Origin of the sequence: Nonomuraea sp. B12E4, from assembly GCF_039871825.1 — a bacterium.
Lineage (GTDB): Bacteria > Actinomycetota > Actinomycetes > Streptosporangiales > Streptosporangiaceae > Nonomuraea.
Window position 1 is genome coordinate 1 of sequence record NZ_JBDPME010000042.1, and the last position, 50992, is coordinate 50992.

Here is a 50992-nt window from a genome sequence, read left to right on the forward strand (position 1 = left end):
TCACGTCGTTGAGCTGGGCCTTTACTGGTCGGAGCAGCGCCGCAGGAAGCAATCCCGAGCGCGCAGGCACCACTTCATCCAGCGCCTGCGCCTCCAGGTCCTACAGATCTAGCGGAGTAGTACTAGCTCCTCGGGGCATCAGTGTCTGTTATGAACGATGATGTTGAGCCTGCATGTCCGAACGATCGGGCGGAGTTCGGCCCGGCGGCGCAACGAACGATGCCCGGCGCAACATCCGTGTCCGCGAGGCTGACGATAGGCGAGGCCCCGCGACGGTCCTGGCCAACTGCCCGCGTACAGACGGATCCGCCGAGGAACCACCGGATCCGCGCGGAGCGCAGGCGAACCGGCGTCCACCCGGCTCAGAGCGGCCGGTTCTGCTGCTCGATGTACTGGCGCAACTCTACGTTGTCGTCGGACATGCCCAGGGCCTGACACCGGCCGCGCCGCCGCCATTCCTGGCGGGGCGCGTCAGGGAGTCAGGAAGCCGGTGATGGAGCGCCGAAGGTTGTCGCCCGCGCCCGCCTCTACCTTCCTCACCCGGTGGAACGTGCCGGCCACCATCACCACGAGCCGGTTCGGCCGGGGCGCGATGGACGTGGCCGGCACGGGAGCGTTCATCAGGTCCTTGGGGACGTCGAACTCGGCACACGGCACCTCGCCGACCGGGCAGTCGAACAGCTCCAGCTCGCCGCCCCACGTCGCCCGCCACTCGCCCGACAGGTAGAGCGTGTACGCCGCCCCCCGGCCGCTCCCGTCGTCGTGCCAGTCCAGCCCGGACCCCCGGCCGTACCGCCAAAACTTGAACCGGTCGTTGTCCGCCGCCGTCACGCCGAGCGCGTCGAGGCCCCTCCTGACGGCCGACATCACCTCTCCGGCGTGCTCCTCGCCGGCTTTCGCGGAGGCGTACGACGCGTCGGCGTAGAACGCCACTCCGTCGAACATCGGATCGACCGAGCTGAAGGTGGGCCGGTGCTGCACGGCCCGCTCCTCCTCCCGCCAGGCGGCCAGGGCGTCCGGGGACAGGGCGTTGTCGACCACCACGAACCGCCGCCCCTGTACGAGGGTCACGGCCTCGGCGGTCCGTCCGTCATGAGCTGCCACGCTCGCGCCTCCTGATCTCCTTGGACATGGCCTTCCGCCTCTCCTTCTCGGCCGCCCTCGCGACCGGATCCCGGGGAGGTCGACGAGGGCACCCCCTGCCACGCCGAGTCACCGGCGCCGTCCTCAAGAGCGCGGTCCCGCAGCCCCGAACGCGGGACCGCCCAGACGAGCACCGCCGCCGCCGTGGCGACGATGACGGCCGCCAGCCCGGCCAGGTACGCCGTCCGGCCCACCAGGTTCGCGAGCGGCAGCGCGATCACGAAGCCCAGCGGCACCATCGCCGTGGTCATGGTCGTCTCGAACGATCCGACCCGCGACAACATCGGCTTGGGGACCGTGAGCTGCACGAGGGTGTCGAAGACGACCCCGGCGACCCCCGCCGCCAGAGCCGCCAGGAACAGGGCGCCCGCGACCACGACCAGATGCCGGCCGTACGCGAGAGCCAGGAGCTGCACCGGCATCGAGACGACCAGCAGGGCGACGGTGAGCACCCCGCGCCACTCGACGCGCACGTGCCCGCTCACCAGCGCTCCCAACAGCCCGCCCGCGGCCAGGAACGTCACGATGACGCCCCACTGCTCGATGCTCCCGAACCTGTCCTGCACGGTGATCGGTCCGAGCACGCTCACCGAGGCCAGCCCGACCTGCACCGGAACCCAGACGAGGATCGCGCCCAGGACCAGCGGCAGGCGGGGCATGACGCGCACCGCGTCGAGGAACCGCACGCGCTCCCCCGCGCCGCCGTCATCGTCCTCGGCGGGTCCGCGCTCCGGCGGCCGGGCCCGGATCAGCCGCCTCAGCCAGGCGAGCGAGACGAGGGAGACGACGAAGGTGGCGGCATCGAAGAAGAGCGCCAGCGGCACGCCTCCCACCACCACCAGCAGCGACGCGAGCGCGGGCCCGGCCAGCCGTCCGGTGTCCCCGGCGACGTCGAGCCAGGAGTTGGCCTTCTGCAGCTGGGCGGGGCGGACCAGCTCGGGGAGCAGCCCGACGGCGCCCGGCGTGAAGAAGGCCGTCGCCGCGCCATAGACGGCCGCGGACACGACGAGGTGCCAGAGCTCCGGGTTCCCGAGGGCGAAGGTGATCGCCGGGAACACCTGGGCGGCCAGGCGGACGGCGTCCGCGCCGAACATGACCGGCAACCGCCCGACCCGGTCCGGCAGGCTGCCTCCGTACGCGATGAAGACGAACCTCGCCAGCCACAGGGCCAGCAGCACCATCGGGATGCCCCGCCCGTCGGGCGCGACGGCCAGGGCGGCGAACGCGAAGGTGACCGAGACGACCCCGTCCCCCAGCTGTGAGACCGCCTGCCCCGCCAGGTAGACCCTGTAGAGCGGCGACGACAGGGGCGAGCCGGGTACGGCGGGAGCGTCGGTCATGCGTCTTCTCCGGCGAAATTGTTCACCGGCGAGCCCCGCCCCACCACCTGCCCCGCCTCCGCGAGCTGGACGGTCTCCACGAGATCGGCCAGATGGGCGGCCGTCAGGTGGCGGCCGGACGGGGAGGGGCACGCCTCCACCAGGTCGCTCGCGACCAAGCGGCCCGCTGCGGCGACGCTCCGTACCAGGGCCGTCAGAGTCGCGGGGTCGAGACCGCCACCGGCGGGATAGACGACATCGGGAGCGTACGCCGGGTCCAGCACGTCGATGTCCACCGTGAGGTGCACGGGCGCGCCGGCGCAGAACCGCGCGATCGTGTCCGCCGCCTCCGGCGCGCGGGCCTCGTCGGCCGTCAGGTAGGAGACGCGCCCGTTCGTGGCCTGGTCCAGGTTCGTGTCGACGCCGCGCACGCCGATGGTGAGCCATTCGACGTGGGGATGCTCGGAGAGCACCCAGCTGACGAAGTTCCCGCAGTCCGCGGTGACCGCGTTCCCGGCCGGGCGGCGGTCGGCGTGCGCGTCGAAGTGGACGACGCGCAGCGCCGGATGCCTGCCCGCGACCGCGCTGATCACCGGGTAGCCGATCGAGTGGTCCCCGCCGATCACCAGAGGCCGGTGGCCCTGCGCCAGGACGGTGCCGACGAGGGCCCGCAGCCGCTCGTGGGCCGCCGCCCCCGTGTCGGTCTGCGGATGGACCGCGAGGTCACCGTGATCCACGAGGCCGGGCAGTCCCTCGGCCGGCCGGGCCCGCAGCGTCCACGACCAGGTGCCCGGCTGGGCCAGAAGCCGGAACCTGCCCGCGAGGGCCTGGCGGATCACGGGGACGGCGTCCTTGGGCCGGGGGCCGGGAGGGCCTCCCAGGTCCACCGGCGCTCCGATCAGTCCCCATACGGCCGCGGCGGCCCTGGTGCCCGCGGGCAGGGACAGCGGGGTCCCGGCCGTCCGCGCGAGCCCGCCGGTCGCCGCCGCCGAGGCGTCCGGCGGCACGATCAGGCGGATCCTGCGCAGGGCCTTTTCCGCCTCCTCAGTGAGCCGCACCGCTGGCGCGCCGTCACGGCGTTCCCCCAGCTCCCACAGCTCTCGCAGGGGCGGGGTCAGGGTGAGCCGCGTGCCCTCGGCCTCGTTGACGAGGTCGCCGCCCTGGATCCGGAACGCCGGGTTGAGGACCCACGGGGCCCCGGACTGGTCCACGCTCGTCATGGCGAGGCTCACCGGGCCTGCTCGACCAGGAGGAGCCCGGCGCGGACCAGCGAGTCAAGCGCCTGGTCGATCTCCGCGTCGGTCAGGGCGATGGCCGCCGTGTCATCGCGCAGCGTGGTTCGCCCCGCCGACCACTCGTTCATCCAGGGTGCGAGACGGCCGTCGATCCTGAGCCGCACGCCGAGGCTCTCGATCGCCATCAGGCCGTCCCCGGCCTCGACCAGCGGCGGGAACCGGGACGCCCACCTGAGCCGGGTACCGGTGTACGGGACGCTCTCCACCGACCACGGCAGCGACAGGCCCTCGCGCCTTTCGAGCGACTGCGCGGAACGCACCTCCCGCGCCCGGTGCACGTCCGAGGCCAGGGCGGTCATGAGGGAGTCGAGCTCGCCGCCGTCATCGGGCGTCCCCTCGGTCCTGGGCCGGTTGGACCAGGCGTCCAGCGCGGTCCGCGCGAGGTCCTCGGGGGTGGACGCGTGCAGGCCGAAGGTCCAGTGCAGGCTCGGCCCGATGCCGGTGGCCTCGTGGTCCCATCCCCGGGGGATGTGCCACACGTCGCCGGCGTGCATGTCCGCCTCCTCGATCAGCCGCGCGCCGGGCCCGGAGCCCTCCCAGATCCGCCAGCGCTTGCTGCCCTCCGCCTGGAAGATCACCGTGGCGTGGCCGTCCGCGTGGCGGCCGAACGCTGACTGCGTCGTCCAGCAGGCGTAGCAGTTCACCCAGGCCGGGTCGTCGGCGAAGTACTCGAACTCCTCCCGCAGGCGAGCAGGGCCCACGTGGATGCGGTCGGCCCTGTTGGCGACGAGGGTCGCGCCGGAGCGGAGGTACTCGACCATGGCGCCGTAACGCCAGTTGCGGTGCACGATGTCGCCGCCGTCGATCCGCGTGCTGATGTAGGTGCCGGGATAGGCCATGGGTTCGGACGACAAGCGGATCATCAGCGGTTCGATCGTGGTCGTCCTCATGATGTGGTCGATGACGCCCCATCCGAGCGATGCGCGCCACGATCCCTGCGGGACCCGGCCGGCCAGAAGCTCGTTCCCGAACGACTTGCGCCAGACAGACTCCCCGCCGAGCGCGTCGACGATGTTCTCCCACGACAGTGTCATGACTGTGTCCCAACGCTCCGAAGGACGCCCACGCGGACCAGGGCCCGCACAGCGGCTCGCAGCTCTGGCGTGGTGGCCGCGTCGCGCAGCTCGTCGGCGCCGACGAGGGCGCCGGGCTTCAGCAGGCGGGCCAGCTCACCGAGATCGACGGAGAGCTCTCTTCCCAGGGCGAAGACGCTGTGGTCGGCGATCACGACCGGCAGGCGGGTGACTGTATAGGGTGGACCTTGATCGCTGGTTCTGCCGGGGAACCGGGGCGGCGAGCCGTACCCGCACGACCGGCGGAGCATCGCCTGCCGCCGCACGGCCCGCTCGACGCCGTCGTCGCCGAGGGCGTCCCTGAAGGCGTCGATCGCGCCGGCGACCGGATCCCCGTCGGCCTGTTCCGGGTACTGGGCGTTCCGGCGGCGCATCTGGTGGAACAGCGCGTCCGTGGCGGTCTGCCCGGGATCTTCCGGATACACCGTGAGCCCCAGGAACAGCGACGGGCCGTCATTGCGGAAGAGGTGGTACATCCCCGCGGGGATCAGCAGGAAGTCACCGGGCGCGAGGCGGACGCTGTCCGCCGACGGCAGAAGAGGCTCCGCGTCCAGCGTGTGCGGGCGCCCCTGGCCGAGTGCTGGCAGGCTCAGCCCTGGCCAGGTCCACGCTGTCTTCGCCGCCGGGCCGAGGTGGAAGATGAAGGAGGGCTCCGGGTCGGTGTGCACGCCGAACGGGGTGGTGCCGGAACTGGCCACGAAGCAGTACCAGTCCACCCCTCTCGTCAGCGGAACGCCCGCCGATTCGAGCGGGAGGACGAAGCCGGTGTAGAGAAGCTCAGCGAGCTCGGCGTCCCAGGAGTCCAGGCCGTTGATCGCCAGGCAGATGTCGTCCTTTCCGGTGCGGGCGGAAAGCCAGGAATGTACCGCGGGCCGCCCGGAAAACGCCCCCGATACCAGTTTTTCCGAGGCGTCATAGTCGAGGCAGGTGTCACGGAACGCTCTCATGGCGGGCAGATCCGTGTCGTCGCCGTCCACTCTGGTGGTGGCGGCCCGGAGAGCGCCGAGAACGAGCTCCGCGAGAACGTCCGGTTCGCGGATCATGCCGGGAATGTGCACGCGTTCGGCGAAATGCGGCCCGTCCCGCTCGCAGAGTTTCCGCCAGGTGCCTTCGTCCAGCAAATCTCAGACCTCCGGAATCGTGCGGTGAATGGTCCCGTCAAGCCGCCTGACCAGCCCGGTGGACGCGGGAACCCGTCCTGTGCTCAGAGAAGTCCCGCGCCCACCGGCCTGCGGATCAGTGACCGACGTCCCGCTGCGGCCGCATCCAGAGCTGCCGGTCCTGCAGAGCGGCGACCGACTCCTCCGACACGATGATGTCCGCGATGTCGACGAGAACGGGGCCCCGCCCTTCGTGCCGGTCGAATTCGTTGTGCGACGTCATTTCCATGTGATTTCCCTTCTTGTTGTCGCGGGCCCGCGACGTGCACGGACCCGGTAACAGGAATCAGCGGCTCCGAACCGCGGGAGAACCCGTGCCGCAGCGTCACGGGCACTCCGGCTTTTCTTGTGCCGCTGAGAGGCGTTATTGCTGAGTCTTCACCCGTGGAAGGGCGTTCGCCCAGGTCACCGACCGGGCATTCTCCGGACATTCACCGGGCGAATCCGTGACCCTTGCCGCCCGGCGTCTTCGATTCACGCCGCCACCGGTTGCTGACGGCTCAGGTGTCGCCCGCCCGCGCGGCGCGGCCGAGGCGGAGGGCCGAGATGAGGAAGAAGATGCCGCCCGGGATGGCGTAGCTGGCCGCGTTGAACAGCGTCGGGCTCTGCGCGGAGGCGCCGGCGATGAAGGACACGCCGGCGAGCGCTAGTGGCCCCGTCACGCAACCTTGACCGGGTAACTGGTCCAGCTTCGGATGGGTGAGCTGGCGGCGAAGCTGGTCTTCGGTCGGGCCCGGGCGTTGCGCCATCGGACATGGTCGGGTAGCCCGGAGGGATCTCACCTCCGGGCTCCCACAGATCCGTGCATAACAGTCTCCCGTTACACGGCTCTTGTCGTTCTGGTCATCTGACGGCCGGTTTCGCCCAGGCCCAGTGTGCGAAGTACCGAGGCTGCCGGACCACCGCGTCGCGCATCGCCTGGGTGGCCTTCATCCAGTTGCTCAGCCTCTTGTACTTGTTCATGCTCCATCGCATCAGGTAGGAGTTGATGCGATGGAGCAGGGGATACAGCGCATGGCGGTAGAAGGCTCCGTAATAGGCCATCCAGCCCCGCACCACCGGATTGATCATCCGGGCGAGGTCCAGCGCGGTGCCGTTGACCCGGCGGTGCAACCTGTGCCGCTTCATAACGCATCGCAGGGTGGTTGATCTGCGGTTTTGATCTGCAGTAGCGGTACCGGCACGATCGTGGCTTGTGCCGGTTCGTCTGCTGTACGGCCGGGCCAGCCGGTCAGAAGATCGAACAGCCGGTCAGCGAGATGAACGCCTCCAGAGCCGCCGCTGCCGCCACCGAACTGCCCTTCGAGTCCAGCCCCGCCCCCCAGGCGGCCACCGCGTACCGGCCGGGCACGATGGCCAGGATGCCGCCGCCGACCCCGCTCTTGCACGGCAGCCCGATCCGGTAGGCGAAGTCCCCGGCGGCGTCGTAGGTGCCACAGGTCAGCATGATCGCGTTGATCCGCTTGGCGTCCCGCGCTGACAGCAGTCGTGAGCCGTCCTGCCGAATCCCGTCGCGGGCCAGGAACAGTGCGGCGCGGGCCAGTTCGACGCAGTTCAGTGTCAGCGCGCACTGCCGGAAGTAGTGGTCCAGCACCTGGCCCACCGGGTTGGTCAGGTTGCCGAAGTCGGCGATCAGGTTGGCCATCGCGGCGTTGCGGAACCCGTGGGTGGCCTCGGAGGTCGCTGTCACTGTGTCCGCCTGCACCTCCGGGTTGCCCGATTCGGTGCGCAGCAACGAGCGCACCGCCTCGAAGGCGTCGCCCTTGTCCGACAGCAACTGGTCGGTGATGACGAGCGCCCCGGCGTTGATGAACGGGTTACGCGGGATGCCCCGCTCCATTTCCAACTGGATCAACGAGTTGAACGGCGTGCCGGCCGGTTCGCGATTGACCCGCTTCCAGATGTCGTCACTGTCCCGGCTCAGCACCAGCGCCAGACCGAACACCTTGATAATGCTCTGCAACGAAAAACGAGTGGTCGCGTCGCCGACCGAATGCACATCACCGCCCGCCGTCGCCAACGCGAAACCGAACTGATTGGGATCCACCCTCGCCAGGTCAGGAATATAACCCGCGACTTCACCTTTGCCGATGTACGGCTCGACCGCGGCCAACACGTTATGCACGACTTCCTTGTTGTCCAAAGCTGTCCCTCGATAAATACAAATGCATACTAGTAGGCTCAGGCATATGATCGAAGGCAAAAGCCTCGACCCGAGTTCGACCGCCTCGTGGCGGAGTTCAAAAGGATGCCCAGCCGCTGTCCGACATCATCGGGCAGAACTGACCGAGGCGATCACGGGTGCCGCCAGGCAGACGATGATGGAACGCCATTCGTGTGGCCGGGCCGTTCCCCGACCTGGAGTAGCCGCAACCGGGTGGGCGGCCGTCATTTCTTCGGGATGAATCCGCGCGAGCCCTGGACCACGAGTTTCTGGTACATTTCCTCGTCGCTCAGACCGGTTTCGGTGCCAGGTAGTGGGTTGTCGCCGCTCAGCAGGTCCCGGACACCGAGTAGGCAGTCGTTCCGGCCACGCGGAGGACGACACTTCCGGTGTTCAGATGCCAGCCGTTCGGCAGCGGGACGTCCCTGCCGAGCGTCCGCAACCCCGGCACCCTCCGCATGCCCAAGGCGGTGGCGTCCGCGGTGACGTGGAAAGCTTTGAAGTGGCGACGGGGCATTCCCCGCTACGCGACGGTGCGCGCCGCGTAGCGGGGGATGTGTCAGACCGGGAGGTTCTTGCTGCTGCCGGCCGCGCGGCGTTTGATCAGAGCCCAGCCGACCGCGAGAACAACGACCAAGGCCGGGATCAGCCAGAAGGCGATCTGGTTGGCCTCGTCAGAGAACGCCATCAGTACCACGACCAGTCCCAGGAACCCCAGCGTCAGCCAGTTGGTGACGGGTGCTCCGGGCATCCGGAAGGACGGGCGTTCGATTTCTCCGCGCTCCGCCGCCGCCTTCAGTCGCATCTGGCAGTAGACGAGCGTCGCCCACACACCGATGACGCCGAGGGAGGCGATTGACGTCGCGATCTCGAACGCCATCTTCGGCACGACATAGTTGAGCCCGACGCCCAGCACCATCACGCTCGCGGTGAACAGGATGCCGCCGTACGGGACGTGCCGGGTGCTCATCTTGGCGGTGAAGGAGGGAGCCTCACCTTTCTGGGCCAGAGCCCGCATCACCCGGCCGGTCGTGTAGAGCCCGGAGTTACAGGAGGACAACGCCGCAGTGAGTACGACGGCGTTCATGACGTCGCCGGCTCCCGGCACGCCGAGGCGCGAGAAGACCGTGACGAACGGGCTTTCACTGGCGCTGTAAAGCGTCCACGGAAGGATCATGGCGAGCAGAGTGACGGAGCCGACGTAGAAGATCCCGATTCGCCAGATGACACTGTTGATCGCCTTGGGCAGCGCCTTGCGCGGGTCGGCCGTCTCGCCCGCCGCGATGCCGACCATCTCGATCGCCGAGTACGCGAACACGACGGCCTGGAGGCTCATCAGTACGACGGGAACGCCCATCGGGAGGAAGCCCTCGTGCGCGACAAGGTTGGAGACGCTCGCATGGCCGTCTTGGCCGATCCCGGCGTTGGTCAGCACCAGGCCGATGCCGACGAATAGGAAGATGATGATGGCCAGCACCTTGATGACGGCGAACCAGAACTCCAGTTCACCGAAGAGCCTCACCGACAGGAGGTTCACGCCGAGCAGCACGACCAGCGCGACCAATGCGGTGAGCCACTGAGGCACATCAGGAAGCCACCGGTGCACATAGATCCCGGCAGCGGTGATCTCGGCAATGCCGGTCATCGCCCAGTTGATCCAGTAGAGCCAACCGCTCACGAAACCGGCCCACGGGCCGATGAACTCGCGGGCGTAGGCAACGAAGCTGCCCGCCGTTGGCCGGTGCAGGACGAGCTCACCCAGGGCTCTCATGACGAAGAAGGCGGCGATGCCGCACAGAGCGTACGAAAGGATCAAGCCTGGCCCGGCAGCGGCCAATCTACCGCCCGCGCCGAGGAAGAGACCGACGCCGATCGCTCCCCCGATCGCGATCATCTGCACATGGCGGTTGCTCAGCGCCTTCGAATAACCCTCATCCTCAGTGCTGGTGGCATCGTGGGGAACCAGCTTTACGGTCACGCACCCTCCTCAAGGGCATGGGCTCTCTGGGGTTCTGAATAACGAGCAGACCTACAGGCCGGAAAGGCCCTGATCGAACCGGCTGTGTCTCGTCCAGCACGCCGTGCGCACGATGTGCGGATCCGTCGTCTTCGCCGATACCCCGAGAGTGCTCCTGCTAGGACCCTCTGAGGCCCTTAGCTGTTGTTGGATTTCGAACAGAATGATTACGCTGGGTAACGATCGATGGTGCGACTTAAGCCCTGGCAAGGGAGCGAAACGGACGCCCGAATGTCAGCCGCAGGGATCTGTCGGGTTCTTCGACTTGGTGCTTCCCTGCTTCGAGCGGAGCAGCGGAGCTTCCGCTTGATAAGCCGGTCTTCAGCTAGGCTCATGGGTCCGGCTTGGGAAGTTGCGAAAGGGGCGGGTCCGCGTGCTCCCCGGCATCGTCGGGCAGCGCGCCGTCCGGCTTGTGAGGCGTCATGGGTTGCTCGCCCTGTTCGGTGACCCCGGCAGTGGCCCGCTCCGCCAGCGCCATGGCCGCATCGGCCAGTTCGGAAGCGGAATGGCTGTGGTGCACCCGAGGGCTCAGCTCGATGCGCCGGAACCGGCCGTGCGGACCGACTGTCACGATCACCAGGCCGTCCTCGGAATGCGCCGTGCGCTGTAGGGCGGGGGGGAGTGCTCCATGTACATCTCCCGGATGTGTGCGATCTGCTGGTTGACCTCTCTCGCCAGCGCCCTGATCTCGGCCTCGACCGCGTCCGTCACAGATGTACCTTCATGCGTATAAGTCCCGATGATGATTGACGTTTGTTGCTCCCGGAAGGAGACTTCCTGCGGCCTCTCCCAAAGGCCCGGGCCCAGCGTGATGGGAGGCGCGCTTAGGGTTCTTCAGGGCCCCTGTTAGAGACCCGTATTGCTTACCATAGGTACACGAGGGGTCGCAATAAGGGACCTTCAGGACTTTACCTGGTGGGGGGTGACCCAGATGTCCACCAAGACCGCCGGAATGAGCGATGCGCCGCGGCGCCGCTCCACCCCCGTGATCAGCTTGGGAGCACGCGTGTCGGCACCCGGAGGAGTCCAAGCGCGTGTCGGCACCCGGAGGAGTCGAAGGCCGATGCCGTGGCCTTGTACGAGCCCACCGCCAGAGGGCTGCTGGGTCGGCCGCGTGGTTCCACGCGGCGGCCACGCTCCGGTGATGTGGTCGGCTGCTTTGCGGGCGTCTGTACGGCCAGGGCCCGAAGCGCCGAGCTGGAGCCGGACCGGCCATGACACCTGGAACTCCCGATCGGCTACCTGGTCGACCGCGTGCTCGGCGACCTCAAGGCGGATCGCGCCGCGCCGATCTCGATGAAGGTGCCACTGTCGAAATCGGCCAGTGCTCGATCGCGGAGCACGGCGAGATCGCGTACGAGGACCTGCGCGGTCACCGCCCGCTGCCAGCGCTGCCCGGAGCGACCTGGGTCGGGGATCCGGTCACGGGTGGCATCGCCGGGGCGGGTAGATCAACGAGCGCGGGGGTCTGCTCGGACATAACCCAGACCGTATCGCGGGGCCGCGGATTCACGGTCCTGAACGAGCGTACAATGCTCTGGCATGGATTCCCCCAGCCTGCTTGATCGAGTACGCGAACTGCGCGACGAGGGGCAGTCGCCCAAGCAGATCCCCCGAGCACTCGGAATCGCCTGTGGGTGCCGAATGTTGTGTCTCCTCATGCGACCTGGGCGTACTCATGCAGGAGGCCGCCGAGCCGGTCTCTTCGGGAAACCTCGATGTCGGCGTCGACTGGATCGGGCAGCGCCCGCAGTTGACATTCTTGGCAGTCGCGCTGCAGTCTTCGCGAAGCACGCTCATCAGGCAGGCCGATCGCCAACCGGTCAGGTGCCCTCGCGAACAACGAGAACAGCGGCTGATCGTCACTCGGCAGTGGTGGTTCGGGTGCAGTCGCCGTGCTCGATGATCCAGTGGGGCCGAGCTCGGAGACGGTGCCCGCGGAGGCGGCGCCAGGCGCTGATGAGGTCCGTGGTGAAGCCGCGGTCGCGGTTGCGGATGGCGGGGGCGCCGGAGGGCTGGCCGCGGTACGGGATGCTGTCGCCGGCTTCGAGGCGGGCTAGGAGGTCGGTGAGTTCACGGATCGCGCGCTGGATGGAGCGGCACCAGAGGGTCTCCTCGTTGTCGTCGGGGTGGACGGGGGAATGGATGACGGCAAGGAGCGGGCCCGCGTCAACTTTGGGGACGACCAGGTGGAGGCTCGCACCGACGTTGGCTTCGTCACGACGGTGGAGGGCCATGAAGACTCCCTGGTTGCCGCGGTAGGCCGGCAGGCAGCCCGCATGCACGTTGATCGAGGTTCCGGCGGCGGCCAGCACGTCGGCGCGCAGGATGGAGACGGCGAAGACGATCGTGATGTCGGGCGCCCATGCGGTGAGGGCGGCGGGGACCTCGGGATCGTTGACCGACCGGGCCCTGACGACGGTGGCGGGCGGCAAGTCCGGGCCGAGCGCGGCGAAGAAGCCGCGGCGGTAGCGGCGGTGGCCTAGCAGGCGCTGTCGCCGCTCGTGCACCCGGAGGTAGAACCAGTCGACGTAGCGGCGTTTGCGCAGCAACCCGAGACCCCACCGATCGCCTTGTTCTACGATGACCCCGACCAGCTCGAACCGTCGCCCCAGGACGGAGTAGAGATGGTGGTGGTGCGGACCGTCGGAGCCGATCGCGGCGACCCTCAGGGGACGGCCCGGCTCCCCGCCGATCGACAGGGTTCCTTCTCCGACATCCATCCCTCAGCCCTCCAGGACCCCGCATGGATCTCAAGGACATCTTCTTTCCCAGCGACCGATCTGTCAGGCCCGCGCGCTTCGTCGGCGAGTACTTTTTCGCCCACGACGGCTGGCCGGGGGTGCTGAGGCTCCAGGTCTCCGCCGGACGGAACCTGCGCGGCGAGTACCGCGACCACCGCCTCGACCAGACGTTCACCGCCACCGGCCAGATCGACCTCGAAGTCCGGCACCGGATCACCCTGGTCATCCACGACTTCAACTGGCTGCCCGAGCAGCGCTTCACCGGCTACCTGTTCACCCACGGCGACGGCCGGACGATCGCGGGCACCACCACTTGGGAGACCGAGCCTTTCGGCTTCGTCGCGTTCGGCGACGGCGCACTCCCGCCCGCGGTACCCGGCCAGGTGACCAACCAGGTCACCCCCACCGACTTCACCGGCTCCTACACCATGCTCCACGACGGCCACGTCGCGGAGATCAACCTGGAACACGCCGAAGGCCGCCTGCTGACCGGCGTCTACCGCCACCCCGACCTCGACGACGAACTGGCGGTCGAGGGCGAGATCGACGCGGACTTCGGCCACGGCTGCGCGTTCCGCTTCACCGGCGACGCCCGGCTGAGCGACGTGCGCCTGCACGGGTACCTGTTCACCCGGCCGAAGAACGCGATCAGCGGCGAGATCGTCAGCGGCGGCACGCCCACCGGGTTCGTAATGCTACGCAGGTCCTAGGGGCGGTCGGCGGTGATCGTCAGGGTCCAGGTGACGACGCCGGACTCTGGGATGGTCACGGCGTCGCCGGAGCCGCACTCGCCGAGGTCGCCCGTCCGGCCCAGCAGGGGTTCGACGCCGATCGACCGGTAGGGGGCGTCTTCGGGCCAGCCTCCGAGGTTCCGCCAGAACGCCACGCCGGTCGGCAGGCCGGGGGCCGACACCGTCAGGGTGAGGCGGTCGAGGCCGTCCAGGACGATGGCGGTCGCGACGTCGGGGACCACGACCATGAGGGTGCTGCCGTCGTCCGGGCCGAGATCACCGAGGTCGACGCCGTCCAGGTCGGGCCAGGGGAAGGATCGCAGTCCGGTCTCGGTGCCAACGGTCGCGGGCAGGCCCTCGGGCAGAACGAGGCGGGAGCCGGGCGGCAGGTCGAGGAGGGCGTGCGCGGCCCAGATGAAGGCCCGGCCCGGTTCGCCTTCGAGCCGGTAGCGGACGGTCAGGACGTCGCCGTCGGCCGTCATCTCCCGGCGCAGCCGGAACCCGTCAGCCTCGACCTCGTGGCCGCCGCCGGTCTCCGTCCAGGGACGCGACCAGACGACGCCGTGATCGGGCGGACCGCCGAGCGTCGGCAGGCACTCCTCGAGGCCGCCCGCGTCGACGAACCGGTCGCCGGGCGTGACCTGCGCACGGCGGGGTTCAGTACGGGAGAACAGCCACTCGCGTCCCGCGGCGGAGCGGAGCGACGTCCATCGTCCGCCCAGTGCCGGGTCGACCACGACGGAGATCCGACCGGACTCAGCCATGGGCGTCTCCCAGCTCGCGGGGAGGGGATCCCCTAGGCATGGACAGGGCGTTATCGTACTCTGATCGGAGGTCGGCGGGGAGGTACGATGTCGGAGAACGAGGGACTCGGCCCCCGATCTCCGCTTCCGCTGCAACCATTGGTCCACCGGCTCTTCGAGGAACAGGCTGACCGCACGCCGGACGCCGTCGCGGTGGTGGCTGCGGACGGCGAGCTCACCTATCGGGAGCTCGACCGGCACGCCAACCGGGTCGCGTCCCTGTTGCGGGAGCGCGGCGTCGGACCGGACGCAGTGGTCGGGGTGGCGGTGGAGCGCTCGGCCAATCTCGTGGTCACGCTGCTCGGCATCCTGAAGGCCGGGGGCGCGTACCTGCCGCTCGATCTCGACGCCCCGGCCGCGCGGAACGCCGCGCTCCTGGAGCGTGCCGGGAGCATGCTGTGCGTGTGCCGGGACGGCATGGACCCGCCTGGCGCGCTAGTACTGCCCGGCGATCTGTCCGGGCTGCCCGACCATCGGCCGGACGTGGCGATGTCGGCCGACCATCTCGTGTCGATCTACCACACGTCGGGTTCCACGGGGCTGCCGAAGGCGGTGGCCAGCACCCACCGGGGCTGGACCAACCGGATGCTGTGGATGCAGCGCGCCCACCGCCTGGCTCCGGGCGAGCGGGTGCTGCAGAAGACCACCCTGACGTTCGACGACTCGGCGGTGGAGTTCTTCTGGCCGCTGACGTGCGGCGGGACGGTCGTCATGCTCGGTCCTGGCCTGCACCGCGACCCAGCGGCGATCCACGCCGCGGCGGCGGAGCATCGGGTGGCGGTTCTGCAGTTCGTGCCGAGCTGGCTGGCGGAGTTCCTCGACCTGCCACCCAGCCCCGGGCTCGCGTCGGTGCGCCTGGTCGTGTCGGCCGGTGAGCCGCTCCGACCGGATCTGGTGCGTAGGTTCCGGGAGGTGTTCGGTCCCGGCTGCGAGCTGCGGAACCTGTGGGGGCTCACCGAGGTATCGATCGACTCGACCGCCCACACCTGCGACGCCGCCGACGAGGAGAGCGGACCGATCCCCATCGGGCACGTCATCGACAACAACGATGTCCGGGTCCTCGACGACGACCTCAGGCCCTGCCCGGCGGGGACGGTCGGCGAACTGTACATCGGCGGCGTCGGCCTGGCCCGCTGTTATCTGGGCGATCCGGTACGGACGGCGGAGCGGTTCGTCGCCGACCCGGCCGGGACGGGCGACCGGCTCTACCGGACGGGCGACCGCGGCTACCGGCGGCCCGACGGCGAATTGGTCTTCCTCGGCCGCCACGACCGGCAGGTGAAGCTCCGCGGCATCCGCATCGAGCTGAGCGAACTGGAGGAGGCCCTCGCCCGGCACCCGTCCGTGGTCAACGCCGCGGTCGTGCTCGCCGACGACAGGCTCGGCGAACCCCGCCTGGTCGCCTACGTAGCGGGCCCCGCCCCTGCGCCGCCGGAGCTGACCGCGTTCCTCGCAGCGGAACTGCCCGCCTACATGCTGCCGTCGCTGATCGTCCCATTGGCGGAGATGCCGAAGACGGCCAGCGGCAAGACCGACCGGAAGGCGCTGCCCCCGCCCGACTGGAGCGGCCTGCCCGGCGAGCGGGCCGCGTACCGGGCGCCGGGGTCACCCGTCGAGGAGGCCCTGGCCGTCCTGTGGTCGCAGATCCTCGACGTGTCGCCGGTCGGTGTGGACGACGACTTCTTCGCACTCGGCGGGCAGTCGATCCAGGCGACCCGGATGATGGGGCGGCTCCGTTCCGGTTTCGGCGTCGAGCTGGCGCTTCAGGAGCTGTACGACCGGCCGACGATCGCACTCCTGGCTCCGGCCGTTACGGACGCAGTGCACGCGGCCGTCGCCGGGTTGAGCGACTCCGAGGTCGATGCCCGGCTCTCCGGCGGTCCCGCGTGAGCGACGCCGCCCGGCGCGCGCTGCTCGAACGGCTGCTGCGCGGCGGAGGGACCGGAGACGGGATTCCGCGCCGCGACCCGGGCGAGGCGGTGCCGCTGCTACCCGCCCAGCGGCGGGTCTGGCTCGCCGATCGGCTGTCGGGCAGCGGCCCGGTCTACCACGTGTACGTGGCAGCGCGGCTCGACGGGGACCTGGACGTCGAGGCGCTCCGGGCGGCACTCGGCGATCTCGCGCTCCGGCACGAGGCGCTGCGGACCACGTTCGAGATGGACGGCGACGAAGTCGTGCAGGTCGTGGCGGAGACGGGGAGCGTCCCGCTGACGGTGACGTCCGTCGGGGCGATCGGCGACCGGCTCGCGGCCGCGGCGCGCGCTCCGTTCCCGCCCGGAGCACCGCAGGTCCGGGCAGAGTTGTTCGTCGGTGAGCAGACCCATCTGATCCTCGTGGCCCACCACCTGCTCGCCGACGGCTGGTCGCTGCGCGTCCTGGTCGGTGACCTATCGGCGCTCTACCTGGCACGGCGGCACGGCACGGCCGCGGCGCCCTCTCCCGCGCGGATCGGTGCGGCCGACGCCGCCTGCTGGGCGGCCCGGCGGCCGACCCCACCGGAGGGGTTACGGTTCTGGATCGGCAACCTGGCCGCTCCCCTGCCGGTCCTCGACCTGCCCGCGAACGGGCCGCGCCCCCAGGTCGCCACCCATGCCGGGGCGCAGGTGGCGCTCACGCTGACGCCGGAGCTCACCGCGACGGTCCGGCGGACGGCCGCCGCGTCCGGGACAACCGTCTTCCTCCTGCTGCTGTCGGCGTTCGCGGTGCTGCTGCACCGCTGGACGGGCCAGGACGAGGTCGTGATCGGGGTGCCGGTCAGCAGACGCGACCACGAGGACCTGCACGGGGTGGCCGGGCTGTTCGCGACCACGGTGGCGCTGCGCGTCGCGGTGCCGGACGACGCCGATCCGGCGGGGCTGGTGTCGCGGGTCCGGGAACTGTTCCTCGCCGCCCACCGGCATGCCGAGATTCCGTTCGACGAGGTCGTCCGGGCGCTGGACCCGCCGCGTGACCCCAGCCGCAACCCGCTGTTCCAGGCGTCCTTCGTGATGGAGGAGGAGCCCGTCGAGCTGAACCGGCTCGGTGATCTGACGGTGACGCCCGTTCCCGTCCACAACGGCACCGCCAAGTTCGACATGTCGCTGTTCGTCACCGATCGGGGCGAGCGGCTCGAGCTGACGCTCGAACACGCCGTCGACGTGATCGCCGAGGGGGTGCCAGAGCAGCTGCTGAAGTCCTTCCGGGATCTGCTGTCCGGGGCGTCCACCCCAGATCCGCTTGCGGGGCCCGTGACGCCGGAAAGGCCTGCGGGAGGGGTCCATCTGCTCGTCCGGAGCTCGCCGCACGTCGCGCTGGAGACCGGGGACCTGCAAGTGACCTATGCGGAGCTCGTCGCGCGGTCGGAACGGCTCGCGGGCGGGCTCCGCGCGGCAGGGGTGGGGCCGGGGAGCGTGGTCGGGCTCCGGCTGCCGCGCGGCGTGGACCTCGTGATGGGCGCCCTCGCCGTGTGGCAGGCCGGAGGCGCGTTCCTGGGCGTCGACCCGTCCTATCCGGCCGAACGGTCTCGGCGCATGATCGAGCACGCCGGGGTCTCACTGGTCCTCACGCCGGAGCGGCTGCGCGCGCTGGACGGCGAAGGCCCGCCAGAGGCTGAGGCGGCGGAGACCGAGGCGGACGGTGCTGATCTCGCGTACATCGTGCAGACCTCCGGCTCCAGCGGCCTGCCGAAGGGGGTGATGACCACCCACGCGGGGGCGGTGAACTACCTGTCGTACGTGGTCGAGGAGTACGGGCTCGGCCCCGGCGACGTGGTGCTACAGGTGCCGTCGATCGCCTACGACTCGGCCGTCCGCGACAGCTTCGCGACCCTCGCCGCCGGGGCACGGCTGGTGGTCGGTGTCCCTTCCGGTGATCCTAGGGCGCTGCTGGCGGCCATCCGCGCCCACCGGGTGACGTGCCTGCTCAGTGTCGTCCCGACCCTGCTCGCCGAGCTCGCCGAGGCCGCGTCGGGCGAACCGATGGCGTTGCGGCTGGTACTGGTCAGCGGGGAGCGGCTGCGCTGGGACGACCTTCGCCGAGCTCGCGAGCGGCTCGCCCCGGAGGCGACGTTCGTCAACCAGTATGGGCCGACCGAGACAACGATGACGGCCGCCTTCCGCAAGGTCGCGCCCGATGAGGAGGGGACGGGCGACGTCCCGGTGGGACGGCTCATCCCCCACCTGGACGCCCTGATCCTCGACCGGCGGCTCCGCCCCGTACCTGCCGGGGCGCCCGGTGAGCTGTACCTCGGCGGGACGGGCCTCGCCCGAGGCTACGCCAACGACCCGGCACTGACCGCCGCCCGCTTCGTCGCGGGCCTTGGCGGCCGCCGTTACTACCGGACCGGCGACCGCGTCCGCCTGCTTCCCTGCGGTGACCTCGTCTTCCTCGGCCGCACCGACTCGCTGGTCAAACGGCACGGCGTCCGGATCGACCCGGGCGAGATCGAGGCAGCGCTGCGGACGGCTCCCGGTGTCCGGGACGCCGCCGTCACCGCCGGCGAGCGGGCGCTGACCGCCTACGTCACCGGCGACCCTGCCGTCACGGCCACCGGACTGCTCGCCCACCTGCGAACCCTCCTGCCACCGGCGATGCTTCCGTCGGCGCTCCACATGCTCCCGGCCTTGCCCCGCACCCCCAACGGGAAGATCGACCGGGGAGTGCTGCGGCCGGAGCCCGCGACCGCGCTCGCCGCAGGCACGGGCAGGCTCCCGGAGACCCGCTGCGAGATAGAGCTGGCCGAGGTCTGGTCGGAGCTGCTCGGCATCACCGAGATCCCCGCCGACGCCGACTTCTTCGCGCTCGGCGGCCACTCGCTGACGGCGGTGGTCCTGGCTGACCAGCTTGCCCGCCGTTGGGGCGTGCCCGTCACTCCCGCCGACGTCCTGGCGCACCCGACCGTCGCGCTGCTGGCCGCGCGCCTCGACGGCCGGCGGGACAGCGGCCGCGCCGTCCGGCTCCGGGACGGCGACGGGCCTCCACTGTTCCTCGTCCACCCGCTCTCGGGCGACCTGCTCTGCTACAGGCACCTCGTGGCGGCACTGCCACCGGGCCGGCCCGTCCACGGCTTCCAGTCCGTCGGCTCGCCGCCCGCGACCGTCGCCGAACTGGCTGCCCGGTACGCGGCCGACGTCCGCAGGATCCGTCCCGAGGGATCTTTCGATCTCGCGGGCTGGTCCTTCGGCGGGATCGTCGCGGTCGAGATGGCACGGCTGCTCGGCGGTACGGCCGGCGGTGTCCGGACGCTCGCGCTGCTCGACACCTCACCAGAGGAGGAGACGGAGGACACCACCGAGGAGGAGGCCCGCCTAATCATCGCGGACACGGGCCTGGTCGGGGCACTTGCGGACACGCTGGTCGGCGCGTTGCTCGCCAACGCGCGCGCCCGCCGCGGCCACCGCTTCGAGGGCCCGCCGCTGGACGTCGACCTCGTCCTGGTGCAAGCGTCGCTCGAGCATCCGGTGCTTCCCGCCCGGCGGATGACCGACCCGGCCGCCTGGCGGGCCCGCACCACTGGACGGACTCGATACCTGAGCCTGTCCGCCGACCACTACGGTCTGCTCGCCGCCGAGCACGCGACGGCCCTCGCTGAGATCCTCAACCCTGTTGCGCCGCCGGCCGCGGCGGGAGAGGCTACCGGTGCCGGAGGACGATCCCCTCAACAGGAGGCCCAGGCGTGACAAGGTTCGTCGAGGTACCTCTGGACAACGGCATGGCTCTGATCGTCCAGCAGAGCCCCGAAGATGAGGGGGAGATCGTCCGGGCCGGACGGATCCGGGACGTCGCAGGCCTGGCCGGTGAGTCGTTCGACTCGGCGCTGCTACGGCTGCGATCGGCGGCCGAGCAGGTCAGCACGGCGATGCGCGGGGTCAGCGTTCCGCCGTCCGAGGTCACCGTCGAGTTCGCGATCAAGGTGGGCACGTCGGCAGGGGTCGTCGTCGCCAACACCAGCGCCGAGGCCAACCTCAAGGTCGCGCTGCGCTGGACCAACGCGCCCGGCGCGGAGCCCCCGGCGGACTCCGGAGAGTGAGCGGGAACGTCCGCGGCAGCTTGGCCCGGATCTGGGAACCGTCCGGTTCGGTGATCGGCGCCGGGTTCCTCGTCGGCCGCCACCACGTCCTGACCTGCGCCCATGTCGTCGCGGCGGCGCTGGGCGTCCCAGACACCGATCCCGAGCCGCCCACCGGGACGATCGAGCTCGACTTCCCGCTGGCGGCGTCCGGGTCGGCGCGGATCACCGCGTCGATCGTGCTGTGGACGCCTGTCGGGCCTGACGGCGGCGGCGACATCGCGGGCCTGCTACTGGCCGAGGACCCTCCGGCGGGTACGGAACCGGCCCTGCTGATCTCGGTCGCCGAACCGTACGGGCTACCGTTCCGGACGTTCGGGTTTCCAGGCGGACGATCGGGCGGCGATTGGGCCGAGGGGGTGCTCGCCGACGTGCAGGCGACGTCGTGGCTGCAGATCGAGCACGAACGGCAGACCGGCCGCCGCGTCCAGCCCGGTTACAGCGGGGCGCCGGTCTGGGTCGAGGAGCATCAGGGCGTCGTCGGCATGGTCGTCGCCGCCGACCGGCAGGGCACCGACCGGGTCGCCTACGCGGTGCCGACCGACGCGCTCGTGGCGGCCTGGCCGGACGTCCTCACCGAGCGGACCATCGCGCCGAGCCCCTACCAGGGCCTGGCCGCGTTCCGTGAGGCCGACGCCGAGCTGTTCTTCGGCCGGGACGACGTGGTCGCCCGGCTCGCTGAGGCCGTCGCCGCCCGGCCCCTGACGGCGGTCGTGGGGCCGTCCGGGGGCGGGAAGTCCTCGGTCGTCCAGGCGGGCTTGATCCCCGCGCTGCGGGCGTCCCGTTCCTGGACGGTCGCGGTGTTCCGGCCCCGGAAGAACCCGTACGAGGAACTCGCGGCCGTCCTGATGCGGCTGCTTCAGCCCGACATGTCGGAGCTCGACCTGCTCCTGGAGACCCCGCGGATGGCCGAGCTCCTCCAGGAGGGCCGGGTCGACGCCGTGGTCCGCCAGATCGCGGCGAACGGGCGGAGGCTGCTGCTTGTCGGCGACCAGTTCGAGGAGCTGTACACCCACCACCAGGGCACGTCGGTGCCGCAGCGGTTCGTGGCCGATCTACTGAAGGCGGCGGCAGAGTCCGATGTGCGGGTGCTGCTGACCATGCGCGCCGACTTCCTCAACCAGGCTCTCGACGACCGAGTGTTCTCCGAGGCGCTGACCGGGGCGATCGAGCCGATCGGCCCCCTGTCGGAGGACGGGCTGCGGGCCGCGATCAAGGAGCCCGCCGCACTGCGGCGCGCCCGGTTCGAGCCGGGGCTGGTCGGCAGGATCCTCGCCGACGTCGGTGACCAGCCGGGACGCCTGCCGCTGTTGGAGTTCACGCTGTCGCTGCTGTGGGACCGGCAGCACCGACAGACGATCACGCACTCGGCCTACGATGGGATCGGCGGCGTCGAGGGTGCGCTGACCCACCACGCCGAACGCGTCCTCGCGGGCTACGACGAGCAGGAGCGGGTGCGGGTCCGGCAGGTGCTGCTACAGCTGGTCGCACCCGGTGATGGGACCGCCGATGTGCGGCGCCTCGCCGTCCGCAGCGAACTGCGGCCCGGTGACTGGGAGATCGCGCGGCGGCTCGCCGACGACCGGCTGGTCGTCACCGGGGCCGGGCCGACCGGCGCTCAGACGATCGAGATCGTGCACGAGGCCCTCATCGCGGGCTGGACGCGGCTGCGCGAGTGGGTGAGCCTGGACCGGACGTTCCGGATCTGGCAGGAGCGGGTGCGCGAGCAGATCCGGATCTGGCGGGCGTTCGGCGAGGACCAGGGCGTCCTGCTGCGGGGCCCGCTACTGGCCGAGGCGGAGACCTGGATGGTCGAGCGCGAGGCGGAGATCACCGACGAGGAGCGGGCGTTCGTCCGGCTGAGCCGCGAACGCCAGGAGCAGGAAGACGCCCGGTACCGGCTGCTGTATGAGGAGGCCCTGTCCCGTCAGCTCGTCGCGCAGGCCGAACTCGTCCGGGGCGAGCGGGCCAATGCGCTGCCGCTGAGCGTGCTGCTGGCCGCCGAGTCGCTGCGGCGGGCGTCGTCGTTCGAAGCCGATCTGGCGTTGCGGCGCGGACTCGCGTTGCTGCCCGAGCACAGCGTCAGGCTGCCGCACGACTCCGACGTGCAGGTCGCTGCGTTCTCCCCCGACGGTCGGATCCTCGTCACGGCGGGCGATGACGCGAGCGCCCGCGTCTGGGATGTCCGGACCGGTGAGCGGCTGTTGTGCCTGCGGCACCGGGACGGCGGATGGATCCGGGCGGTGGCCTTCAGTCCCGACAGCCGCCGCCTGGTCACGGGCTGCGAGAACGGCGAGGCGCGGATGTGGTCGCTCGACGACGGCGCGATGCTCGTCGAAATGATGCACGGCGGCTGGGTAGGCGCGCTGGCCTTCACCCCGGACGGTTCGTTGCTGGCGAGCGGATGCGACGACGGGATGGTCCGCGTCTGGGGCGGCGGCGTCCGTCCGCGGCTCACGGTCCCGCACCAGGGCTGGGTGCGGAGCGTGGCCTTCAATCGTGCAGGTTCCCTGCTGCTGACAGGTGGCGCCGACCGGAGCGCCCGCGTCTGGAACGTCGCCGACTGGAGCGAGCGTGTTCGGCACGGCCATGACGCCCCCGTGCGTGACGCTGTCTTCTCCCCCTCGGGGGCGTCCGTTGCGAGCGCGAGCGACGAGGGAGCGGTCGCAGTCTGGCCGGTCGCCGCCGGAGCCGCGCCCGTGCTCGTCCTTCCGCACGAGGGCGCGGTCACCGCGGTGGCGTTCAGCCCCGACGGGCGGCTGCTCGGCACCGCCTGCGACGACGGCCACGCACGCATCTGGGACGCCTCCACCGGTTCGGAGCTGGTTAGGATGCGGCACGGCGCGGCCGTCCGGGACGTGGTGTTCGAGCCCTCCGGGCGCGGGCTGCTCACCGGGTCCGACGATGGGACCGCCCGAATCTGGAGCGCCGTCGGAGCAGAGTTGCTTCGCGTGTCCCACCGGCGTGCGGTCAGGGCCGTCGCGGTCAGTCCCGACGGCGCGTGGGGAGCCTCGGCCAGCCAGGACGACGAGGGCGCGCTCTGGTCGACGACCGCACACGCCGAACGGTACCGGTTTCAGGCCGCAGGCCCCGTCGTCTCACTGGCCGTGGACGCCTCGGGCTCCCGGATCGCCGTGCTGGCCGACGAGGGCGCAGTGCAGGTCTGGCGGCTCGACGACCTCGCCCTCGAAACGTCGTTCGGCGCCGGGAACGCCTCCATACTGGCGCTCTCCCCCGACGGCGGAACACTCGCCGCAACCGGGGAGGGCGGAGACGTCGGGCGGTGGTCGCTTCCCGGCGGCGACCCGCTACCCGGCCTGGCCACCGGGGCCGAGGAGTTGCGCTCCCTGGCCTTCTCCCCGGACGGACGGTCGCTCGCCGCTACCGGCGACCTCGAGTCAGTGCTCATCCTCACCGACGGCGGAGGCCGGGTCGAGGCGGATATCGGGGACATCGCGGGCGTCACCGGCTTCTCCCCCGACGGCACGAAGGTGGCCGTCGTCGACGACGCCGGGAACGCGACAGTCGTCTCGGCGGCGGACGGCACGGTCCTGTCAAGGCGAGCGTTCGGCGGAGAATGGTGGGGTGGAGCAGCCTTCGACGGACGGCTGGAACTCCTCGCGACGATCGGACGGGGCGGGGCCGTCGCGGTCCACGACCTTAAGTCCGAGGACCGGCGCTGCGAGGTCGACCACGAGGCATGGGTCACCCGGGTGGTTTTCAGCGCCGACGGCCTGCTGCTGGCGACCGTGGGAGAGGACGCGGTCGTCCGGGTCTGGGAAACCGAGAGCGGAGCCGAACGCTGCCGGCTTCCTCACCCCGCGACTGTCGCCGACGCGGTCTTCACGCCCGACGGCCACCTGCTGGTCACCGGGGCGACGGACGGGTTCGTCCGGGGATGGCCACTGAGGCCGGAGGACCTGCTCGCCCAAGCCGCCACTCAGGTGCACCGTTCGCTGACCCGTGAGGAGTGGGGCCGCTACCTGGGTGCCGAACCGTACCCCGAGAGCCTGTAGCCCGACCGGGCGAGCGGCGTCCGCCAGGCTCGAGGCCGCGTCGATCAACGGCACGGGCGCGTCGGCGAACTCCCCGACGAGCGACAGCTCCGAGCAGCCGAGGATGATCGTGTCGGCGCCAGAGGCGGCCAGAACCGCGGGAGCGGGCGAAGCGGGTTCCCCGACTGGCGAGGACGCCCAGGCGGACGCGGCCGGTACCGAGGGCGTCCCCGGCCGCTGCCTCGATCATGTCGATGATCTCCACGTCGGTCCGGAGGATCAGCTCCTCGCGGTAGGCGTGGGCGGTGCTGCACGGCATCGCCACCGCGAGCGCCCCGGCGTCGCGAAGCAGGCGGACTCCGGCGACCAGGCCGGGCAGCGGCGACGGCCCGCGCCCCAGCAGCGCGGCGGTCCGCACACCGAGCACCGAGCGGCCGAGGTCAGCGCCAGGGGCACCCCTCGTCCCACCACCGGATAAGATCGTCTCCACGTGCCTCAGCCTCCTCGGCTGACGCCCCGTCTACCAATGCATAGGCGGCGAAGTCCGACATCATGGTCGCCCGGCGGCAGCAACTGCCGGGCTCGCGAACGTCCTTGAACCATAGGACCGGCGGACGGTCCCGGGTGGGCGGCGTGTAGAGGCCGTCGCCAGTGAGGAAGCCGATCCAGCCGACGTAGCGCAGCGGCGCGGAAGGCTGCTCGGTGATGGTGAGTGGCAACCCGGCCTGGGCGAGGAAGCTCTCGCGTGACAGGTCGAGGCCGAACGCTGCCCGGTAGGCCTCGGCAATCGGCCTGCCTCCCGTCCGGGCGGTCACCTCGCACAGAACGGGGACCCCGCGATCGACCCAGGCCTCGATGTGGAAGGAGAAGGGGCCGGATGACGGGAATGCCTTGATGACGGCGACGGCGAACTCCTGTAGTCGCGGGCGCAGCGGATCAGCAGCGCCCATCAACATGCTGACCCGGGGGGCGTGCCGCTGGACCGTCTCCAGGGCTCCAGCACTGTACCGGCTAGGCCAACAGTGCACGACGCGTCCGCGGTCGCTGACGCCGTCGATGTGGTAGATGGGGGCGTCAACCCGCGTCTCGACGAGGAGACCGCCGGGAAAGGCGGAGGCGCCAGCGAACGCGCCTCGGAGTTCGGCGGGCGTGCGGGCCACACCGATACCCTGGGCTCCGGTCGCCCGCCGCGGTTTCATCACCACAGGGAAGCCATGGAGCGCGGCGAAGGACATCGCGTCGTCGAGGCTGCGGACATCCTGGAAGCGTGGGACGGCGATCCCTCCTGCCTCGGCTGTCCGTCGCATCGTCAGCTTGTCCCGGAAGGCCATCGCCTCATCGACGCGCTGGCCGGGCAGCCGGTACCGCTCGCGCAGGACGGCCGAACGTAGGAGGTCGGACTCATTGGACGCGATCACTCCAGCCAGCGGATGGCGCCGGGCCAGCGCGTGCGCGGCGATGAGCACGTCCTGGGAGAAGTAGTCGTCAACGGTCATGATCTCTCGGAAGAGCGCGGTCTCGCTCTCGGGTGACGCGGCCCGCGCATACCGTGAGGTGACCAGGAGCAGATCCCCTACCCCGCGCAGCCAGGTGCCGATCGGCCGGCTATCGAGGTCGGCGTAGCTGAGCACCAGCAGCGTCACCAGCGCGCCTCCACGCTCGTCAAGCCGATCAACGCCCCCAGTATCCGCACCCCCGCTCACAACCGTCAACGAAGAACAGCGAACGCGCTGAGGGTCGGGACCCGCGAGCCCAACGAAGCCCCTCTCTGTCAGACTGCTGTGATACATGGGACGTACGAGTCCTTTTGAAGCGAAGCAGGGCGAGACAGGACGATCGAGACAGTGACGATGACCCTCGCCGAGCAGATCCGGTTGCCGGGCAACTGGTCGAATGGCTGGTCCACCGTGGCGCGCAGGCCCGCGGCGCCGCTCTGCGGGGCCCGCACGTGCGAGATCGGCATAGTGCTTCTTGCAGCGGAAGAGCCTCGCCGACTCCGGCGCAGAGCATCGCGAAGGACTCAAGCGGGTGTGTGATCGGGGCACCGAGACCGATGCGTTACGCGCCGCTCAAGCCGGGCGCACCCGGTGCCGGTAGTGCAGCGGGGATTCGCCGATCTCGCGTTTGAAGGCGGTGCTGAAGGCCGCCTCGGAGGCATATCCCAGGTCGGCGGCGAGGGCGCCGATGCGCGTGTCATCCTGCCTCAGGGCGCGCTGCGCCAGGAGCATGCGGTAGCGGCTGAGGTAGGTGAGCGGAGGCATGCCCGCCGCAGCGCGGAAGTGGCGGGCGAAGGTTGATCGGGACATCGCGGCGGAGCGCGCCAGCTCCTCCAGGCCCCACGGCGCGGCGGGCTGGTTGTGCATGAGGGCCACCGCCGGGCGCAGTCGCTCGTCGGTCAGCACCCGCAGCCAGCCCGGCGAGGCGTCCATCTGGTCGAGGTAGCCACGCAGGACCGCGAGGAACAGGAGCTGACCGTACTGCCGGATGGCGAAGGCGGAGCCGGTGCGGCGGCCCGCGACCTCGGCGAAGACCTGGTCGAGGAGGGTGCGCAGCGGGGCCGACGCTGAGGCCCTGACGACTCCCACCGGCGGCAGCGTCTGCAGCAACAGCTCCTGACCTGCCGGGTTGATGTCCACGGCGATGCCGAGCACGACGTCGTCGGTGGTGGGATCCGCCTCGGTGAGACCGGTGAAATTCTCCTCGGGGCTGATCCGGTGGCGTGGACCGTCCCCCTGCGGGCCGCCCTCGTATTCGAGCCATGTGCGGTTGTTGAGGATGGCGACATCACCAGCGGAGAGTTCGACCGGCTCGTCGAGGCCGTCGGTCAGCAGCCGGCCGTGGCCGGACACCATGGCGATGAGCTTCATCGCGTCGTGGCACGGCGAGTGTGCCACCCACCGGCCGCGGGCCGCGAATCCGCCGGACACCGCGCCGCGGACCTCCACAAGGTCAAGCACCTCGGACAACTGATCTCCCATATTTGGGACTCTTGCACAAGAAATAGGGACTCACAAGCATTCAAAGTGCCATCCATGCTTGGCAGGCTGAATGTCACCGGGACGGTCGTCGTCGCGGCGACGACCGAAGGAAGGGCAAGACAATGGCACCTCAGACCGCGGGCCAGGCCCGTACGATCATCCTCACCGGTGGCAGCAGCGGCATCGGATTCGCCGCGGCCACCGCGATCCTCCGGGACGAGCACGGGCCCTGGCACCTGGTGCTGCCCGTCCGTGACGCCGCCCGCGGACGGGAGACTGTGGAGTCGTTGGCCTCCGCCGCAGCGAGCGGCAACACGGCCGAGGCGATGACGATGGACCTCTCCTCACTGGAGTCCGTCCGGACCTTCGCCGCGGAGCTGACCAGCCGCGTGACCTCGGAAACGATCCCGCCGGTGCACGCGCTGGTGTGCAACGCAGGCGTGCAGATGGGCACGAACCTCACCCACACGGCCGATGGCTTCGAGTCCACCTTCGCCATCAACCACCTGGGCCACTTCGTACTGGTCAACGCGCTGCTGCCCGTGCTGAGCGCCCCGGCGCGTGTGCTCGTGACCTCCAGCGACACCCACGACCCGGCGCTCAAGCTGGGCCCCGCCCCGGCCTGGAGCAGCGCGGACGCCCTGGCGCGGGGCGAGCTCGCGGCATCGGCGAAGCCGGACAACGCGTTCGTCGCCGGGCAGCGGCGTTACAGCACCTCCAAGCTCGCGAACCTCTACTTCACCTACGCTCTGCCCCGTCGTCTGCCCGAGGGTGTCACGGCCAACGCCTTCAACCCCGGCATGGTGCTCGGAACCGCCCTGGGCCGCTCACTGCCCGCCCCGGTGCGGTTCATCTCCACGCATGTCCTTCCACGCCTGACCTGGCTGCTGCGCCGGGTGATGTCCCCCAACATCAACTCGGCCACCGAGTCCGGAGCCGCACTCGCCTGGCTGGCAACCGCCCCGGAACTCGCAGGCACCACAGGCACGTACTTCGACGGCCGCACTCAGGCCCGCTCCTCGGAGGAGTCCTACGACACCGCGCGCGCCGAGCAGCTCTGGTCCGGCAGCCAGGAGCTGACCGGCACGCGTGTCTGACCGAGATTTCCCCTTCGATCCCAAGTGACGCTCCAAGATCACCACCAAGGAGACGAGACCATGAAAGACATCGCTGCGCCGGCCCTTTCAACGGCCGAGCGCGACCGCCGTTGGGATCTCACCCGGGCGTTCATGGCACGTGAGGACCTGGACGCTCTGCTCGTTTTCGGCGAGCACGAGGACGCAGGGCCTGCCCAGGTCGCCTACGACACGTGGTTCACCAACGAGCGCCCCGGAACGACCGTCGTCTTCCCTCGCGACGGCGAGCCGATCGCGCACCTGCCGGGAGGGATGTTCATCCTGGACCATCTGGAGTCCAGCCGGCGTGGTGACCAATCCTGGATCCCGCCGCGGAACCTGCGCGCCTCACGCACCTCCACCGAGATCACGGACACGCTCGCCGAGCTGGGCCTGAGCAGGGGAAACATCGGCGTCGTAGGACTCGGGGCACATCTGCCGTGGCATCCTGAAGGCATCCTGCCCCACACGCTGTGGAGCCGGGTCCTGGACAAGCTCCCGGACGTCGAATTCCGGGAGATGGACGTCGCCGTCGCCCTGATGACGATGCGGCTCAGCGACGAAGAGATTCCCCTCGTGCGGCGCTCCGCGGAGATCGGAGACGCCATGGTGCGAGCCATGGTCGATACCGCGGCCCCAGGGGTGTCCGAGGCGGAGGTCTACGCCTCAGGAATGGCCGAAGGCTATCGGCGCGGGACGCTCCCCTCCGCCATGCACCTATGGTCAGGCCGCGACCCCGTCGCCTCGGGGATACCCGCATGGGGCTACCGCGCCCAGATACCGCGCGTGCTGGCCGACGGGGACGTCATCTATGCCGAGGTGTTCTCCCAATTCGGCGGGCGCCACACGCAACACCAGGTCACGATCGCCGTCGGCGACGTGCACGAAGACTTCTGGCGCGCGGGCGACGTCGCGCAGCAGTCCTACCACGCCGGCCTGGCGACGCTCCGGCCAGGGCGGACCTTCGGCGACGTCGTGGAAGCGATGCACGCACCGCTCGACGCGCACGACGGGCAGATGTACCTCATCACCGCCCACTCGATCAACGCTCTCCTCGCGGCCGGCAAGAACCGCGCAGACATCAACCTGCTCCCAGGTGCCGAGGCGTACCCGCCTGTGCACGCTCACCCCACCTTCATGGCCGACCTGGTGCTGGAGCCCGGGATGTGTTTCATCCTAGAGCCGCAGTACGCCTTCGGTCGTCACCTCGCCCACGTCGGCGGCACCGTGATCGTGACGGAGGACGAGCCCATCGCGCTCAGCCCACTGACCAGCGAGGTGCTCCGTGCCGGGCAGTGACGGACCGTGGGCCGGCGGGCTCGTGGCGATGGCCTCCTCTACCCGCCCGTGCTAGATGAGCAGCTTGAGCAGATTGCTAGACATCGGTGACTGATCGTCACGAACTACACCACTCGATGGGACGCCATCTGTCGGCCGCGCGTAGTGACTCCAGCAGGTGGGTCAGGTCAGACTGGGATAGAGCCATCGTGAACGGTCCTTCCGGGAGACGTGAGACCTCTCCCTTCGACCGTCACACGATGGCTCACTTTATGCCAGATATCCGTCACTGATCGTCATGATTTACACCACTCCAAGGGACGCCATCTGCCCAGTTGGTCCCGCAGCCGCATCACCTAGACGGAGCCGCGCTCCTGTTCCTCCCACTCGGCTGTGGTGATGAGGATGTGGGGTTCGTGCGCTGCGAGGTGGAGCCCGGACCCGCGTCCGATCGCGGACCAGATGCCGCAGGGATCCACCCGCGTGGTGGGTCGGCGCTGCGGCGGACGCGACTGGGGTTCAGGAAACTCTCCATCTCGACGATCTTGTCGTTGACGACGGTGAAGGTCAAAATGGCGAACAGCCGCCCGTTGCGAGTGACCACCGCTCCGACCATGGCGTTGATCAGCGCGGGGTGCGTTCGAACGCCCTGCGGGGCGCGAGCCAGCTTGGCCACCGCCTGCACACCACGGAAGACGGCTGGCGGTAGGTCCGTACCGGAGTGGGCGCGTGCCACGACGTCGGGGTCGAGGACCTGGACGAGGGCGTCGAAGTCGCCGGCCGTGCGCCGGATCCTGACCGAAGACACGCTCAAGCCATGGCAGCACCAGTCATGGATCTTCATCCGCGACCCCCCAGTTCGCCGCCAAGGCCGCCCGCGTGTTGGACCTGTACGCCCGCATCTGGGACGCCTGAATGTCTCTGCCACATGGCCAAACGCTTTGCTGGGTGCCCAGCCAAGCGACTCGTTAAGCCTGCCGCTGCCACTAATTGATCATTCTGTTTGCTACGCTCCTGGGATCGCCATGACGGGGCTCCGTTCCAGGGGCGTCGTCGCCGGCCCGGCCGCGACCGCAGGGCGGACACGCGGCCGGCGGCCCACCGCGATCATTACTGTTCTGCGGCGACTACGTGATCCCGATTGGTTCGCGGGCTGGGAAGTGGTGGAGGAAGCGCTCGGCGGTGGCGCGTGACCCGGTCAGTGTGAGGTCGCCGCCGGCGAGAGCCTCGTCAAGGGTGCGGGCCTGGCTGAGCACGGCGACCAGGGTCTGCGGGCTGGTCTGGATGACCAGGTCTGCCTGTGCCGGGGTGGAGTCGACGCGAGCCAGGTGGAGGCGGTCGGGGGCCGTCCGGAGCAGGAAGTGGTGCTCGCCGAGCCGCAGGCCGATGACGAGGTCCGCCCGCTTACCGTCGGCGGGCGTGTACAGGGCCTTCAGTGACAGGGCGGCGGAGTCGGCGCTGAGCGGCAGGTCGTGCGGCAGCGCGGGAGAGCGGCTGCTCCAACGGGCGAGGTTGGTGACGATGGGCTCCAGCTCGGCACCCCAGCCGGTCAGCTCGTAGATCCAGGAGCCTGCGGGCGGGGAGAGTTTGCGGCGCCGCACGATGCCGGACTTTCCGAGTTCGCGCAGGCGCTGGGTCAAGATGTCCGCGCTGATCCCCGGCAGGCCGGCGCGCAGGTCCGTGAAACGTTTGGGGCCAAGGATCAGCTCCCGCACCACCAGGAGTGCCCAGCGCTCTCCTACCAGTTCGAGAGCGTGCGCGATCGCGCACCCGTCGCCGTATCTCCGCTTGCCGACCATGTCTCATACCCTACCAGCGGAGATCTGCTAATCCATCTTTCTAGTTGTCTTTACCTACTGATGAGTTGTAGTGTCCGAGCATGTATTGGCTACAAGAAGGGCTCGACATGGACTCCCACGACCGCGGCAGGAGCCCGCGGGCTCTCGCTGTGTTCCTTCGCGTTTACGGTGTGCTGTCGCTCGCGATCTTCGTGCCGCTCTTCATCGGCTTCCTGGTGCGCACACCTCTCCTCGCGGAAGCCGGGGGCCCACTGAACTGGACGATCTGGAACGACGTCGTCTCCGGCCACGAGCACGCCCACGTGCCGCCCATGCTGTTCGCGATCTACATCGTGTGGGCCGTGTTCCTCCTGGTGGCGGCCCGGGATCCGCTCGCCCACACATCGTTCCTGTCCTTCACGATGTGGGCCAACCTCGCCCACGGGCTGCTCATGGTCGCGCAGGCGGCCATGGACCTGGATCGTTACTGGAGCAAGTTCCTGACCGACATCCCGTTCATACTGATCTTGGCCATCGGTATCTTCCTCCTCCGGCCCTCCAGGAGGGTGGCGGTCGCGTGACGATCTGGCGATGGGCTTTCCGGGTGTAGAGGATGTGGTCCACCAGCCGTTCGCGCTGGCCAGGCGGGTGAGCACAGATCGAATGTGTGTTGGCCGTTCGACTTGATGGTGATCAGTCTGCGCATCGGAATGGTCCTGCCAAGGTATTGAGCGCCAGCACGCCGGGGTCGGCGAACGTGCCCTGAGCGCGAGGGCGCGGTAGGTCATGGCCGTCGGGCGACGCTGTCGAACGTCGTCCACTCGTAGCGGCGGTCGATGGTGGAAAAAGGCGAGGAGCCGACGAGGTGCGGGAGTTCCTCAGTACTCGTCGCGCCCGCATTACGCCGCAGCAGGCAGGGCTGCCCGTCTTCGGTGTCAATCGACGTGTGACCGGGTTGCGCCGGGGAGGAGGTGGCACTGCTGGCCGGGATGAGCATTGACTACTACATCCGCCTCGAGCGCGGGAACTTGAGCGGCGCCTCGGACTCGGTGCTGGACTCCTTGTCCCACGCACTTCAGCTCGACGATGCCGAGCGGGCCTACCTCTACGACCTGGCCCGCGCGGCCACGGGTGTCCGAGCGCCGACCACCCGCCGCGGCTGGGCGGATCCGACCGGTGATTCTGCGGATGCTCGACGCGATGACCGACCTTGCGCCTGCCGATAATGTCATCCGCCCAGGTCATGGCCATGCAGAGCTAAGCGCGGCGTGACGCGAGCTCCGGCCACCGGGAGAGGGACCAAGTACGGCATGATGATCGGCCGTGCTCCTTCGCCTGGCCTACCTCGCCGTCACGAACACTTTCGCTGCACTGCGGTTGCTGCCCATGAGCGATCGGGACAAGGACGTGGAAATACTTGCCCTGCGTCACCAGATCACCGTGCTTGAACGCCAACTCAGCGACGACACCAGAGTGAGATTCACTCCGGCAGACCGGGCTTTTCTCGCCGCCCTGCTGACCTCGCTGCCCCGCGAGGTCCTGCGCCGGCTGCGGCTCCTCGTCCGGCCGGACACCGTCCTGCGCTGGCACCGCGACCTGATGCGACGGCGCCATGCCCGTACCTGCCGACCGAAGCGGCCTAACCGCCCGCCCACGGTCCGCTCCATCCGCGCTCTCATTCTGCGCTTGGTCCGGGAGAATCCGGGCTGGGGCTATCGGCGGGTGCAGGGGGAGCTCACCACGCTCGGCATCAAGGTCGCACCGTCCACGGTCTGGGAAATCCTCAAACAAGAAGGCCTTGACCCGGCACCCCAGCGGGCATCCACCACATGGGCCGACTTCCTGCGCTCCCAAGCCGACGCCCTGCTGGCCAGCGATTTCATCGAGATCGTCACCCTGAACGGGCAGCGTCAGTACATCCTGGCCGTCATCGAGCACGCCAGCAGGCGCATTCGCGTGCTGGGCACCACCGCTCACCCGACCGCCGACTGGGTCGTCCAGGCAATCAGGAATCTCGTGATGGACCTGGAAGATGCGGGCTGCCGGGCGCGCTTTCTGATCCGAGACAGGGATGGCAAATTCCCCGCCCTCATGGACGAGATCCTCGCCGAGGCCGGCATCAAGACGGTGCTCGCCGGCATCCGGATGCCACGAATGAACTCGATCATGGAGCGATGGGTACAGTCCTGCCGCCACGAACTCCTGGACCGCTGCCTGATCTGGAACGAACGCCACCTACGTCACGCCCTACGCGAGTACGAACACTTCTACAACCAGCAACGAGCCCACCAAGCCCTGAACCAAGCCGCCCCGCTGCGTCCCGTCCCGGACCCGATCACGGACCCCGAACGAATCATCGACCTGAACATACGCCGACGAGACCGACTCGGCGGCGTCCTCCACGAGTACTCACATGCTGCTTGACCTGCACGGATGGCGTTTTCGGCAGGCGCAGTCGCCCCCGACACCGCGAGGTCGTTGACCGTCCCGCACACGGCAATCTTGCCGATGTCGCCGTTGCCGAAGAACGGGGGATCGACGACGAAACTGTCGGTGGTCATCGCGATCCGCCCACCCGGCCTCGCCAGTATCGCGCTGTCCTCCATCTCGCCGACGTAGACGTCCCCGAGGGTGTCGGTGATGCGTGCGACCAGTTCATGGCTCAGCAGAGCTCCCGCACCGTGGTCGAGAAGAACCTGGTCGGCATCGGTCGCCGATGTAGTCATGCAACTCCCTTCAGAAAGACCGGTGACGCTCAGGGCGTTTTGATGTCCTTTCGCGGGAGTGCGCCCTCCGCGTCGAGAATGCGCAGGACTTCCTTCGAGTCGACGACGGTGGCGCAATAGCCGGCCAGCCATTCGAGCGCCCGCTCGCGGTCCTCCGGACGGGCCGAGACGACGCAATCCGAGGGCACCCAGACGTTGTAGCCGCGGAAGAACGCGTCGGCCGCGGTCGTCTGCACGCAAATCTGCGTCTGCATGCCGGTGATCAGCACCGTGTCGATCCCGAGCTCCTGCAGGCGGTCGTGCAACTCAGTCTCGTAAAAGCCGCTGTCCTTATACTTCACCAGGACGATGTCCTCTGGTGCCAGGAACTCCTTCATGATCTCCGCACCGGGTGAGCCCTCCTGTACCGGAAGGAAATCGCCGTAGCGCTCGGCGTTGAGGTCGTCGGCCTGGTTGATGAGCTGGAGATGGAAGACGTAGTGGCCGCGGCTCCGTATGCCGTTGAGGAATTCGACGAAGTTCGTGGTGGCCGCGGCCACCGCGGCGACCCGTTCGGGATTCTTCTGTACCAGGTCGTACTGAAGGTCATTGGTGAGTACGGCTACCTTGGCCATAGTAAAGATCCTCCGCTGATCAGTGTGCGGCCGGTTGTTCGTCGGTGAACAGCCAGCTCCCCGTTCTTTCGTGGTGTTCGATGATTTCGTCGAGCCGCGCGCACATGTAATGGCCGCTGATCGATCGGCCGGCGACTCGCGCGTAGTCGGGCAGCAGGCCATAGCTTTGGAACCCGAGACGTCGCCAGAGCTCATGGGGCCCATCGTCGCGTACGTCAATGGCGATGAGCTCACAGCCCATGTCCCTGACCTTCGCCAGGGCCCTTTCCCAGCCGTCGAGCAGAAATTTCCCCCGATGAGCCGGCTCGATCACGCAGCGGCGCATCTCGACGACGTGTTTGCGGGCCGGGAGCATCTGGACGATGCGGGTTGCCAGGAGCGCTTTCTGCTCCGAGATCGGGATGGGAAGTTCCCGGCTCTCATGGACGAGATCCTCGCCGAAGCCGGCATCAAGACGGTGCTCACCGGCTTCCGGACGTCCCCCGCGCTCGCCAGATCGTCTTAACCGCCTCCGAGCGACGGCGGTTCAAGAAGCTGGCCCATTCTCACACGGCCCCCTACCAGCAGGTCGTACGCGTCCGGATCGTGCTGGACGCCGCACACGGCCAGCGCGCGCCAGGCCCGGTGGTGATCAGCCCGCGATACGCCCGCCGAAGATTGCCAGCGGGCATTTGCGGTAGAGGTCCGCCCGGACAGGACCCGCGGCAAGGAGGGAAGTAGAGCGACGCTCGACCCTCACTGGTGTTATCGGCCGGCCGGTTCGGGCAAGCGCTCAAGGCAAGCCTTCGGGCCCCTGCTCCTGGCCGGACCATGGAGTTTCGCCAACTGGAGTCGCCGTGCCCACTCTGACCACTGATGCGGTCGCGGCAATACGCGACCTGACCTCACAACCGGAAACGCCGCCGGACACCGGGCTGCGCATCGCGGTGTCGTCCGTCAACGGTTCCGGCAGATCTCTGCAACTGTCGATCTCGGGTGGGCCGTATCCTGACGATCAAATACTCGAATCAGAGGGCGTCCGGGTGTTCCTCGAACCGACCACTGCCTCTTTCCTGAACGACAAGGCCCCCGACGCGGAGAACGTCCAGGAAGACAGGCCGTCCTTCCGGATCATCTCCCAGACCTGACGAGCCCGCCGGCGTCGTCACGGGGCTGAGCCCAGGATGCGGCCGTCGGAGGCGAGCAGACGGAACGGCGTCTCCCGCTCACGTGCGTCCAGGGCGACCGCGCGGCGGTCGAACGCGCGGATCCCGAGGCCGAACGCCGCCAGCCGGACGTGCAGGCTGCCGTGCGAAGGCACGCTCATCACCGTGAGGGCTGCCGGCGGGTGGGGTGCCTCGCGCGGACGGTAGCCGGGGTACGGCTCGGCGGCCGCCCCGTTCTCGTGGTCACGAAGCGATGCTTCGAGGTCTGCCCATCCCGTGGCCGTCAACCGGCGGAACACGCCGTCCAGCAGCCGATCGAGGGTCGGCATGACCCGTGCCGCCCCGGTGGCCCCGGTCACCAGCCAGCCCTGGGGAACGGCCCTGACAGCCACTCCCGTGCACACGCCGCCGACGTAGCGCGCGATGGCCGACCGCCGCCGGTGCCCGGAAACGAGGGGTACGGCCCAGTCGGAAGGAAGTCCTCCACAGGCTCCGCACATGCCGCCGCACCCCTCGCCCTGTGACTACCGCCGGGGCTTCCTGGCCTTGAAGTCCTCCGCGATGGCGTCGAACGTGGACCATCGGACACCCTCGTGCCGGCTGATGTGCTCGATGAGGCGCTCCAGCATGAGAAGGACCTGCGGGCGGCCGGAAACGTCCGGATGGACCGTCATGGTGAAGACCGCATAGTCCATCTCGCGGTAGACCCAGTCGAACTGGTCGCGCCACATCTGCTCGATGTCACGGGGGTTGACGAAGCCGTGGCTGTTCGGGCTGGTCTTGATGAACATCATGGGCGGCAGGTCGTCGAGGTACCAGCTCGCCGGGATCTCGACGAGGTCGGTCTCCTGGCCGCGTACGAGCGGCTTCATCCACTCGCGGGCGTCCTTGTCGTAGTCGATCTTCGACCAGGCGTCGCCGACCCGTACGTAGTAGGGCTCAAAGTCGCGGTGCATGAGCGAGTGGTCGTACTTGATGCCCCGTTCGAGCAGGAGCTCGTTGGTCACCGGCGAGAACTCCCACCACGGGGCGACGTACCCGGTGGGGCGCTTGCCGGTGCGCTGCTCGATGAGGGCGATGCAGTAGTCGAGGATCGTCGACTCCTGCTCCCGGCTCATCGCGATCGGGTTCTCGTGGCTGTAGCCGTGGACGCCGATCTCGTAGCCGGCGGCCACGACCTCGTCGAACTGCTGGGGGAAGGTCTCGATGGAGTGGCCGGGCCAGAACCAGGTCGCCGGCAGGTCGTACTTCTTCATCAGGTCATTGAGCCGCGGGACGCCGACCTCACCGGCGAAGATGCCGCGCGAGATGTCGTCAGGGGAGTCCTCCCCCCCGTACGACCCGAGCCAGCCGCCGACGGCGTCGACATCGATCCCGAACGCCACGAAGATTTCCTTGGCCACAGTGCGCGTCCTTCCTGGAAATTGGGTTTCAGATGTAGGGAGTGAGGGTCTGCTGGGTGACGGAGACGCCTTGTGAAAGCAGCAGGGCCAGCAGCAGCCTCGCGTGGTAGAGAGGCAGGCCTCCGAGGTTCAACGCCCCGGCGCGCGTGAGGTCCGCCCCGCCGCCGTTGCCGTACATGGGCACGACGGGCCCTTCTGCTACCCGCGTGGACAGGCCGACAACCTTTCCCGTACGCACCGCCTCCGACACCCACTCCAGCACGGCGTGGTTGCCGTTGCCGGCTCCGGTGCCGGCGAGCACGACCGCCCGGGCCCCGGCATGGACGGCGGCGCGGGCGAGCACGGCGTCCGCACCGGGATGGAGGGTCACGACGTCGACCCGCGTCTCGTCGAAACGGTGATCCGGCCGGTCGAGCCGCGCCGTGCGTACCGGCCGGGCCGTGAGCCGGACACTCGAGGCGCCGACCCGCCCGATGGGACCTCCGTCGCCGGTCCGGAACGGCTCCGGCGCGATCGTGTGGTGCTTGCGCGTCCGCCGGGGCGCGAAGATCCGACCGGCGAAGCAGATGAGCGCGCCGCAGCCGCGCGCCTCCGGCGAGGCGGCCACGACGATGGCCTCACGGAGGTTCTGCGGCCCGTCGCTGTCGGGGTGGTCCGCCGCCTTCTGCGCGCCCGTGAGGACCACGGGCTTGTCGCTGTCGTGGAGGAGATCCACGAGGAACGCCGTCTCCTCCATGGTGTCGGTCCCGTGGGTGACGACGACACCCGTCACGTCGTCCCGCGCGACCTCTTCCGCCACGGCCTCGGCGATGACACGGAGCTCGCGGTGCCCCAGGAGGTAGGAGCCGACGTTGAGGAGATCGCGCCCCTGCACCTCGACGTCGCATGGACCGATGGAGCCGAGGATCTCTCCCGCGGTCCTCCGGGCCACCGCCGCCCGGTCGGGGCCGCTGCTGGAGGCGATGGTCCCGCCGGTGGCGATGAGGACGACGTGTGCCATCAGGAGTCACCTTTCGTGGTGCCGGACGACCCGGTCATGGCATGACGTCGCCGCTGTTGGGGCCGAGGGTCTGGCCGACGTAGATGTCGCCGTCCGGCGAACTGGCCAGCAGCAGCGCGGTCGGCGCGACCTCTTCGGGACGGCCGAACCGGCCCAGGGGCAGCTCCGCGGACTTGCCCCGCTTCCACTCCTCGGACAGTCCGTCGATGAGCGGGGTGACGATCGGGCCGGGCGCGATCGCGTTGACCAGGACCCCCTTCGGCGCGAGCTCGAAGGCGAGCGCCTTCGTCAGGCCGATGACCCCGGCCTTGGCCGCGACGTAGTGGGCGAGGTTCGTACCGCCCTTGATGCCGAGCTGGGAGGCGATGTTGATGATGCGCCCCGCGCCGGCCGCGACCATGTGGGGTGCGGCGAACCGCGCGGCGAGGAAGACGCCGCGCAGGTCGACCGCGATGGTCCTGTCGAAGCGCTCCGGTGTCATCTCCAGGAACGGGACCTCGTCGAGGATGCCGGCCGCGCTGACGAGGACGTCCATGCGGCCATGGTCATCCACGATCCTGTCCATCGTGCCGCTGACGGCGTCGGCGTCGGTGACGTCCACGGCGTACGCGGTCGCCGCCGCCAGGCTCTGGAGCTCTTCCGGTACGGGAGACAGGTCGAGCAACGCGAGACGGGCCCCTTCCCGGGCGAACAGCCGCGCTGTCGCGGCCCCGATTCCGCTCGCCGCTCCCGTGATGACCGCGACCTGACCTTCCAGCTTTCCCATTTCGCAGCCCCCGTCAGCTCGGCCAGCGAACGGTGAGGCCACCGTCCACCACGATGCTCTGGCCGGTCACGTACGTGGCGTCGCCGGAGGTGAGGAACCGGATCACCCGGGCGGTCTCGTCGACCGTGCCGACGCGTCCGGCAGGGATGATCTTCGCCGCCTCCCGCAGGCCGTCGGGCCCGAGGGAGTTGACCTCGTCGAGCGACTGGGGGCTCTCGATCAGGCCCGGGATCACCGCGTTGACCCGGATGCCGCGTTCGGCCAGCTCGACGGCCAGGGAGCGGCACAGCCCGAGGACGCCGGCCTTCGCGGCCGCGTAGTGGCTGTGCTCCTGCCACCCGTAGACGCCGCCCGAGATGGAGGAGACGGCCACCATCGCTCCGCCCGCGTCCATGCGCGCGGCACAGGAACGGAAGAGCCGTACGACACCGCTGAGGTCGACCGTCAGCATGTCGTCCCATGCGCTGTCGGTCATCTCCGCGAGCGATCGGCGCCGCAGGATGCCCGCGGCGGCCACGGCGATGTCGAGACGCCCGAACGTGTCCCGCGCTGTCCGGGCGAGCCGCTCGGTCTGCTCGTACGATCGGACGTCGAGTTCCACGGCCTCGCACCTGCCGCCTTCCGCTTCGACGGCGGCGACCGTCTCTCCCACGTCGTGCGGGTCCGCGGGAAAGTACCCGACGACCGAGTGCGCCCCGGCCCGCGCGTAGGCCACGGCCAGGGCCCGGCCGATGCCGCTGGCCCCTCCCGAGATGACGGCGACCTTGCCCTCCAGCTCGTCGTCCCTGTTCATGCCAGAGCCTCCTTCGTGATGGAACGTTCCCTGAACCCGTTCGTGGTCTTGGTGAAGAGCATCAAGACGCCCGACACCAACATGAATACGGACCCCGCGCAGACGGCGGCGACCGTCATCGACAGCCCGGCCGCGAGCAGCACGCTCAACAGCGCGGATCCGACGATCCCGCCCAGCGGCGCCATGACGTGGGCCACGTTCGCGCCCGTTCCACGCACATGCGGCGGGAACGACTCGCCCATGTAGAAGAGCATCGCCGCGTAGGGGCCGTTGAGGAAGAAGAGCGTCAGCGCGTAGAGCGCGATCGTCATGCCCTGTCCCGTCGGAAGGACGAGCATGAGGATGCTGATGACGCCGCCGACCGCCCAACCCGCGGTGATGGTCAGCTTGCGGCCGATCCGGTCGCCGACCCAGCCGTGGAAGAGGTAGCCGGCGAAGCCGGCGATGTTGGACAGCACGAGGACGATCAGCGCGCTCTCGAACGAGACGCCCTTCGCCCCGACGAGGACGGTGGTGCCGAGAACGGAGAAGACCTGGATGCCCATCCAGTTGGTGAGCCAGGCGAGCGCCAGGCTGATCGTGTGGCGGCGCAGTCCCGGGGCCAGAACGGCACGCAGACCTCCGCGGGCCTTGCCGTCGATGAGCTCGCTGAGGTCGTGCTCCACGGCGAGCGCGCTCGCTCCGGCGGTGTCCCCGAGCTCCTGGCGGCGCTTGACCTCCTTGACGGCCAGGAAAGTCGGCGACTCGGGCAGCCTGAGCGCGAGCAGGATGATCGGGACGGAGAAGATGAGAGTGACGAAGAACGACCAGCGCCAACCGACGATCGGCAGCAGCACCGCCGTGAGTCCCGCCGAGATCAGGGCGCCCACCGGCCAGCCCGACTGCACCAGGCTGTAGACGAATCCGCGGTTCTTGACCCTCTTGAACATCTCGTTGAGGTAGACGGCGTTGACCACCTCTTCCGACAGCGACAGGCCGGTGAACGCGCGGATGACGACCACGCTCACGGCGCCCGCCGCCAGACCCGTGAATCCGGAGGCCAGCGCCCCTCCGATGATCAGCAGGACCAGGGCCTTCTTGCGCCCCATCTTGTCGAGGACCGGGCCGACGACGAGGGAGACGATGAAGACGCCGACCGTCGCGAGGGTGTTGATCATCGTCGACTGGCTCGTCGAGAGGCCGAAGTCGTCGGCGATCACCGGCAGGAGGGTGCCGAAGAGCGTGTAGTCGTAGACGGAGGCGACCCAGGCCAGGAACGCGACGACGGCGATGAAGGCGATCGTCTTCTTCGTCACCTGTCTGTTCCAGGGTTGCCCGTCGGCATGTGGGGGCGCGCTGTCAGCCTCCCGGGGTGGGATAGCTCCCATGAGGGCTCCTCTTCATGGCATGAGCGCGGTTACACAAAGGTTTGTGTAACCGAACAAACGTTTGCGCAGAGAGCGGCAAACCGTTGGGACCGTCGGGGGGATTTCGGCAAGCCACAGGTTTCGGGGGATGTCGCGCGACCGGCGACGAGAGTCGTGGTCCTGTGCCGACTGGCGCGTGGCCATATCCGGCCGACTGGTGAGCCGGAATGGGGAACTCAAACCTTTGCGTAGCACTGAGGACGCTAAACGTCATAGGTGCGGGATGTCAAGAGTCGTCCCAGGTCAGACCGGGTTCGTCGACTCCCGGACGACCAGCGTGGGCGGCAGGCGCAGCGATTGCGCCTCGACTCCCCGGAGCAGGTCGAGCAGGAGCTCAAGACCCCGGCGGCCGATCTCCCGCATCGGTGACCGTACAGTGGTCAGCGGCGTGGGAAGCTCGGCGGCCAGCGCCGTGTCGTTGTAGCCGACGAGGGCGATGTCCCCGGGGACCGACAGCCCCCGGTCGCGCAGCGCCCCCATCGCGCCGATCGCCGCGAAGTCGTTCGTGGCGAAGATGGCGTCAGGGAGCGGGCGGCGGGCGAGAAGCCGCTCCGCCGCGGCACGCCCGCCCTGCGCGTCGAACGCGTCGTGCAGGATGCGGTGCGGCGGGATGTCGACGCCCGCCGCGTGGAGTGCGTCGACGGCGCCCTGGGTACGGTCGAGGCCGGTCGAGGCGTAGGTCTCACCTGCCAGGATCGCGACGTCCCGGCGGCCCGTGGCCACGAGATGCTCGCCCACCAACCTGCCGCCCATGTGGTCGTCGCAGGTCACGGACGGGTGGTCGTCGCGTACCCGGCGCGAGACGAGGACGAACTTCACGTCGCGCTCGGCGATGCCCTTCAGGAACTCGCCGTCGAAGTGGGCGTCCCCGAAGATCAGGCCCTCGACCCTGCGGGACAGGAGCGTCTCGGTGGCCAGGGCTTGCTTGCGAGGATTGTCCAGCGAGTTGGTGACGAAGGTGGCGAAACCCCGCTCGGTGGCCGCCTCGTCGATCCCCTCGTAGATCGTGGCCAGAACGTAGTCCTGGAGCCTCGGGACGATCACGCCGATCAGGTTGGAGCGACGTGTCCGCAGGCCCACCGCCTGTGGATTGGGCCGGTAGCCATGGGACGCGGCGGACTTCCGTACCCGCTGGATCGTCTCCGCCGACGCCCAACGGCGCGCCGACGCCTCGGAACTCGAGTTCAGAATGCGGGAAACCGTGGAGGGCGTGACGCCGGTCTCATCCGCGATCACCTGCAGAGTGGCGTGGCTGCCCATCAGTTCTCCCTGTACACGCGAGGCGCCCCACCCTCATTCTCCAGCCCCGGACGCGTGCTCGCTCCCGCCGCCGAGCTCTCACACCGATCGGCTCGCGCGCGGCCCGTCCAGGTTCCACGAGATGATCTTGGAGGGGGTGATCCTGATGATCTCCCGGGAGAAGTACGGGAGGGGCGGCTCGTGGTCCGACAGCGCCACCGCGGTGCCCCGGATCTCGATGCCCCGAGGCGCCCACGGATCGATCGTCGCCAGGTCGTCCACGACGAACGCGACCGTGCTGCCCTGCCGGACGTTACGGAACTTCTTCGACGCGCCCAGCGCGTGCCCGCCGATGACGATCAGGCCGGCGCCGGCATCGACGAAGAAGTTCGTGGGATTGTTCTGCACCTGCCCGCCGGGCGAGACGGTGGCCAGCCGCCCGATGTGCTGCGTGGCCAGATAGTCGAGTTCCGCTTGGGTGAAGACCATGCGCGCCGGTCTGCAACCCTGACGTCGATGGCAGTCAAGCCGTCCGGTGCGGCCCTCATTGCCGGTTTCCGGCACCGGACAGGGCGTACCCGCCCTGTGATCCCCATGTGACGACGATCTTCTTCTCAGGCGAGGATGTCGTATCCGATCATGTCTTCCTATGACATCCAGGAATCTGACGCCCGCTCCGCGGCTCAGGCCTCCCGCCGCACCTTCTACCGCTGGCGCGAGATCGGCAAGGCGCCGAAGGGCTTCCACCTGCCCAACGGTGAACTCCGCATCTACCGCAGCGACCTCGACGCCTGGCTCGCATCCCTCCGGAGAGCAGCATGAACACCTCTTACAAGGTCAAGTTCTGGAACATCCGCACCAACACCCGCCAGCCGGAGAAGGGCAAGAAGCCTCGCATCGTCTCCCACACCGTGAGATGGACGGTCGGACCTCACGCGAAATCGGCCACCTTCAAGACCAAGGGCCTGGCCGAGAGCTTCCTGTCCGACCTGCGTCAGGCGGCCAAGAACGGCGAGGCATTCGACCTGGAGACCGGCCTTCCCCCCTCGATGATCAAGGCCAAAGATGCTCGTACCTGGTACTCGTTCGCGGTGACCTACGTGCACGCCTGGTGGCCGCACGCGGCGGCCAAGTCCAGGGAGGGCATGACCGACGCGCTGGCCAACATCATGCCCGTACTCACGAGGCTCGCCGGTAGGCGGGCATGATGCTGGCTGGCAGGCTCCCGGTCATCAACTGTTCGCTGATCCGCTCCAGCGTCGCCTGCGCCTCCTCGTGTCGGCCCACCATAGCCAGCGCCTTGGAGCGGGTGTAGTCGATGAGAAGGGCGCCGTACGAGCCTGTGGGGCTCAAATATTCGATCTATGCGCTGACCTGCAGCCCTCGACAGGCTTGCAGATCTTGAGTGTTACCGTCTGAGCGGTTGCTCAAAACGACTTGAGCAACCGCTCAGGCAGCTGTCGATCGCCGATGGTGCGCGGCGACCGCCGGAACGCACGTTGACGCCCTGCTTGTTAGGTTCGAGGCATGTATCGAGCTTGATGAGATAGATGGGGCGGTTGAGAAGATAGCGAATGCTATGGGAGAGTTTGACGTTCTTGGCTACGAGGACGGCAGGGCGGAGACCGAACGCCTGGCGCAGGAGGTCCGCAGGCGGCGTGGCCCGCGCATATAGCGGACCATGCGCATCCTGAAGGTCGCCTCATTGCCGTCGAGCCCATCGAGTTCGCCCCGACCGGCAAGGTGATGCACAACATGCGAAAGACGATCGCGCTGGCCTTCATGGCTGCCGCGCTGGCAGGGTGCGGTATGGTTCCGAGTCAGCAGGGCGGCGGTGGTGAGGAGAAGCAGCAGGCCGGCGAGCAGACCACGGTCAAGCAGCCCGTCCAGGCCGCGGAGACGAACGCGCCCGCCGAACAGCGGACCGCGCCCCCGCAGCAGGGCACCGTGATCGCCAGCCGTGAGACCAAGGTCGCGGCCGGCGGCCAGTACGGCAAGGCCCGCGTCGACATCACCGCGCTGAAGCGGCAGGGCAAGACGATCAGCCTCAACTGGACAGTCACCGCGACCGAGGGCAGCGTCAACCTGCACAACGGCATGGGCAGCTCCGCGCTCGACTACAGCGTGTCGGCCGTCTCCCTGATCGACCCGGTCAACGCCAAGCGCTACCGCGTCGCCCGCAACGGCACCGACGCCAACGCCGAATGCGTCTGCTCGGGGACCCAGGGCCAGTTCCTCAAATCGAGCGACGCCACCACCCTCTACGCCGTCTTCGCCGCCCCGCCCGCCGACGTCACGAAGATCAACATCGAGATGCCTATGGTGGGTGTGTTCACCGATGTTCCGATCTCTTAGCGTCGCCATGGTGCTCGCCCTGTCACCGACTCCCGCCCCACCCGCCGACGCCACCGGCGCGGTCGAAGACCTGGTGATGCCCGTGGAGGACATCATCGGCGCGGTCGAGTCGCTCGACGGCACCGAGAGCGAAACCCAGCAGGGCTCGCTGGTCACCGTCGCGCTGACCAGCGACGTGCTGTTCGCGGTGGACAAGTGGGTTCTTACCGCAGCCGCCAGGAAGCGGCTCCAGGAGGTCGCGGAGAAAGTCAGCGCCGACGGCGCGGGCGGCGTGGTCAAGATCGAGGGCCACACCGACGACCAGGGGGCCGACGCGTACAACCTCACACTGTCGCGGCGGCGCGCGCAAGCGGTGCGGCAGGCGATGTCGGAGATGCTGACCGACGCGGGCGTCACCCTCCAGGCGCAGGGGTACGGCGAGAGCCGCCCCAAGGTCCCGAACCTCGTCGACGGCAAGCCGATCCCCCGGAACCGAGCCCAGAACCGCCGAGTGGAGATCGTCTACAACGTCGCACAGTGAGCCCGTCGCGGTGAGCCTCGATGGGGCCGCGCTGGGGATTGCCGCGAGCCCGGCGGCCGTGATGGCAACTCCAGGCTGAACGGTGGCCGAACAGGGTGGGCCGCGCGGCGAGGTTCCTGCTTGACAGGGCCTTTTCCAGCGCGGCCTCCCTCCGAACCACGCGGACTGGTTTCCCACTACGTGGCTCTCCAGCGATCTATGCCACGTGTGGGTGCCGAATATTGTGTCAGCGGGTTTGATCTGGGGTTTTGCTGTGCTCGATGGCTCGGCTCCGGCAGGATCGCAGGATGGCTCTGCGGCTGCTGTACTTGATCGTCTTACGAACATTCGGCTGGATCGCGCTGCTCGTCCGATCACAGGCGTCCAAAGATGCAGAGATCCTGGTACTGCGGCATCAGTTGGCTGTGCTCCGCCGTCAGGTCGCCGCTCCCCGTCCATCGTGGGCGGACCGGGCGATCATCGCCGCGCTCGCGCGACTCCTGCCCCGACGCCGCCGATGCGACCTGTTCATCACACCGCGGACGCTCCTACGCTGGCACGCCGACCTGGTGAAGCGACGCTGGACCTACCCCAAGCACGGGCCGGGACGGCCACCGATCCGACCCACCATCCGCGCCCTGGTGCTGCGCCTGGCCGCCGAAAACCCGGACTGGGGACACCGGCGCATCGCCGGGCAGATCGCTGGCCTGGGCCGGAAGGTGTCCCCCGCCACCGTGTGGGCGATCTTGAAGAGAGCCGGCTTCGATCCAGCGCCCCGGCGCAGCGGTCCGACCTGGGCTCAGTTCCTTAAGGCTCAGGCGTCCGCGATCTTGGCGTGCGACTTCTTCTGCGTGGAGACGGTGATGCTTACGCGGCTGTACTGCTTCGCCGTGGTGGAGCACGCCACCCGGCGGGTGCACGTGTTGGGGGTTACGGCGCACCCAACCGCTGGCTGGGTCGGCCAGCAAGCCCGCAACCTGATGCTCGACCTGGGCGATCGAATCGGTGACTTCCGATTCCTGATCAGGGATCGGGACAACAAGTTCACCACGCTGTTCGATGAGGTATTCACGACCGAGGGCATCCGCGTAGTGCTCACTGCACCGCAGGCTCCTCGGATGAACGCGATCATGGAGCGGTGGGTGGGCAGCGTGCGCCGCGAGCTACTCGATCGGATCCCCATCATCAATGAACGCCACCTGCGCAAGGTCCTCGCCGAGTACGAGACCTACTTCAATAGGCATCGTCCGCACCAGACCTTGAAGCAGGCCAGCCCACTGCGGGCGCTGCCCGATCCAGTCGACGCCGACATCGAGGTTTCCCGAAGAGACCGGCTCGGCGGCCTCCTGCATGAGTACGCCCAGGTCGCATGAGGAGACACAATATTCGGCACCCACAGGGACGCCATCGCGGCAACCGCCGTACCGGCATCGTGGTAAACCCTGACGGCGGGTGCTGAATGGTGTCGCCTCATGCGACGTGGTACTGACTCGAAGATCGCTCAGTTAGCCTCGATCTTTCGCGAGATCGGTCGCGGCCTTTGGCCAGGCGTGCGGCGATCGAGAACATGCGTAGGCGTTTGGGTTCCCAGCGGTGGGCGGGTGGCCGGCCAGGGCGAGCATCTGGGTCCAGGCGATCAAGTCGCCGGCCAGGCGACGCGCTCCATCCGCCGAAAACCTGTCGTCGCAGGCACGATCAGCGAATACCACCACGCCGCTTAACCGCAGTTCAGGCCACAGATTCAATATTCGAGCGGTACACCCCGCCTCAGATGGCCAGGGGCCCGGCGCGCGTGCCGGAGCTGAGGGAGGGCCTGGGGTCGTTTCAGCTGGACACGTTGCTAGTGGAGATCGTGAAGCTGGATCGGGTGAAGGCGATCGGTCTCCCGGCCGCCTTGTTCGAGGGGTTCTCGGAGACTTCTGACGAGACAGGACTACGGGCGCGTTCGGGCCTGATCCTTCACCAGGGCGGCGAAACCGTCGAGATGGCGGGCAAGGCCGTACTCGAACAGTCCGTCCACGTCCGACACCTCTTTCCCTGTAACCGTGGCCAGCAGCGGAAATCGTCCGGAGTGGAGGAGTTCGTCGGCCCGCTGCCGCTGTGTCAGCCACCACCGGTCGAGCGTCACACCGGTCTCCTGCTCAGCTTCGACCTCATTCGCCATGGTCAGCGCAGCGGTGAGGACCAGTGCGTGCAGCGTGAGCGCCTCGCGAATCCGGGTCGTCATGGCCAGTCCAAGCCCGTCGAGTGCGCGCAGGGTCCACTCGGTGTGCGCCATCATGTTGGGCACCAGCAATGGGCGAATGAACGAGACGGCCCTGGGCAGCCAGAGGTGTCGCCGGCACAGCTCCCATTGCCGGCGGGAGATCAGTTCGAGCTTGGCTCGCCACCCCTCTGGCCCCGGGACGGGTAGCTCTGGTTCGCCGAAGACCTCGTCGGTCATCTGCATCACCAATTCGTCCTTGTTCGAAACATGCCGGTACAGCGACATAGGACCGACCCCGAGCTCGGCCGCCAGCCGCCGCATGGACACGGCGTCGAGTCCCTCGATGTCGGCGATCGAGATGGCGGTGCGGAGGACCTGCTTGCGGTTCAGTGCCTGCTTGGGGGCGCCGGCCGGCCGCGGTCTCAGGGGAGTGGTCAGGCCGACCGGCTGCGTCTGGCCCGTGCAGGTGCTGACCACCGTGCCGGCGCCGACCTTCGTTTCGACCAGCCCGTCGTCGCGGAGAGCGGCCATCACCTTGGTCGCGGTCGCGATCGCGACGCCCCATCGCTGGGCGATCTGCCGGATGGAAGGCATCCGATCGCCGGGCCGCAGGTCGCCGGTCAGGATCCGGGCACGGATCTCCGAGACGATCTGCCGGTATGGCGGTTCCGGTCGCTGCGTTGACGACGGCATAGGGCCTCCGATCTGTTGGTGAGATTGCTGTCCGCCAAGAGTGGACTAGTTCAATCTCTCCAGTACTAGTTCACTTTAGCTCGCCTAACGTGGGAATATGACCATTTCAGCGACTGTCGTCGATACGATGTACCCATGACATTAGATACACCGTACGCACTCGTGCGGCTGGCGGGGGACGCAGACCAGCAGGCGGTGCTGGACGTCCTGACCGAGGCGTTCATGAACGATCCCCTTGTCTGCTGGCTCTTCCCCGAGGTAGGCCAACGAGGCCATCTCCAGTCGCACTTCTACCGCCCCCTGCTCGCCCATCCCGCCGCCGAGGCGTATCTGGCCGGCCGTTGCGAGGGCGCGTCGGTATGGCTGGCGCTGGCCGCCGGCCAAACGCCCTATGAGGAGCACCCGGACGCGCCCGAGGCGGGCCAGAACGCGGTCTTCGGTGAGAACGGCGCGCGGTTGCTGGCCCTGGGCCAGGCGCTGGCCCCACGGCACCCCGATCGCGAACCGCACCTCTACCTCCCCTGCATGGGGGTGATCAGCGGGCGGCAAGGAGCCGGACTCGGCTCGGCCCTGTTGCGGCACCGGCTGGCGCGAGCGGACGCCGACGGGCTCGCCGCGTATCTGGAGGCGAGTTCGCCCCGGAGCCGTGCTCTCTACCAGCGGTACGGATTCGAGGATCTCGGCGAGCCGGTTCGCGTGGCGGACAGCCCGCTCCTGTGGCCGATGTGGCGTCCACCGCACCGTTGACCACCAATTCACACCACCCGTCCAACAGACAAAGGGAGAACGTCAATGACAACGAACCATGAAGCCGGGACCCGCGACGCTGATCGGCGACCTCCGACCCTGGTGTTCGTCCACGGCACCAACTCCTCCTCGGCCTGGGCTTTGGGGCTGACCAACGAACTCACCGTGCGTGGGCACCGGTGCGTGGCCATCGACCTTCCGGGACACGGCCGCGAGGCGTTCTATCCCCGTTCGTACCAGGCCCCGCAGGACCTCGAGGCGCTGGCAACCGAACCGTCGCCGCTCGCCAAGATCACCATCGACGACTATGTCGAGCGCGTTGTGGATGTGGTGCGCCGCGCACGCCGCCATGGGCCCGTGATCCTCGTCGGCATGAGCCAGGGCGGCGTCACCGTGAGCAGAGTCGGCAACGCCATCCCCGAACTGCTCGATCGGGTTGTCTATGTCGCGGCGTACTGTTGCGTGGACCTGCCGAACATGGCCGCATATCTCGAAACGCCGGAGAACAGCGACAGCCTGCTCTCCAAAGTGACCGCGGCGATGGTTGCCGATCCAGCGGTCCTGGGGGTGAGCCGGCTCAACTGGCGCTCGGCCGACCCGGCGGTGTTCCAGGGCGTCAAGGATGCCCTTGCCGGAGACTTCACCGACGAAGGGGTGAGCCGGCTGCTCAGCATGCTCGAGCCAGACGAGACCGCCAGCATTCCCCTGGCTGACGCCCGGGGCAAAGCACACACCTGGGGCCGCATTCCCCGAACGTATGTGCGCTTCACTCTCGACCGGCTGATTCCGCCGGCGCTGCAGGACCGATTCATCAACGAGGCCGACCGCCTCACTCCGGACAACCCGACTGACGTTCGAAGCGTCGCGGCACCCCATGTCGGCCCATTCGACCGACCCGAACTGGTGGAGATCTTCGCCGAGCTCGCCAGCCGCTGACCCAGCGCGCCCCGAAACGGCCAGCCGAGCTGATCGTGCCGAGCCACCGGTTCAGTGCGGCCCACAGCTATCCTTCCCGCGCAAGGCCAGCTCGGTGCCCCTTTCAGGCGTACTTGCCGCCCCCGACATCCAGACGCTGCGCTACTACGAGCGGCGCGGTCTCATCGCCGAGCCGCTGCGCAGCCTGGGCGGGCACCGCGCCTACCCACCCGAGACGACTGATCAGACCCGAGTACCGGAGGGCCTCTTGGCAACCGCGTCCATCACCCGAGCCCAGCGGGGCAGCGACTTCGCCAGTCTGTCGCGCCGCATCACTCAGGAGGGTCTGCTGGACCGGCGGCCCTGGTACTACGCGACACGAATCAGCCTCGTGGCGTTCCTGTTCGCCGGGAGCTGGGCGGCGTTCGCCGCCGTCGGCGATTCCTCGTGGCAGTTCCTCGTCGCAGCCCTGCTCGCCGTGGCGTTGGCCCAGGTCACGTTACTGGCCCACGACCTGGCGCACGGCCAGGTATTCCGCAGCCGGCGGACCAGCCGGGCCGCCGGACTGTTTGTGGGCAACCTGTGTGCGGGACTCAGCTACGGCTGGTGGCAGGACAAGCACACCCGGCACCACGCCAATCCCAACCACGAAGACCGCGACCCGGACGTTGCGCCGGACGTACTGATCTGGCCGGCCAAGCAGGCCGAGGGCAGCCGAGGGGCCCTCGCCCCGAAACGTGGACACCTTGAGTACCGGATGATGGAGATCCGGAGACAAGGAGTTCCACGTGGCGATGAAGTCGTATCCGCCGGAGTTCAAGGCGGACGCCGTCGCGTTGTACCTGT

The 50992-nt window shown here is 68.9% G+C and carries 50 protein-coding genes and 2 pseudogenes; 20 read left to right on the top strand and 32 right to left on the bottom strand.

What is annotated here, in order from left to right; all coding sequences use genetic code 11:
* Positions 1-471: 471 nt before the first annotated feature.
* From ABGB18_RS45330 to ABGB18_RS45395, 14 genes are all read right to left on the bottom strand, one after another.
* Complete coding sequence (locus ABGB18_RS45330; RefSeq protein ID WP_347701902.1) at positions 472-1104, bottom strand: 2OG-Fe(II) oxygenase; 633 nt, start codon at positions 1102-1104, stop codon at positions 472-474.
* Positions 1068-2483 (bottom strand): MFS transporter, encoded by a 1416-nt coding sequence (locus ABGB18_RS45335; RefSeq protein ID WP_347701903.1) that lies wholly within the window; start codon positions 2481-2483, stop codon positions 1068-1070. Before ABGB18_RS45335 ends, ABGB18_RS45330 begins: the two co-directional genes overlap by 37 nt.
* Complete coding sequence (locus ABGB18_RS45340) at positions 2480-3694, bottom strand: arginase family protein (protein ID WP_111180077.1); 1215 nt, start codon at positions 3692-3694, stop codon at positions 2480-2482. The genes ABGB18_RS45335 and ABGB18_RS45340 overlap by 4 nt, the downstream gene beginning before the upstream one ends.
* Positions 3691-4791: a cupin domain-containing protein gene (locus ABGB18_RS45345; protein ID WP_347701904.1), complete on the bottom strand. Its 1101-nt coding sequence runs from the start codon at positions 4789-4791 to the stop codon at positions 3691-3693. The genes ABGB18_RS45340 and ABGB18_RS45345 overlap by 4 nt, the downstream gene beginning before the upstream one ends.
* The gene (locus tag ABGB18_RS45350) at positions 4788-5951 is read right to left on the bottom strand and encodes a hypothetical protein (protein ID WP_347701905.1); all 1164 of its coding nucleotides are present in this window, start codon (positions 5949-5951) and stop codon (positions 4788-4790) included. Before ABGB18_RS45350 ends, ABGB18_RS45345 begins: the two co-directional genes overlap by 4 nt.
* Positions 5952-6066: 115 nt before the next feature.
* Positions 6067-6219, bottom strand: a complete 153-nt coding sequence (locus ABGB18_RS45355) for a hypothetical protein (RefSeq protein WP_176993608.1) — start codon at positions 6217-6219, stop codon at positions 6067-6069.
* 271 nt (positions 6220-6490) lie between these two features.
* Complete coding sequence (locus tag ABGB18_RS45360; protein WP_347701906.1) at positions 6491-6652, bottom strand: hypothetical protein; 162 nt, start codon at positions 6650-6652, stop codon at positions 6491-6493.
* A 181-nt stretch (positions 6653-6833) separates the two neighbouring features.
* Positions 6834-7118 (bottom strand): group II intron maturase-specific domain-containing protein, encoded by a 285-nt coding sequence (locus tag ABGB18_RS45365; RefSeq protein ID WP_347701907.1) that lies wholly within the window; start codon positions 7116-7118, stop codon positions 6834-6836.
* 103 nt (positions 7119-7221) lie between these two features.
* On the bottom strand, positions 7222-8133 hold the full coding sequence (locus tag ABGB18_RS45370; RefSeq protein WP_347701908.1) for a glutaminase: 912 nt from the start codon (positions 8131-8133) through the stop codon (positions 7222-7224).
* A 349-nt stretch (positions 8134-8482) separates the two neighbouring features.
* The gene (locus tag ABGB18_RS45375; protein ID WP_347701909.1) at positions 8483-8614 is read right to left on the bottom strand and encodes a hypothetical protein; all 132 of its coding nucleotides are present in this window, start codon (positions 8612-8614) and stop codon (positions 8483-8485) included.
* Positions 8615-8713: 99 nt separating this feature from the next.
* Complete coding sequence (locus tag ABGB18_RS45380; RefSeq protein ID WP_347701910.1) at positions 8714-10132, bottom strand: amino acid permease; 1419 nt, start codon at positions 10130-10132, stop codon at positions 8714-8716.
* 370 nt (positions 10133-10502) lie between these two features.
* A complete protein-coding gene (locus ABGB18_RS45385; protein ID WP_347701911.1) occupies positions 10503-10748 on the bottom strand; it encodes a hypothetical protein in 246 nt (81 codons plus the stop codon).
* Positions 10745-10882, bottom strand: coding sequence for a hypothetical protein (locus tag ABGB18_RS45390; RefSeq protein WP_347701912.1), 138 nt, complete (start codon positions 10880-10882; stop codon positions 10745-10747). Before ABGB18_RS45390 ends, ABGB18_RS45385 begins: the two co-directional genes overlap by 4 nt.
* A gap of 1151 nt (positions 10883-12033) precedes the next feature.
* Positions 12034-12894 (bottom strand): formyltransferase family protein, encoded by an 861-nt coding sequence (locus ABGB18_RS45395; protein WP_347701913.1) that lies wholly within the window; start codon positions 12892-12894, stop codon positions 12034-12036.
* Positions 12895-12917: 23 nt separating this feature from the next.
* On the opposite strand from ABGB18_RS45395, the gene ABGB18_RS45400 reads away from it, so the two are divergent.
* Positions 12918-13625, top strand: coding sequence for a hypothetical protein (locus tag ABGB18_RS45400; protein ID WP_347701914.1), 708 nt, complete (start codon positions 12918-12920; stop codon positions 13623-13625).
* Here the strand turns inward: ABGB18_RS45400 and ABGB18_RS45405 are convergent.
* Positions 13622-14410 (bottom strand): hypothetical protein, encoded by a 789-nt coding sequence (locus ABGB18_RS45405; protein ID WP_347701915.1) that lies wholly within the window; start codon positions 14408-14410, stop codon positions 13622-13624. The two genes, ABGB18_RS45400 and ABGB18_RS45405, sit on opposite strands and share 4 nt — an antisense overlap.
* A gap of 87 nt (positions 14411-14497) precedes the next feature.
* On the opposite strand from ABGB18_RS45405, the gene ABGB18_RS45410 reads away from it, so the two are divergent.
* Genes ABGB18_RS45410 through ABGB18_RS45425 form a run of 4 tightly spaced genes read left to right on the top strand, consistent with a single transcriptional unit; the run spans position 14498 to position 24511 of the window.
* A complete protein-coding gene (locus ABGB18_RS45410; RefSeq protein ID WP_347701916.1) occupies positions 14498-16339 on the top strand; it encodes a non-ribosomal peptide synthetase in 1842 nt (613 codons plus the stop codon).
* A complete protein-coding gene (locus ABGB18_RS45415) occupies positions 16336-20106 on the top strand; it encodes an amino acid adenylation domain-containing protein (protein ID WP_347701917.1) in 3771 nt (1256 codons plus the stop codon). Before ABGB18_RS45410 ends, ABGB18_RS45415 begins: the two co-directional genes overlap by 4 nt.
* On the top strand, positions 20103-20456 hold the full coding sequence (locus ABGB18_RS45420) for a CU044_2847 family protein (protein WP_347701918.1): 354 nt from the start codon (positions 20103-20105) through the stop codon (positions 20454-20456). Before ABGB18_RS45415 ends, ABGB18_RS45420 begins: the two co-directional genes overlap by 4 nt.
* Positions 20453-24511, top strand: a complete 4059-nt coding sequence (locus ABGB18_RS45425) for a trypsin-like peptidase domain-containing protein (protein WP_347701919.1) — start codon at positions 20453-20455, stop codon at positions 24509-24511. Before ABGB18_RS45420 ends, ABGB18_RS45425 begins: the two co-directional genes overlap by 4 nt.
* A 419-nt stretch (positions 24512-24930) precedes the next feature.
* Here ABGB18_RS45425 and ABGB18_RS45430 read toward each other — a convergent pair whose 3' ends face one another.
* Positions 24931-26133 (bottom strand): hypothetical protein, encoded by a 1203-nt coding sequence (locus ABGB18_RS45430; RefSeq protein ID WP_347701920.1) that lies wholly within the window; start codon positions 26131-26133, stop codon positions 24931-24933.
* A gap of 426 nt (positions 26134-26559) precedes the next feature.
* Entirely contained in the window at positions 26560-27447 is an 888-nt protein-coding gene (locus ABGB18_RS45435; protein ID WP_347701949.1) for an AraC family transcriptional regulator, read from the bottom strand.
* 143 nt (positions 27448-27590) lie between these two features.
* Here ABGB18_RS45435 and ABGB18_RS45440 point away from each other — a divergent pair, with 143 nt between their 5' ends.
* Together ABGB18_RS45440 and ABGB18_RS45445 are read left to right on the top strand one after the other, a co-directional pair.
* Positions 27591-28565, top strand: coding sequence for an SDR family NAD(P)-dependent oxidoreductase (locus ABGB18_RS45440; RefSeq protein WP_347701921.1), 975 nt, complete (start codon positions 27591-27593; stop codon positions 28563-28565).
* 60 nt (positions 28566-28625) lie between these two features.
* Complete coding sequence (locus ABGB18_RS45445; protein ID WP_347701922.1) at positions 28626-29882, top strand: M24 family metallopeptidase; 1257 nt, start codon at positions 28626-28628, stop codon at positions 29880-29882.
* Positions 29883-30213: 331 nt separating this feature from the next.
* Here ABGB18_RS45445 and ABGB18_RS45450 read toward each other — a convergent pair whose 3' ends face one another.
* Together ABGB18_RS45450 and ABGB18_RS45455 are read right to left on the bottom strand one after the other, a co-directional pair.
* Positions 30214-30705 (bottom strand): hypothetical protein, encoded by a 492-nt coding sequence (locus ABGB18_RS45450; protein ID WP_347701923.1) that lies wholly within the window; start codon positions 30703-30705, stop codon positions 30214-30216.
* 283 nt (positions 30706-30988) lie between these two features.
* On the bottom strand, positions 30989-31660 hold the full coding sequence (locus ABGB18_RS45455; protein ID WP_347701924.1) for a helix-turn-helix domain-containing protein: 672 nt from the start codon (positions 31658-31660) through the stop codon (positions 30989-30991).
* 80 nt (positions 31661-31740) lie between these two features.
* On the opposite strand from ABGB18_RS45455, the gene ABGB18_RS45460 reads away from it, so the two are divergent.
* The 3 genes and pseudogenes from ABGB18_RS45460 to ABGB18_RS45470 all read left to right on the top strand — a co-directional run bounded on the left by ABGB18_RS45460 (position 31741) and on the right by ABGB18_RS45470 (position 34063).
* The gene (locus ABGB18_RS45460; protein ID WP_347701925.1) at positions 31741-32220 is read left to right on the top strand and encodes a DUF6632 domain-containing protein; all 480 of its coding nucleotides are present in this window, start codon (positions 31741-31743) and stop codon (positions 32218-32220) included.
* 284 nt (positions 32221-32504) lie between these two features.
* A pseudogene (locus tag ABGB18_RS45465) lies at positions 32505-32775 on the top strand (helix-turn-helix transcriptional regulator); the annotation flags it as partial.
* Positions 32776-32962: 187 nt separating this feature from the next.
* Positions 32963-34063, top strand: coding sequence for an integrase core domain-containing protein (locus ABGB18_RS45470; protein WP_347701926.1), 1101 nt, complete (start codon positions 32963-32965; stop codon positions 34061-34063).
* 41 nt (positions 34064-34104) lie between these two features.
* Here ABGB18_RS45470 and ABGB18_RS45475 read toward each other — a convergent pair.
* The 3 genes and pseudogenes from ABGB18_RS45475 to ABGB18_RS45485 form a co-directional block, all read right to left on the bottom strand.
* Positions 34105-34497 (bottom strand): annotated as a pseudogene (locus ABGB18_RS45475) (AIR synthase related protein); the annotation flags it as partial.
* Positions 34395-34979, bottom strand: coding sequence for an isochorismatase family cysteine hydrolase (locus ABGB18_RS45480; RefSeq protein WP_347701927.1), 585 nt, complete (start codon positions 34977-34979; stop codon positions 34395-34397). The pseudogene ABGB18_RS45475 and the gene ABGB18_RS45480, both read right to left, overlap by 103 nt.
* A 19-nt stretch (positions 34980-34998) precedes the next feature.
* Positions 34999-35292: a hypothetical protein gene (locus tag ABGB18_RS45485; RefSeq protein ID WP_347701928.1), complete on the bottom strand. Its 294-nt coding sequence runs from the start codon at positions 35290-35292 to the stop codon at positions 34999-35001.
* On the opposite strand from ABGB18_RS45485, the gene ABGB18_RS45490 reads away from it, so the two are divergent.
* On the top strand, positions 35275-35484 hold the full coding sequence (locus tag ABGB18_RS45490; protein WP_347701929.1) for a hypothetical protein: 210 nt from the start codon (positions 35275-35277) through the stop codon (positions 35482-35484). The two genes, ABGB18_RS45485 and ABGB18_RS45490, sit on opposite strands and share 18 nt — an antisense overlap.
* A gap of 331 nt (positions 35485-35815) precedes the next feature.
* On the top strand, positions 35816-36106 hold the full coding sequence (locus tag ABGB18_RS45495; RefSeq protein ID WP_347701930.1) for a Fe-S cluster assembly protein HesB: 291 nt from the start codon (positions 35816-35818) through the stop codon (positions 36104-36106).
* A gap of 17 nt (positions 36107-36123) precedes the next feature.
* Here the strand turns inward: ABGB18_RS45495 and ABGB18_RS45500 are convergent, their stop codons facing one another.
* From ABGB18_RS45500 to ABGB18_RS45535, 8 genes are all read right to left on the bottom strand, one after another.
* On the bottom strand, positions 36124-36624 hold the full coding sequence (locus ABGB18_RS45500; protein ID WP_347701931.1) for a hypothetical protein: 501 nt from the start codon (positions 36622-36624) through the stop codon (positions 36124-36126).
* 24 nt (positions 36625-36648) lie between these two features.
* Positions 36649-37527 carry a polysaccharide deacetylase gene (locus ABGB18_RS45505; protein WP_347701932.1) on the bottom strand — a complete coding sequence of 293 codons (879 nt, stop codon included), beginning with the start codon at positions 37525-37527 and terminating at the stop codon, positions 36649-36651.
* Positions 37528-37555: 28 nt separating this feature from the next.
* Positions 37556-38527, bottom strand: coding sequence for an asparaginase (locus ABGB18_RS45510; protein WP_347701933.1), 972 nt, complete (start codon positions 38525-38527; stop codon positions 37556-37558).
* 34 nt (positions 38528-38561) lie between these two features.
* A complete protein-coding gene (locus tag ABGB18_RS45515; protein ID WP_347701934.1) occupies positions 38562-39293 on the bottom strand; it encodes an SDR family NAD(P)-dependent oxidoreductase in 732 nt (243 codons plus the stop codon).
* A gap of 13 nt (positions 39294-39306) precedes the next feature.
* Positions 39307-40086: an SDR family oxidoreductase gene (locus ABGB18_RS45520; RefSeq protein WP_347701935.1), complete on the bottom strand. Its 780-nt coding sequence runs from the start codon at positions 40084-40086 to the stop codon at positions 39307-39309.
* A complete protein-coding gene (locus tag ABGB18_RS45525; protein ID WP_347701936.1) occupies positions 40083-41381 on the bottom strand; it encodes an MFS transporter in 1299 nt (432 codons plus the stop codon). The genes ABGB18_RS45520 and ABGB18_RS45525 overlap by 4 nt, the downstream gene beginning before the upstream one ends.
* A gap of 354 nt (positions 41382-41735) precedes the next feature.
* On the bottom strand, positions 41736-42752 hold the full coding sequence (locus ABGB18_RS45530) for a LacI family DNA-binding transcriptional regulator (protein WP_347701937.1): 1017 nt from the start codon (positions 42750-42752) through the stop codon (positions 41736-41738).
* 78 nt (positions 42753-42830) lie between these two features.
* Positions 42831-43220 carry a PPOX class F420-dependent oxidoreductase gene (locus ABGB18_RS45535; RefSeq protein WP_347701938.1) on the bottom strand — a complete coding sequence of 130 codons (390 nt, stop codon included), beginning with the start codon at positions 43218-43220 and terminating at the stop codon, positions 42831-42833.
* Between the two features lie 150 nt (positions 43221-43370).
* Here ABGB18_RS45535 and ABGB18_RS45540 point away from each other — a divergent pair, with 150 nt between their 5' ends.
* Together ABGB18_RS45540 and ABGB18_RS45545 are read left to right on the top strand one after the other, a co-directional pair.
* Entirely contained in the window at positions 43371-43553 is a 183-nt protein-coding gene (locus tag ABGB18_RS45540) for a helix-turn-helix domain-containing protein (RefSeq protein WP_347701939.1), read from the top strand.
* The gene (locus tag ABGB18_RS45545) at positions 43550-43939 is read left to right on the top strand and encodes a hypothetical protein (RefSeq protein ID WP_347701940.1); all 390 of its coding nucleotides are present in this window, start codon (positions 43550-43552) and stop codon (positions 43937-43939) included. Before ABGB18_RS45540 ends, ABGB18_RS45545 begins: the two co-directional genes overlap by 4 nt.
* Here ABGB18_RS45545 and ABGB18_RS45550 read toward each other — a convergent pair.
* Positions 43911-44084: a hypothetical protein gene (locus ABGB18_RS45550; RefSeq protein ID WP_347701941.1), complete on the bottom strand. Its 174-nt coding sequence runs from the start codon at positions 44082-44084 to the stop codon at positions 43911-43913. The genes ABGB18_RS45545 and ABGB18_RS45550 overlap by 29 nt on opposite strands.
* Positions 44085-44486: 402 nt before the next feature.
* Here ABGB18_RS45550 and ABGB18_RS45555 point away from each other — a divergent pair, with 402 nt between their 5' ends.
* From ABGB18_RS45555 to ABGB18_RS45565, 3 genes are all read left to right on the top strand, one after another.
* Positions 44487-45086 carry a hypothetical protein gene (locus ABGB18_RS45555; protein ID WP_347701942.1) on the top strand — a complete coding sequence of 200 codons (600 nt, stop codon included), beginning with the start codon at positions 44487-44489 and terminating at the stop codon, positions 45084-45086.
* On the top strand, positions 45070-45606 hold the full coding sequence (locus ABGB18_RS45560) for an OmpA family protein (protein WP_347701943.1): 537 nt from the start codon (positions 45070-45072) through the stop codon (positions 45604-45606). Before ABGB18_RS45555 ends, ABGB18_RS45560 begins: the two co-directional genes overlap by 17 nt.
* Before the next feature lie 287 nt (positions 45607-45893).
* Complete coding sequence (locus ABGB18_RS45565) at positions 45894-46958, top strand: integrase core domain-containing protein (protein WP_347701944.1); 1065 nt, start codon at positions 45894-45896, stop codon at positions 46956-46958.
* Between the two features lie 560 nt (positions 46959-47518).
* Here ABGB18_RS45565 and ABGB18_RS45570 read toward each other — a convergent pair.
* The gene (locus tag ABGB18_RS45570; protein ID WP_347701945.1) at positions 47519-48484 is read right to left on the bottom strand and encodes a GntR family transcriptional regulator; all 966 of its coding nucleotides are present in this window, start codon (positions 48482-48484) and stop codon (positions 47519-47521) included.
* Positions 48485-48619: 135 nt separating this feature from the next.
* On the opposite strand from ABGB18_RS45570, the gene ABGB18_RS45575 reads away from it, so the two are divergent.
* The 3 genes from ABGB18_RS45575 to ABGB18_RS45585 form a co-directional block, all read left to right on the top strand.
* Positions 48620-49231, top strand: coding sequence for a GNAT family N-acetyltransferase (locus ABGB18_RS45575; RefSeq protein WP_347701946.1), 612 nt, complete (start codon positions 48620-48622; stop codon positions 49229-49231).
* Positions 49232-49276: 45 nt separating this feature from the next.
* Entirely contained in the window at positions 49277-50167 is an 891-nt protein-coding gene (locus ABGB18_RS45580) for an alpha/beta hydrolase (protein WP_347701947.1), read from the top strand.
* A gap of 94 nt (positions 50168-50261) precedes the next feature.
* Positions 50262-50992 (top strand): fatty acid desaturase (locus ABGB18_RS45585; protein ID WP_347701948.1); only part of this gene is annotated, 731 nt, incomplete at its 3' end.

Coding starts and splice junctions, on each gene's coding strand:
- ABGB18_RS45545 (WP_347701940.1), top strand. CDS start 43,550: ATGAACACCTCTTACAAGGTCAAGTTCTGGAACATCCGCACCAACACC.
- ABGB18_RS45520 (WP_347701935.1), bottom strand. CDS start 40,086: ATGAACAGGGACGACGAGCTGGAGGGCAAGGTCGCCGTCATCTCGGGA.
- ABGB18_RS45535 (WP_347701938.1), bottom strand. CDS start 43,220: ATGGTCTTCACCCAAGCGGAACTCGACTATCTGGCCACGCAGCACATC.
- ABGB18_RS45560 (WP_347701943.1), top strand. CDS start 45,070: ATGTTCCGATCTCTTAGCGTCGCCATGGTGCTCGCCCTGTCACCGACT.
- ABGB18_RS45580 (WP_347701947.1), top strand. CDS start 49,277: ATGACAACGAACCATGAAGCCGGGACCCGCGACGCTGATCGGCGACCT.
- ABGB18_RS45555 (WP_347701942.1), top strand. CDS start 44,487: ATGCGAAAGACGATCGCGCTGGCCTTCATGGCTGCCGCGCTGGCAGGG.
- ABGB18_RS45440 (WP_347701921.1), top strand. CDS start 27,591: ATGGCACCTCAGACCGCGGGCCAGGCCCGTACGATCATCCTCACCGGT.
- ABGB18_RS45365 (WP_347701907.1), bottom strand. CDS start 7,118: ATGAAGCGGCACAGGTTGCACCGCCGGGTCAACGGCACCGCGCTGGAC.
- ABGB18_RS45540 (WP_347701939.1), top strand. CDS start 43,371: ATGTCTTCCTATGACATCCAGGAATCTGACGCCCGCTCCGCGGCTCAG.
- ABGB18_RS45400 (WP_347701914.1), top strand. CDS start 12,918: ATGGATCTCAAGGACATCTTCTTTCCCAGCGACCGATCTGTCAGGCCC.
- ABGB18_RS45480 (WP_347701927.1), bottom strand. CDS start 34,979: ATGGCCAAGGTAGCCGTACTCACCAATGACCTTCAGTACGACCTGGTA.
- ABGB18_RS45450 (WP_347701923.1), bottom strand. CDS start 30,705: ATGAAGATCCATGACTGGTGCTGCCATGGCTTGAGCGTGTCTTCGGTC.
- ABGB18_RS45335 (WP_347701903.1), bottom strand. CDS start 2,483: ATGACCGACGCTCCCGCCGTACCCGGCTCGCCCCTGTCGTCGCCGCTC.
- ABGB18_RS45530 (WP_347701937.1), bottom strand. CDS start 42,752: ATGGGCAGCCACGCCACTCTGCAGGTGATCGCGGATGAGACCGGCGTC.
- ABGB18_RS45410 (WP_347701916.1), top strand. CDS start 14,498: ATGTCGGAGAACGAGGGACTCGGCCCCCGATCTCCGCTTCCGCTGCAA.
- ABGB18_RS45460 (WP_347701925.1), top strand. CDS start 31,741: ATGTATTGGCTACAAGAAGGGCTCGACATGGACTCCCACGACCGCGGC.
- ABGB18_RS45355 (WP_176993608.1), bottom strand. CDS start 6,219: ATGGAAATGACGTCGCACAACGAATTCGACCGGCACGAAGGGCGGGGC.
- ABGB18_RS45515 (WP_347701934.1), bottom strand. CDS start 39,293: ATGGGAAAGCTGGAAGGTCAGGTCGCGGTCATCACGGGAGCGGCGAGC.
- ABGB18_RS45345 (WP_347701904.1), bottom strand. CDS start 4,791: ATGACACTGTCGTGGGAGAACATCGTCGACGCGCTCGGCGGGGAGTCT.
- ABGB18_RS45405 (WP_347701915.1), bottom strand. CDS start 14,410: ATGGCTGAGTCCGGTCGGATCTCCGTCGTGGTCGACCCGGCACTGGGC.
- ABGB18_RS45510 (WP_347701933.1), bottom strand. CDS start 38,527: ATGGCACACGTCGTCCTCATCGCCACCGGCGGGACCATCGCCTCCAGC.
- ABGB18_RS45570 (WP_347701945.1), bottom strand. CDS start 48,484: ATGCCGTCGTCAACGCAGCGACCGGAACCGCCATACCGGCAGATCGTC.
- ABGB18_RS45445 (WP_347701922.1), top strand. CDS start 28,626: ATGAAAGACATCGCTGCGCCGGCCCTTTCAACGGCCGAGCGCGACCGC.
- ABGB18_RS45490 (WP_347701929.1), top strand. CDS start 35,275: ATGAGCCGGCTCGATCACGCAGCGGCGCATCTCGACGACGTGTTTGCG.
- ABGB18_RS45455 (WP_347701924.1), bottom strand. CDS start 31,660: ATGGTCGGCAAGCGGAGATACGGCGACGGGTGCGCGATCGCGCACGCT.
- ABGB18_RS45395 (WP_347701913.1), bottom strand. CDS start 12,894: ATGGATGTCGGAGAAGGAACCCTGTCGATCGGCGGGGAGCCGGGCCGT.
- ABGB18_RS45575 (WP_347701946.1), top strand. CDS start 48,620: ATGACATTAGATACACCGTACGCACTCGTGCGGCTGGCGGGGGACGCA.
- ABGB18_RS45375 (WP_347701909.1), bottom strand. CDS start 8,614: ATGCGGAGGGTGCCGGGGTTGCGGACGCTCGGCAGGGACGTCCCGCTG.
- ABGB18_RS45500 (WP_347701931.1), bottom strand. CDS start 36,624: ATGTGCGGAGCCTGTGGAGGACTTCCTTCCGACTGGGCCGTACCCCTC.
- ABGB18_RS45565 (WP_347701944.1), top strand. CDS start 45,894: ATGGCTCTGCGGCTGCTGTACTTGATCGTCTTACGAACATTCGGCTGG.